We start from the raw sequence: 52,565 nt of genomic DNA on the forward strand, positions 1-52,565 counted from the left end.
GACATATTGTCATTCAGTTTTCAATGTTCATTGTTTTTGCGTCGCTGTGAAGCGAACACTTCTTAACTATATCAAGTAGTTTTTATCTTGTCAACAGTTTTTAAAAATTATTTTTAAAACTTTTTGATTTGATGATATGTTACTTGATTTTTGTCGCCGTTACTGAAGCGACTACTCTATAATAACACCTCGGAAAATATAGTCAAGAGTTTTTATAAGTTTTTTAAAAATTAATTCGTCTCAAGAAAGACTTTCTCTATAATACAATATAAAATGATTTTTGTATATAATAAGTTTTGAGGTGAAAATATGAGACTTCCAGGTAATAAGATATTACGTATACGTGGATGGGCACTCGCATTAATTTTTATCGGTATGATTATTATGTATGCGGGAATGTTCTTTAGATCGACGCCGTGGTTAATGCTGATCTTTTTAATACTCGGTGTAATACCGATTCTTTTAAGTTTTGTTATTTACTTTTACGTCGGCATGATTAGTGCACGTGCAGTGAGAGTACAATGTCCAAACTGCGGTAAACATACAAAGATTTTAGGCACAGTCGATTATTGTCAACATTGTAAAGAACCACTAACTTTAGATAAAGATTTAGAGGGCGAGGAATTTAACATCGACTACAACGTAAAACACCGCCGCGAAAAACTTAAAGAACAATTAAAAAAAGAAGATTAGAAGTTATAACTTCTAATCTTCTTTTTTGTTACATGTTCGGCATCGACCATATAGTTCTAGTCTATGCCCGTCGACTTCCATACCTGTTAAAAGACTTGCGAGTTCTTCCACTTCTTCAAGTGCTGGATATTGAAAGTCCATAATCTTACCACAGTCTTTACAAATGACGTGATAATGTGGTGAAGTTTTAAAATCAAATCGGCTTGATGCATCACCATATGTTAACTCTGTTACTAAACCGACTTCCTTAAATAGTTTTAAGTTATTGTAAACTGTCGCAACACTCATATTTTTATGGTTATGTGACAATGCTTTAAAAATTTCATCTGCAGTCGGGTGAGTTTCTGTTTCAATTAAATACTCTAGCACTGCTTTACGTTGTGGAGTAATTCTAACTCCTGTCTCTTTTAACTTTTCAATCGACTCATTAAACATTGTATCGCAATCGATAATTGTCATAGGGTTTAACCTACTTTCGTTACATCTATATAATTACAGTTTACAAATAACCCATTCACAATGTCAAATATGTTAGTATCCTTTCTCATAGGAAACGACATTAAATAGTTCTTCATCGTTTAAATAATTCTCTAGGTTATCTAAAAACATATCGAGTGCACGTTCAGTATATCGGTTTGTCCGTGCGCTTCCGTGAGGTGTAATTGTGACGTTATCATATTCATAAATGAACGCATCTTTGTCTAAAGGTTCGTCATTGAATACGTCGAGTATTAAATGTGATATGAGTTTTTTATCTAACACGTGTTTTAATGTCTCGTCTTCGATAAGATCACCGCGCCCAATATTTACGAATACCGCTTCATCGTTCATATGTTTAAAGAAATCTATATCTACAGATCCTCTCGTCTTTTTCGTACTCGGTAAAATGCTGACAACAAAATCCGCTTCACTCAGTCTATTCTTTACATTATCAATGCTTTCAGTTTCGTCGAAATACTCGACATCTCTACCACTCGTATTAAATCCGATTACTTTTACATGGAACGCTTTTAACAGTCGCGCGAGCTCTTTACCAATTTCACCTGTTCCAAGTATAATCGCTGTTTTACCGTAGAGTTCTCCGCCTGTTAATTTATAATCCCACTTTTTGTTCTTTTGATTATCATACGCCTCATATAACTTCTTATAATGGGCTAATAGTAATCCAATCGTATATTCTGCCATCGGTATTTTATGAATACCACTCACATTTGTAATGATTTTATTTTTATATAATGATTCTGGAATATTATCGACACCAGCACTCATGACGTTTATCCATTTAACTGATTGTAAAAGATCTACCATATCTTCTTTTAAATTCCCGCCGTACGTATTAAAAACGTCAACGTCTTTAAGTAAGTCTTCAGTTAAGTCTTCTTTATTAGAAACGTATTTAAATTCAACGCCTTTTTCTTCTAGTTGTTTTAATTTACTTTCATCTAGTTCTGCATTTGATAAAATTTTTACCATATTATCCCTCTTTTAAGAATTCTAGTAGTTGTTCGACGTGTTTTTTAGGACTCACTTTGTCAAAACGTTTTACGATTTCATTATTTTCATTCACGATAAATGTCGTACGGACAATACCTCGAACCTTTTTACCGAAAACTGTTTTGTCTCCGATAACTCCCGCTGCACTCGCAAGCTCATTATTTTCATCGACTAATAAATCGAAGTTTAAGTCTTTTTTCTCGATAAATTTTTGGTGAGACTCTTTACTATCTCCACTGACACCATATACCGTAACATCTAAGTCGTTAAACGCTTCTATATTATCGCGTAAATCACACGCTTGAGTCGTACAACCTGGAGTATTATCTTTTGGATAAAAATAAATAACCGTTAATCCTTTTAAATCGTCATTCGTAATAATATCTCCATCTTGATTTTCTAATTTAAATTGTGGAAATTGTTCCATCTCTATCGCTCCTAAAATAAATTGTTTCTTATAATATACCTTATATATAAACATTTTAAACGTCTATCTTCTTAATTAAAGAGTGAGTGTAAATATGTTACTATATAAATAATAATCTCATATTAAAGGATGACACATATATGTATAGTCATAAAAATTCAGAACAATTTAGAAATCGTGCAGAAAATATTATATTAGGCGGAGTAAACTCACCATCTAGATCATATAAAGCAGTCGGTGGAGGTGCACCGGTTGTAATGGACCGCGCGGAAGGTGCGTACTTTTATGATATCGATGGTAACAAGTACATCGATTATTTAGCAGCTTACGGACCAATTATTACAGGACACGCACACCCTCATATTCATAAAGCGATCGTCGAACAAAGCCAAAAAGGGATTCTTTACGGTACGACGACAAAAGAAGAAGTATTCTTTGCTGAAAAAATTCAAAACGCAATGCCAAACTTAGAACGCATTCGTTTTGTAAACTCAGGAACCGAAGCAGTTATGACAACGATCCGTGTCGCGCGCGCTTATACGAAACGTAACAAAATCGTTAAATTTGAAGGTTGTTATCACGGCCATTCAGATTTAGTATTAGTCGCAGCAGGAAGTGGTCCAGCTCAACTCGGCACACCAGACTCTGCAGGTGTACCGGAAGCTGTTGCGAAAGATATGATCACCGTTCCATTTAACGATATTGAAGGTTTAAAACAAGCGTTTGAACGTTTTGGAGATGAAATTGCCGGTGTATTAGTTGAACCAATTGTCGGTAACTTCGGTATCGTCGAGCCAAAAGAAGGATTCTTAGAAGCAGTCAATGAAATTACGCATCAACACGGTGCACTCGTCATCTATGACGAAGTCATTACAGCGTTTAGATTTATGTACGGAGGCGCACAAGATTTACTTGGTGTAAAACCAGACTTAACAGCGCTCGGTAAAATTATTGGTGGTGGTACTCCGATCGGTGCATACGGTGGACGTAAAGATATTATGGAATCAGTCGCTCCACTTGGCCCTGCATATCAAGCAGGTACGATGGCGGGTAACCCGTTATCGATGGCTGCCGGAATCGCATGTTTAGAAGTATTAGAACAAGACGGTGTTTATGAAGAATTAGATCGTAAAGGTAAACGATTAGTTGAAGGTATTCAATCATTAATCGAACAATATAATATTAAAGCAGTTGTAAACCGTAAAGTTGGGGCTTTTTCAATTTACTTTACAGATAAAACAGTGACGGATTATATCGGTGCAGAAGATACTGACGGTGAAGCATTTAGCACGTTCTTTAACGGGCTAATTCGCCGTGGTATTAACATCGCACCTTCTAAATATGAAGCTTGGTTTATTACAACTGAACATACGGATCAAGATATCGAAGATACGCTTAACATTATTGAAGCGGTCTTTAAAGAAGACTTTTAGGAGATGGTGCTATGAAGTTTGGCGCCCGAATATTAAAAACGGGAATCGCGGTCGTTTTAACATTACTCGTCGTGCAATTGCTCGGTTTAACACCAGGGTTAATCGCTGGTATCGCTGCAGTGAACGCACTACAACCAAACGTGCACCGCAGTATTTCTCAAACGTGGAACCAGTTTAGAGGAAACATTATCGGTGCAATTTCAGCGATCGTCATGGTTCTTTTATTTGAAAGTAACTTAATCGTCATCGGTTTAACGATTATACTCGTTCTTTCAATACTCATGTTTTTCAATTTACAAAGTGTGTCGAGTTTAGCTGTCGTTACAGTAATCGCAATTATGGATGAACCACTCGGTGCTGACATGACGACTGGAGACTTTTTACAAACAGCAATTATTCGATTTTCACTCGTTATGATTGGTGTATTATGTGCGTTAGTCATTAACTTATTTATAATTCCTCCTAAATATGAAGACCGGCTATATAATCACTCTGTCGTCATCAGTAACGACATATTTAAACTCATTCGATTAGAGTTAAACGGTGCGAGTGACGCAATCACTATTCGTAAAGATGTGAAATCACTCGATAAACGCGTCACTAAATTAGAAACATTATACGCCTGGTACGAAGAAGAAAAACCATACCTCAGAAAAACGAAACTTGGTGACTTACGTAGTAAAATATTATTTAGACAAGTCGTTCAGATGACGCGTAACGCGTGGTATGTGTTAGAAAGTTTAAACAAACTTGAAAATGACTATAAATATTTAACTGAAGACTTTATTAACCGAATTCGCTATGAAATGGACTTACTGATTGCGTATCATGAACAAGTCTTACTCAAAATTTCTGAGAAAATCCCACCAGAAACGTCAGAGTATTACCAAGATAATCTATACCATTATGAAAACACGCTAATCGAACACTTTTTAGATGATTATCATAAACTCATTAGTGAAGACGTTCGATTACGATACGAAAACATTTTAAACAGTATTACCGCAATTAACGAGTACCATACGTCTATAGAAAATGCGGACCGTATTACTAATAGCTATTTTAAATATCACGCAAATGACGAAGATTTATCAATTACTGAAGAAACTTTAGATTAAAAAAACGTTCGATGAATTTCATCGAACGTTTTTTACTGCCAGCCGTTATTGTCATCTTGTTTTCCTTTAAAACGACTAACATGTTTATTGCCTTTTACGATGAAGCGGTATAAATAATCGACCGCTTCTTTTTTATTATCGATTCCGATACGTGGTGTCGCAACGATCTCCTTAGGGATTTTACCGTCGTAAATATCGACGTACCCTGTATTTAATATCTTACCGTTATGCGTGTCTCTTTTAACACCAAGTGCCTCAGTTAATTTACCCGGTCCATCTGTAAGATTCACTTCTCGACCGCGCCTTAAAATCATCTCTTCAATACCTTCAGCGGGTTCTATTCCTCGAATTAAAATCCCTTCAGGTAAGTCTTTTGTTGTGACAAAATTCATGCAGTGATGTCCATGCATCGTATAGACGTATATATGACCGTACGGTTCAAACATCGTACTGTTCTTTTTATTTTTTACTCCAGTAAACGTATGTGCTGCACGGTCTTTCGTTCCTAAATACGCTTCGACTTCAGTAATATACCCACTCGTTTTTATATTATTTGTATACGTTACAATTTTTTTACCGAGTAACTCTTTTGCTGCTTTTAACGTATCTTCTGATAAAAACTCAAGATCTAAATAGCTCATACTTCAACATCCTGAATGCTATAAAGTCTAAAATACGCACCATTTTTAGCAAGTAATTCTTCATGCGTTCCACTTTCTACAATTTCACCATTTTCGATGACGTAAATCGTGTCAGCATGTGTAATTGTAGAGAGTCGGTGTGCAACGACAATCGTCGTTCTGTCGTGCGCTAGTTCTTTTAGCGTATCTTGAATAATCGCTTCACTTTCTAAATCTAAAGCACTCGTTGCTTCATCGAGTATAAGAATCGGTGGATTTTTTAAGAAGACTCTAGCAATTGCAATTCTTTGCTTTTGACCACCAGATAACTTCACACCACGCTCACCGACTTCTGTATCGTAACCATTTGGTAAATTCTCAATGAACGCTGAAGCATTCGCGCGCTCTGCTGCACGGTACACTTCTTCGTCAGTCGCATCTGGTTTTGCGAGTAAAATATTGTTTTTAATCGAATCAGAAAAGAGAATATTATCTTGCATGACCATACCGATATTATCTCTTAATGAATGTAACGTAACGTCTCTAATATCGTGTCCGTCAATTAGAACTTGTCCGTCTGACACTTCATAGAATCTAGGTATAAGTGATACGAGTGAAGATTTACCCCCACCACTCATTCCAACAAACGCGACAGTTTTTCCGACACCAATATTTGCATTAACATCATTTAAAACGAGTGGTGTATCTTCATTATATTTAAATGATACGTCGTTAAATTCGATTTCACCTTTTACATTTTTTAATTCATACGCATTTTCTTTATTGACGATGTCGTATTCTTCATCGATCAACTCGAACACACGGTCCATCGATGCGATACTTTGTGTTAACGTTGTAGATGAAGAAACGAGTCGACGAAGCGGTCCATATAATCGGTCTAAATACGCGATAAACGCTGCAAGTACCCCGACCGTTAAGCTTCCTTCTATAACTTGATATGCACCAAAGCCGATAACGAGTAACGGTCCGATATCTGTAATCGAATTGACCGTCATAAAGCTATACGCTGTCCATTTTGCATGCGTTGTCGCTTTATTTAAAAAGTTATCGTTTACTTTATCGAATCGTTGTTGTTCGTAATTCTCAATCGCAAAACTACGGATCACGTTAATACCTGAAATTCTTTCATGTAAAAACCCTTGTAATTCTGCCACTGCTTGTGAACGTTCACGCGTATAATGGCGTAGTCTAGAAAAGAAATACCATACGCCGAAAATATAAAACGGAAATATAATCATCGATACGAGCGTCAGTTGAACGTTCATCGTAAACATAATACCTAACGCGATTAAAATCGTGACTAAGTCTAACCATAAATTCATAAGTCCAGTGACGATAAAGTTTTTCGTTTGTTCTACGTCGTTAATGACGCGTGAAATTACTTCGCCGACTTTATTGTTCGCGTAATATTTCGAACTTAAACGCTGTAAATGCGCATATAAATAATGACGAATGTCATATAAAATCTTGTTACTCGTCCACTGTGCTAAATATTGTCTTAAATACTCAACCGGCGGACGAATTAAGACGAATATGACACCAAACAGCATAAGTACGCGCCACATTTTATCGAGTTTTTCATCATTTGTTAAATTGTCGACGAGAATCACGTCGTCGATTGTGTACGCGATGAGTAACGGAATGAGTAATGGAATACCGAATTTAATAATCCCGATAATAATCGTTAAAATCACGTGCCACGTATACGGTTTAACAAATTTTAAATACCGTTTAACCAAGAAATCCCCCCTACACTAATAAAACCAATCTTACGATTGGTTTAATTCTTGATAACGTTTATACCATATGTGTACAAAATCTTCCGCAAACGGGCCTCTTTTTTCTTCGATCCATTCTTGGAGTGTGTCAACTTGATAATGCAGTATATCATCGATGTCTTTACTATATCTCATCTCTTTTTTATGCTGGATGTATTCATCTTCATCGAGTAAAAAGTATTTCCCATCTGGAAATAATTTAATATCTAAATCGTAGTCGATGTATTTAATTGCTTCACCATCATAAACGTATGGAGAAGCTAAATTGCAATAATAATATACGCCGTCTTCTCTAAACATCGCAATGACGTTAAACCATGCTTCTTTATGAAAATATACTAACGCAGGTTCTCTCGTCACCCATTTTCTATTATCACTTTCAGTGACGAGTGTATGATTATTACCACCGATGATAATACTATCTGTCGCTTTTAAAATTGTAGTTTCTTTCCACACTCTATGAATGTTACCGTCGTGTTTATAACTTTGTATTCTGACGGTTTCACCCGTTTTCGGTATGGTTTCTTTAATCATTCGCCACACCTCTTTTTACTTTGTTAGTATATCACATTCAACATACGAACTTTACTAAATCGTTTCATCGATATATTTATATACTTTTTGCATCGCAACACTCATCGGAAGTTCTCGTACCTCATTTAGTGGTACAAAATGGTCATTTGTAGACGTCGTATGAACGACGTATATATTCATATACCATACTTTGTGAGTAAATATATGCTTTTCTTCTCCTAAAAATTGAGGTTGAGATAATTCAATGTGTAATTTATCCTCTATCGTTTCTACATTCGTGTCGACGTCAAATTTTGGAAATTTGTACATGCCTTGGAGTAAGTCTTTCGTTTCTTTATAGAGATAAATTTCATTCTGATCATTTAGGATAAGATAGACATTAAAATACAACTCTTTTTTAGCTTTAGCTTTCTTCTTAAACGGGTATAGATTAACAGTATTATTTTTAAATGATTCACAGTGTGCTTGAACTGGACACGTAATACATTTTGGTGCGCGTGGTGTACAAACAGTTGCACCGAGTTCCATCATTGCTTGGTTAAAATTACCCGCATCGTCTGGCATAAACGTTTCTATATGTGCTTTAATTGAGGAAATCGTCTTTTGTTTTGAAATGTCTCTAGAGTCTTCAGTGAGTCTTGTCATAACACGAAGGACATTCCCGTCCACTGCGGCAATTTTATGATTAAATGCGATCGACTGAACCGCACCGCCGATATACGGTCCGACACCTTTTAATGTGAAGAACGTTTCAGGTTGATTTGGAACTTCGGATTGATAACTTGATTGGACTTCTTTGACCGCTTCATGGAAATTACGAATACGATTATAATAACCTAGCCCTTCCCACTCTTTCAGTAGCGATTCACTGTTTTCGTTCGCAATCGAATCAAGTGTTGGGTATTTTTTGATAAACTTATTATAATAAGGGATGACGGTTTTCACTTGAGTTTGTTGGAGCATCACTTCAGATAGCCAGATTTTATATGGATCTGAAGTTTCTCTCCACGGTAAATCACGGCGCACTTCATAATACCAATCTAAAAGTGATTCGTTAAACAATTTATAGTTCAAATTTTTCACCTATTCTAATATATTAAATGAGGTTTTATATATGGATACTGTAACACACGGATTAATGGGTGGTACGCTCGTTGGACTCGCAACAATCGACCCACACGTTGACGCTGTCACTGTTGGGTTCGCTTCAACGATGGTTGCCGCAAGTTTAATCCCGGATATCGATACGGTATTAAAAGCAAAAGATAATGCGACGTACATTAAAAACCACCGCGGGTTAACACATAGTTTACCATTTACGTTTGTCATTTGGCCGCTTCTACTCGCGACTGTATCAAACGTAATATTCGGCCTAGATTTTTTCCATATGTATTTATGGTCGTTGCTTGCTGTGTTCTTACATGTGTTTGTTGACATATTTAATATGTACGGTACGCAAGCGTTGCGATTTTTTGATAACCGTTGGATTCAACTCGGTATTATCAACACGATCGATATTCCAATATTAATATTACTTTCACTATATTTAGTTTTATGGGCATTTGGATTTAACCCAGTCATACTATTTTTCATCATTTATAGTCTACTCGCTATTTATTATGTCATGCGTGCAATGTATAAACGCATGCTGATGAAAAAAGTCAGTCGACTGTTACCAAATTCTGAAATTCTAAGACTATTTGTTATGCCGACGATTAAATTTTTCGAGTGGCGTATCGCGCTCGTCACAAAAGACAAGTTTGTCGTCGGTCGAGCGTTTAAAACACAAGTCGTTATATATGATGAGTTCGACAAAGTCGGTCCACTTGAAGAAGAGTTATACGAAATCGTAAAGTCAAACAAAGACTTTAATGCGTTTACCTACTTTTCAAGTATTTACCGATATGAAGTCACACAAGTCGATCGGTCACATATCGAAGTAAGGTACATCGATTTAAGATATTTACAAAATGGACACTACCCGTTCGTATGTATTATCATTATAAATCAAGACACAAACGACATTAAATCGAGCTTTACAGGTTGGGTATTTTCTGAAGAAAAACTCCAAAGTAAAGTCACTTAAAAATATTCCCATTGAATATCAATTCAATGGGAATTATTTTTTCATATATATATTTGTCTTTGTGTACACTGCATATAACGCCATATATATTAATGTCATCTCAGATAAAAATAATAGATCTGTCGGAATCCTATTCGTCGACCACGAAACATTTATTGCAGATAATTCAATCCCGTAAATGATGTAGTAAAATGGGTTCAACGTTAATATATTTTGTAAAATCGTCGGTAAATTATCCCCGATGTAAAATACAGGTGTCGTAATTAATAAAATAACGAGTAGTGCTTTATCTGTATGCTTCCACTTTATATGCTGACGAAGTTGAATATAAAATATCGTAAACGGAACGATTAAAATCATACCGAGTATGACGTAATATCCAAGCGAGAATAATTTCAACATAAAATCAGCCGTTCTTAGTGAAAGTATCGCACTATAAAGAATTGTAAACAATATATAAAGCACTGTTTGGAATACAATTGTCGGTAATACTCTTAAATATAACGGAATGTAATTCATCCGTATAATCGAGTCTTTTCTAAATATTTCATAATAGTTCAACATCGCTGAGTTGTATAACCAAACGACTGCTGTTATACCGATTACAAAATAAGTGAGTCGTGTCATTTGGTCCGCTGATAAAAATGTGAGTCCTGCAATTAATATAATCATAAAGAAGATATAAATGAACGTCGGAATTAAGCTCGCTAAGACGTGACGCCCACGGAACGTAAATGTCTTTTTCCATAAATATTGAAATGTATGATTCATAGTTTCACCTATCTACTTAAATAAATCCATTTGTTATTTGGTGCATCATATAATACAAATCCACCATCTGTTCTAAAAATTTTATAATCTTCTGTAATGTTAAACTCACTTTTTATTTTGTCACTTTCTTTTCCACTCGTCATTAAACCAATTGAAGTATCACGGTCTAATAAAAATGTTATATCGACACCTTCAACTTCTGCTTCATATGAATCTAAACGCGATAATCTAAAGTCTGACTCAATATGACTAACGTCTACGTTTAAGTAGTTTGCATAAAAAAGATGATTGTCTAAAAATTGATCATTCATATACTGAAGCATCGTGTCGTAATCAATCGTCTCATACATACTCGACGGGTTAAATAATACGACGTTGTCTATCGGTATTTTTACTGTTTCATTATCTATCGTTGTCGTCACATTCTTTTTATTAGATTCATCGATAGCGATTAAGGCGTATTTAGGTATAGACGTATCATTGACAGTGACGTCATCACTAATTATAAACGCATAACGCAGCCTTTCGACTTGTGTCTCTTCCTCTTCTTCTTCAGCAACTTCTACAAATGGATGCTCTTCTTTTGTGAATTCAAAATCCATAACGACTAAAAAGTATGAGAGTACCATCGTAAAGAAAACGACAAACGCGATAATAAGTCTTTGTATGTTTAACGTATCGATGACCGATTCACCTTTTCGGTTTCGTCGTTTTAAACCGTGCTTAAAGTTCATCGGTTCATACATACGCTCTTTCCAATCTAAATCAAAAAGCGCTTCTTCATCCGTACTACGAATTTGAGAACGTAGTTTCATATAATCGTTATACACTTTACGACCATTTTGAACGGTGCCTTCAAAACGCATTTGGCCATAACTGAGCCATACGAAGTGGTTGGCAAGTTTTTCAATCGGTACGAAATTCGACTCGAGTAAAAACACACCGAGCTCGCGAGATTCTAACGTATTAATGATGAATTTTAATCGTTTAAAACCATCGTCGTTTAAATAACGATAAAAGTTATTATATAACGTAATATCGGCTTTTATCTCTGACGATAGTTCCATCAAAATGACTGCGATATCTTGACGCGATAATTGACTCACTGAGTTTTCCCAGTAGTCAAAAAAGAGTGGATGACGTTTTAACGATTCGAGCGACTCTTTCACTTTTCGCTCTGTCATATACTCTTCTAATATTTCAGCTATAAACGTATGTAGAGGTTTATCGTTTAAAAGATGATCTTCAACGTCTAAACTTAAAAATGAGACGTCGTATTTCACGCGACCTTCTTCAGGTTTTAAATGTCCAGAAAACACATTTTTTAAATACTTTAAAGTTGAATAATCACCGAGTATACCGAGAACTTCTCCTCGGTATAATGTCGTATTAATGTCTCGTAATATGAGATACGTCGGCTTTAAAAAGAAACGCGTATCTTTCGTGCGCTCTTTATGATGGTAGACGATTCCTGTCGCTTTATGAAGAATAATATCTTGCATTACTTTTTATCCAGTTGAAGTAAGCTTACAGGTATTGCTGTTTCTGGTTCGTCTCCACCGATGTAAAAGCCCCACGCAAACACACCTTTTAAATATTCGACTTTAAAGTAGTGATCTTCGTTTGCAATCACTTTATATATTTTCCCTGGTTGAATGAGTGATAAGTCGATCATATAACACTCCGCAATTAGTGCTTGACGCTCTAATACGCGGTATTCATTTTCGACACCCATCATTTCAGCTTTACGCATTTTTTCACGCGTCTCTTGAATGTATCGCTCTAATTCAACTCTCGTCATCGTACTAAAACTCATCTTCAATTCCCTCTAACTTCTCGTTAATTTGATCGTAACTAAACCCACGGCGCATCAGTGACGCTGTTAGTTTTTGTCTTAGTTGAAATCCTTCATATTTACGTTTCAATCTATTATAATATTTTTCAAATTCTTTCTCAAAATAATCAGTGTCGTCAAACTGAATATCTGACGGAATAAAATCAAAATGTGCGTTCGTATAACCATCACGCATCAGTTTTTGACGTAACTTCATTTCGAAATGATTTGACGAACCTTTATATTTTTTTAACTCTTTTTGAGTGATTCGTTCAATACGCCCTTCGTCGACTTTGTCGTTAAATCGTTCAACTTCTTCGACGATTATATTTTCATCGATGTTTTTTTCGAACAACTTACGTTCAAGGTGTTTTGGTCCTTTATCTGTCGTATTAAAAATCGTATTACTTAAACTCGTCGCATAATGTGCATCGTCAATATATCGTTCTTCTTTTAGACGAATAATCGTTTGATTAATAATATCCACCGCATACTCGTCTTTTAAATAGTCGATCACTTCTTGAGTGGAACGAATTTTATACGATATATATTGAATTGCTTTAATATATGCTCGGTCGAATTCAATTGATGTTTTTATATCGTCTAGCATATCTTTAGAAATTATTCGGCCAGGCAATAGCTCGTATTTTACGAGTGATTCTTCGTGTATTTTTAATTTAGACTGATCGCTAAAGTATACGTCGTAAAAGTTATTTTTTAACTGCACGACTCTTTCTACTTTCATAACGTCCTCCTAAAAAAGTTCTTGTTCAATATATGTTGCGAGCTCTTTTGTATGTGTTAATCGTTCTTTACGTCGTTTTACTCTCACGTCTGCACTATCGACTAAAAATTGTAGCGTGTTTGAGTCGCATTCAATTTTAGGAACAGGTACCGGCTTACCGTTTTCATCGACACCGACAAATGTCATAAAACAAAACCCTGCGAGTTTCTTTTCATTACTCCCGTGACTTTCACGAGATACTTTTACCATAATTTCCATCGATGAAGTACCTGTATGTGTCACAACACCTTCTAACACGACGATATCACCGAGCTCTATCGGTTTTAAAAAGTCCATCGAGTCAATCGATGCAGTCAACACTTGCGTTCCTGAATGGCGTCTTGCAGTGATTGCTGCGATATCATCAATTTGAGAGAGTAACACGCCACCAAACATCGTATTGTAATTGTTCGTATGTTGCGGGAAAACAATTGCTGATTTTACTGAATATGACTCTGACATTTTCTTAATCATGTTGTCACCTCGATTTGTTTTAAGTAAAAAAAGAGGAGATCATCGTCTCCTCTAAAATTATGTGTTAAATTTTACGGTTTAATGCTTCTTCTCTCGTATCAACAACAAGTGCGTCTTCACTGTTGAACGCTTGTGCTAAGAAATAGAAAACTACACCGCCGAAACCTAATACAGCGACGAGAGTAATCGAAACAGCAATTAAAATACTTAACGTCATTCCAAAAAATCCGAATGAGAACATAGCTTTTACCTCCGAATCATTACTTTCCTATACTACTACTATAATACCATACTTTAAATAGTGTGGGATAGACTTTTTAAATACTCCAGTCTCCATCTTTGAAGATTTGAATTTCTTCTCCATCTTTTGTTAAACCGATAATATCTGTGTCACTAGCGCCGATCATAAAGTCAACGTGCGTAATTGAATCGTTAATACCGATTTCGCTTAATTCTTCACGTGATTTTTCTTTTCCGTCTTTCACGTTAAATGCATACGCACTTCCGAGCGCAATATGACATGACGCGTTTTCATCAAATAACGTGTTGTAGAATAACGTATTCGTGTTACTGATTGGAGAATCATACGGTACGAGTGCCACTTCACCTAAGTAACGTGCACCTTCATCTGTTTCTAAAATGTTTTCTAAAATTTCGTAACCAACTTCTGCTTCAAAGTCGACTACTTTTCCGTCTTTAAACGTTAATTTAAAGTTATCGACGATGTTTCCACCGTGCGATAACGGTAACGTATTACTTACATATCCGTTTACGTTATTTCTATCTGGAGCAGTGAATACTTCTTCAGTTGGCATATTTGCCATAAAGCTACGACCTGTCGCGTCAACGCTTGAAGCCCCTGCAAAAAGATATCCTTCCGGTAAACCGATCGTTAAATCTGTACCTTCAGACACAAAACGAATCGATTTTAAGTTCGCATCGTTTAAAATATCAACTTTCTCATGCAATGTTTTATCGTGCGTATCCCATGCTTCTACTGGATTGTCTTGATCAGCACGAACTGTATAAAGAATAAGATCTAATAGCTTTTCAAATGCAACTTCTTCTGTTTCATCTGGATATACAAGTTTTGCCCAGTCGACCGATGGATATCCAGCCACGCACCATGAGTGGAAATCTGATTGTACACGTGCAGAGAAATCTTTTAATGCTTTACCATTTGCGATTTGCATTTCTCTAAGTTTCATCGGGTCGATCCCTTTTAGTAGTTCTGGCGAACTTGAGATAATGCTTAAGAATCCAGCATGCTCGTCGCTATAATGCATACGCTCTTCTACAATCCACGGGTGAACTGTTGCGAGTTCTTCAGCTGAACGATTTTCAGCGTGAAGGCGTGATAACGTATCGTCAGAAAGTTTCGTAACGACTTCAGCTGCTCCGCGTTCGTACGCAACACGCGTCACTTCACGAACGAGTGGTAACGCATCTGTCGTCGCTGAAATAAATAGACGTTTTCCTTCGTTAATATTTACACCTACATCTACGAGTAACTCTGCGTATTTTGTTAACTTGTTGTTTGTCATATGTAGTACCCCTTTACTTTTTAAGTTTACCAATTTCGTCGATGATCATCGTTTGTTCTTTTGGTGAAATTTGTTTTTGATTTTTGATGTAGCGATGGTAATCTCTTAATTCATCAATTTTATCGTCAGGGAATTCTTCGTCACTTAAAATTCCTTTACTGACGACATTCAAAGCTTCTTCGATTTCTTTTAACATTTGTACTTTATCCATTTCGTATAAGGCCTCCCGAATCGTACTATCATAAAGTTAAGTTTACCAAATAATAGCGTTTACTGTCGATTTATATTTTCTTTCGTTTAAATGTTCGCTAAAATGGTTATATCTAAGTATTGAGAGATTTAAAGGAGACGATGGATTATGAAAAACAAACTATTACCTGCCATTTTATTAGGTGCAGCAGTCGGAGGACTCGTTAGTCTAATAGATAAAAACACACGAGAATCTGTCATTCAAGGTTCTAAAAAAGCAATTGATTATGCAAAACATCCAGACGAATTAAAAAATCAATTTGCATCAAATTCAAGTGAACCATCAAAATTTGAGCAAATTAAAGAAGAGGTTCTATTCTGGAAAGATACGTTCGAAGAAATTCGCCGTAACAACCCAGAGCTTGAAGAATCACTTAAAAACGCAAAAGCAATTTTCGATAAAAATAAAGATCAAAAGCATCTGCAATAATACAATATAGAGCGTCGAATGGCGCTCTTTTTTATAGGAGGTATGTGTATGAGTAAAGAAACGAACCGTGAACGTAACACCGATTTTTTAAATGAGTTAAAGCACGGTGATGATTACAACAAAGAACATAAAGCTCAAGGCAACAAAGGCGAAACAGCACAGGCTAAAGAAGATGCGTTAACAGAGCAAGAAAAGGCCGAGGCTGAATATAAAGAACAAAAAAAAGAAGACGAAGCTGACGAAAAGAAAAAAGAGAAAAAACTCATGAAAGAGTTAAATGAAAAACAAAAAGAAGATAACAAAAAGCACGAGTATTTCGTCGGGTATCAGACGTTCCAATCAGTCGTTCCTAAACCTGGATCATCTGTATACGTCTCAAAAGTGAATAAACCCGTTCAAGTAAAAGACGACGCTGGATTTTTAGGTAAGTTGTTATTCCAGTTTAGTAAAGACAATACGACAGGTATGGCAGCTCAGCTTGCGTACTATTTATTACTTTCAATCTTCCCTGCGTTAATCTTTTTACTGACTATCATACCGTTATTTAATGTCGATCAGTCTCAATTTACAGATCTGATCAATGAATACGCACCATCAGAGATTTCTGGTATGCTGACAGGTATTTTAGACGACGTGCTATCGAGTAGTTCTGGTGGATTACTGTCTATCGGTTTACTCTTAACGCTATGGTCTGCCTCGAACGGTATGAACCAGTTAATGAGTGCATTTAACGTCGCTTATGATGTTGAAGACAATCGTAACGGAATTGTCTCTCGTATTTTATCTGTAGTATTTACACTGATACTTGCTCTCGGTATTGTCGGTACGTTCGTGTTAATGATTCTCGGTAACCAAATCGGTAGTTTCGTTTTTGGTTTTGTTGATGCAGAACAGTTAAAATTTGTATGGAACTTAGTGAGTAATTTACTTCCTGTATTACTCGTTTTCGTTTCATTCTTAATCGTTTATATTTTTGCACCTAATATTAAAGTGAAAATTAAATCTGTATTACCAGGCACGATTACTGCAACAGTTCTTTTCATCGTCGCATCACTCGGATTTAGTTTCTATGTTTCTAACTTTAGTAACTACTCTGCAACATACGGAAGTATCGCAGGGGTTATCATTTTAATTTTATGGCTATATATTACGAGTATCATTTTAATTTTAGGTGCTCAAATTAACGCAATTAAACATAAAGAATACTTAAACGTCAATGAAGACGGGAATAGAGATAAGGTAGAAAAAGCATGAGATTACTCGATACGTTATTAGAAAACAATGAAAAATTTGTAGAAAACAAAGATTATTTAAACTATCAAACGTCAAAAACGCCAGATAAAAAAGTGCTAATCGTTTCATGTATGGATTCTAGGCTAACGGAACTAACTTATAAAGCACTCGGTCTTAAAAATGGCGATATTAAACAAGTCAAAAACGCTGGCGCTATGATTACACACCCATACGGCAGTACGATGAGAAGTATACTCGTCGCTGTATATATGCTCGGTGTTGAAGAGGTTATCATTATGGGTCATAATGACTGCGGATTTGGTGCGTTAAAGCCAGAACCGATTTTAAAAGAAATGCACGACCGCGGTATAAGTGAAGAAGTCATTAATACTTTAATGCATTCAGGAATTGACGTCGTCGACTGGTTACAGGGCTTTGATAGCGTTGAAGAAAGTGTAGAAGAAAACATCAAAATCGTTAAACAACATCCGTTAATGGATAAAAATGTTCCTGTTCACGGTCTTGTCATGGACCCTGGTACAGGTGCTGTAGAAGTTATTCATAACGATTACTAAAAGAAAAAGACGATCAAACTTAAAGTTTGATCGTCTTTTTGTTACTCTACTTCAGTGAGTAATACTGGGCCATCTTTAGTGACCATAATTGTATGTTCTTTTTGAGCGACATAACTACCGTCTTTTGTTTCAAATGCCCAGTCGTCTTTTCCGTCATAAACGAGAGTTGCTTTCGTTGAAATAAACGGTTCAACCGCAAGCACCATACCTTCTTTAAGAATCGTCTTATCCGATGCATCATAATAATTTAAAACGTGCTGTGGTTCATCGTGTAAACTATATCCAACTCCGTGCCCTGTTAAGTTTTTAATGACTGTCATATTATGTTTACGTGCTGTATTATGCACGGCACGCCCAATTTGAGATAGCTTCGCTCCTGGTCTTACTTTTTTCATCGCTTCGTCAAATGCCAGTTCAGCAACGTCGATAACTTTTTGCTTTTGTTCATCATCCACTTCTCCAGCGACAAATGATAAACCTGTATCTGCATAAAAACCGTCCTTCATTGCAGAGACGTCAATATTCACGAGATCTCCATCTTTAATGACTCGTTTTCCTGGAATACCATGTGCTACTTCTTCGTTAATACTAATGCACGTATATCCCGGGAAGTCATATTCAGTAATCGGTGCACTTTTTGCACCGTACTTTTCGAGTAAAGCACCTGCATAGTCGTCGACTTCTTTTGTCGTCATCCCTACTTTTGTGTACTCGATTGTCTCTTTTAATACGCGTCCACAAATTTGACCGATTTCTTTTAATCCTTCTAGTTCTTTATCTGTTTCAACTATCACTTTAAACCCTCGCTTTTTTCTATATTTATATAGTATAACAAATCATATTTTATTTTAAAAAGTCGTATATTGTCATGTTCCGATACGATCGTTTTTCTAGGTCCGAAACAGTGACACCGATTAAACGAATCGGTATCGTCGGATCTTTTAACTCGTAATACAAATGATGCGCGACTTCATATATGTCTTCTGTACGAAATATTGGATTACTCGTCCCTGTTTGTTTTGTATGCACTGTAAAATCGTCGTGACGAATTTTTACTGTGACGACGCGTCCACATAGTTTTTTATCTTCAAGTCTTACGGATACTTGTTCTGACAAATCTTTTAAAACACGTACCATTTCTTCATCGTCATTTCTATCGTAACTAAATGTCGTTTCTTTACCTACAGATTTACGTTCACGGTCGTAATCGAGTTGATTCGTTCCAATCCCTCGTGCCTTTTCATATAGACTTCTTCCTCTTTTGCCAAAATGAAAGATTAAAAAATTTTCGTCTTTGTCGTATAAATCTTGCCCGTTAAATATTTTAAGTCGGTGCATCTTTTCTTTCGTTACTTTACCGACTCCTGGGAAATCACCGATATCCAGGTGCATTAAAATTTCGTCGACGTTGTCGTAATCGATTACCGTTGTACCGCTTGGTTTATTCATACCTGAAGCGAGTTTTGCGAGGTATTTATTGTATGAAATCCCACTACTAGACGTGAGTCCCGTTTTCTCAAAAATATCGTGTTGAATTTGTAACGCAATTGATTTCGCAGGTCTAGTTTTACTCACTAAATGCGTAATATCGAGGTATGCTTCGTCTAAACTTAATGGCTCAACGATCTCTGTGTACGATAAAAAGATATCCATAATTTGACTCGACACTTCACGATATCTGTTAAATCGCGCACGTAAAAAGATTCCGTCCGGGCATAACTGATGCGCACGACTCATTGCCATTGCACTATGCACACCGTATTTACGCGCTTCGTAACTCGCGGTCGAAACGACGCCACGGCTAAAAGACCGCCCACCAACGATGACCGGTTTCCCTCTTAATTTAGGATTATCGTTTTGTTCAACTTGTGCATAAAAAGCGTCCATATCTATATGAATAATCCGTCGCTCCATTATCCTCACCAACAATAGTATACCAAAAATCGAACATTTGTTCTAAATTTAAATCTAAACGTTTATCGTTATAATATGATTAGGAGGAATCATTATGATTATTATCGGCGGCGGTATTATGGGCTTGTCAATCGCCTACCACTTACAACAACATACAGATACAATTGTGTACGACCGACAAGATGAAGGACAAGCGACTAAAGCTTCAGCTGGTATCATCTGTCCATGGGTCAGTCAAAGACGCAACAAGTTATGGCTCGATATGGTCACTAAAAGTGCGAAGTATTATCCAAAGTTTATTGAAACACTCGCTAAAACTTCACCAATTAATCCATCATTTGAACGTAACGGTGCGTACATCTTATTCGACGACGAAAAGAAATATAGTAAAGCGCTGAAACGTATTCAAAAAAATAATGACGTATACGAAGAAATGATTTCTGTGTCAGAAGATGCGCCTGTAGAATATTTAAACAACAAGTACTATAACATATTCGTTGAAGGTGCGATGCAAGTAAAAGGCGATGCACTTTTAAACGCATTAAAAGATGCGTATTTAAAATCCGGTGGCACGATTAAAAATGAATCATACATTCCAAACGATGATGATTTTAAAATTTACGCAACCGGTGCATACGGCGCTGAACAACCTTTTGAACCAAAAGTCAGCCACCAAAAAGCTGAGATTTTACACGTGAAAACTTCTGGTCACTTTGAACATCTACCGGTCGTCATGCATAGAAGTCACTACATCGTTAACTTAAGTAAAAACCACTTTGCTATCGGTACGACACATATTGATACGGAAAGCTTTGACGTCACTCCGACAAAAGAAAATGAGGAGTATTTATTGAACGTATTTCAGGAGTTTTATCCTAATATAGAAATTGTGGAACAGTTTATGAAAGTTGGTCTCCGTCCATATACGAGAGACTTCCTACCGTTCATTGGATTTGTCGATGAAAGAACATTCGTCGCGAATGGTCTCGGATCAAGCGGATTAACAGCTGCTCCATTTTTAGGAAAAGTAATTGCTGACACTATTATTTTTAACGATGCTGAACTCGATATTAATAAGTATAGTTATTTATAAATAAAAAATGAGCTGATACTTTATCAGCTCATAAAAAATTGAGTCGTCACATATGCTGCGTAAACAACAGCTACGACGTTTAATAATAAGGCAATAATCGCCCATTTATCTTTTCGTTCTTTGACGCTTGTCGCACTAAACAGTACGCCGAGCACTGAAAATAAAATCGTCAGTGTCCATCCGAAATCATTTTCCATAAAAATCGGTAAAAAGACACCAACTAACGGGATTATAAAACTTAACACTAATAAAGACATGATGTCACCCCATATTATAAAGGTACTTTTTAAAGCTTACAGGTTCACGTTTATATAATTTAAACATGAAATACATTAAAAATAATACACTTTCTTCAACGCGTAGTGTGTGATCGTTTACGACGATTTCATCTTCAGTAATACGACCAATCGTCACACCTTCTTTTACCATCTCTAGCGTATTCGCCACGCGTTCTGTAAATGAATAGTTCGAATCGTCAATCACCCCATCGACTCGAAAATTCATTATATTATGTATTTTTCTTTCTTTAAATTTAAACTTCTCATCATCCGTAAATAATTCATAACGAGCGACGTTCATATCTTTAAAGCGGCGCTGACGTAATCCTAAAAAGTAACTTTCACCGTCTCTATAACGAAACAAAAAGCTATGTTCCTTATCGAACTTTTCACGCGGGTTCAAGATGATTTCACCAATCTTCTGACTCGCTTCGTTCGTAATATAGACATGACTTTCACGGTGTCGTCTCTCCACTTCAAAATAATAATGCTTCATGAACGTCCCTCCTCAATTTATTTCAATTCGGTTATATTAATGAGTTCTTAAATATTTTGCAGCGATTTCTAACATATCAACATTTAAGTGATACATCTCACCAATTAGGTTAAACACCGCATCTTCAGACAGTACACCTTGGTTAATATCATCGTATTCGTCAGTCGTATTCGACACCTCGAGGTCATTTAAATATTCCTGGCTACCATAATAATTTTTCAGTGCATTATATTCATCTAAGTTCTCTTCGAACTTTTGAAGGAGATTTTGCATTTCATCCTTAAGATCTGCACTACGGTTTAAAATCTCTTCATAACGAATAACATCTTTTTTCATGCCAACACACCCTATACAATAGAATTAATTTAATTATACCACTAAGAGTCGGTGAATTGTTCTATGATTTTTGGTTGAGTTTAGGTTTTGGTTCGTTTAATTTTACAAGATGAAAAACCGATCCGCTGTTTAACAGTTTTTCATCTTAAAAATTAGTGGCAGCAGGACCGATTTCGGTTTAATTTTACGCAAATCCGATTTGTGTTAAAATCGTTGCGCGTTCGTTGACAATTAGAGCTTTTGTGTGCAATTAACTAGGTACCCTTTGACGTATTTCGCAGTTGTGTAAAATTAATTTTATTTCGTTTACACAAAGAGCGTTTCTGTTAAAGGCACCCTCGTTAATTTAACAAGATGAAAAACCGAGCTACTGTTCAATAGCTTTTCATCTTAAAAATTAGTGGCAGCAGGACCGATTTCGGTTTAATTTTACGCAAATCCGATTTGTGTTAAAATCGTTGCGCGTTCGTTGACAATTAGAGCTTTTGTGTGCAATTAACTAGGTACCCTTTGACGTATTTCGCAGTTGTGTAAAATTAATTTTATTTCGTTTACACAAAGGGCGTTTCCGTTAAAGGCACCCTCGTTAATTTTACAAGATGAAAAACCGATCCGCTGTTTAACAGTTTTTCATCTTAAAAATTAGTGGCAGCAGGACCGATTTCGGTTTAATTTTACGCAAATCCGATTTGTGTTAAAATCGTTGCGCGTTCGTTGACAATTAGAGCTTTTGTGTGCAATTAACTAGGTACCCTTTGACGTATTTCGCAGTTGTGTAAAATTAATTTTATTTCGTTTACACAAAAGCCATTCACGTTAAAACTACCCTCGTTAATTTTACAAGATGAAAAACCGAGCTACTCTTAATCAGCTATTTCTCTATATATTGAACACCGCGACCATTACCTACTCGCTGATAATGCGAATTTAACACTTTTCTATAGTGATATCTTGAGATTTTCTCTCCTGTGAAATTATAGAGATTAGAAATTGTTATTTTCATCTCTGGAAATAGTGTTTGGAAATCTTTAATTGCTTGTAGGACGACAGCTTCTATTGGAGTTTTCCCGTTACATTTCTGACATTCATAATACGTTCGATTGTTTAATATAATTTCTCCTCCATCATCAATACAAAACAAAGATTTCTTTAAACTTTCATAGGAATAGTTGATGTCTAACCTTCGTTCTTCTAAATGTCTAAACTGATATATACTCTCGACAAGCTTTTTTGTACCTTGATCTGCGTGCTGATATTTTAACCGCAATTCATTTAAAAACTTTTTAAGTTGACCGCGCATGATTATATTAAGACCACGCGGTGATTCATATAGATGAAAATCTTTACCAATGAATACGACGTAACTTTTTATTGGAAGAGTAATCCCCACCTTTTGAGTCAGACGATTGAATAATATTACTGTATTATCCAGTTGCTCTAGTGGTGATCTCACTTTACTAGTGAATTTTGTGTTGTAAAAATCACCATCTCTAAACAGATAGTCTCCATGATAATTCTTTACTTCGAATATAAAAATTGCGTTTCGAAACACAACCAGTGCATCAATTTGTCTAACTACTCCATCGACTGAAAATGTAAAATCTGTGAGTATACAGGCACTCTCACCAACTAAATTCATCAAGAAACCTTTAAACTCCTCTTCCCCGCTGTAGCCTCTTGTTAAATTTTCCAAATAATATAACTGCTCATTCGTTAAATCCATTCTCCATTTCAGCGCATCAAGTTGTCTATGTACGAGTGATTTCATAGTAAAAACTCCTTTTTAGACATACATTAACTCATATCAGGCAAATACAAAAACTACAAAAATTTATGCATTTCATTACATTTTTTAAAATCCGTCTGATTCAAGCACCGAACTTTCTAAAATCGATTAAAAACCTAGCCATATTTTAAAAGTGGCAATAATGATAATTTATTGTTTCCATAATAAAAGCCTGAACTCAAAAAAGTTCAGGCTTCATTCTTTAACTTAAAAATACTTGTAATAAATACTACTATGAACAAAAGCAATACTACAAATAAAAACATTTTTCTGTATGGAATTAACATATCAATATTTGAAAATAGAATCGTTCCACCGAATGCGACAAACAATAAAACGAATAGCCATTTAAATTTCATATTATCAATCCTCCTCAAACGTTTTATACAGACCTCTAAATCCAAAGACGAGTATAACGATAATTACTACAAACGTAAAAACATAATAAAACGGCTTTAGTGGACGAAGTGCTTCATAATAACTAAACACAAATCCACCTAAAAATATTACGAGTGATGCTATAAACAAAATGACGAAGAACTTTTTAACATTCATCTTTACACTTCCTTAACACTCTTCTACTTACTATTCATTATACATTTCAAACACTTTGATTTCATCTTTACATCAATTCGTTTCATATTGTAAAGATTTTGTAAATGTTCTATAAATCGCTTTATTTCAATGGTTTCAGGGTGCTAAAATTATAAGTAAGTAAATAATATACATATTTTAAATAAACATTCTCAAGGAGATAAGGAATGAATAAAACACGATTCATTTTGCTGAACTTTGTAGCTGCTCTGTTTTTAACTTCTTGTCAAGCGGTCGAACAGGCGATTGAAGACACGTTCAGAAAAAGTCCTGAAAAATTGAACAAAGAAGACAGTGAACAATCGTTAACCGATAAAGTTAAAAGGATATTTTTAGACGAGAGCAATGAAGTCATCACTTCATCAGACATTATTAAAGATGCAGAAGAAAAGTATGGTACCGAGTTTGATGTCGAAATCAATCGACAATTTGATATGTATTTAAAAGAAGAAAATATCAATCGTTATTTGTCTGAAGAAGAAATCATGGAAATTATCAATGTTTTCAAATCAAATAATCTTTTGACAAATCGTGACAAACGCGATGAGATTATGGAATCTCTTTTCGAACTTGTCGGTACACGTGAATTTTACGTGTATGAAGGGCGTATCATGCTGAATTCTACTAATCTATACGTGTATGTTGTCGATCCAAATAATACAAAACATGTCGACCTATATTATTATAATATGTCAATCGGATCATGGAGTATCATCCCTGAAAAACTAAAGGAAGATGTCGATCCCGTCACTGCATCGATTCAAGTGTCTCAATTTAATTTTGATAGCTATGAAAAAATTGTAGATACGGCGATAGAAATTTTAAAAGATATGGGCGAATACGATGAATCAACCACAATTATTAACGATAATAATATCGCAACTATCCAGTCGCGATTTGATGGAAATGACGTGTCTTTTAACACTCCACTTAAAGGAACGAGAGAAGATTACCATTTAACTTTTGATCATAAGGGCAATCTTATAAAGAAAGAGAGGATTTAACATGATGTTTATACTACTCATATTCTTTTTTATGTACGTGTTTCCAATATTTTTCTTATATATACCAGCTATTCGAACTACACCAATCGTTGCGACGATTCTTTTAGTTGTCGGGGTTGTACTTTATCTCGTACAAACATTTATGATTTATAAATTGGTAACGAGACCACAAAAACTATTGACGCAACATGAGGATATTAGGTACTCAGGCCAACTCGTACACGCTGATATATTAAATGAAGAGGTTATACAAGAAAACAATAACGAAATCTCTAAAAAGTTGCTCGTACAATTTTTAAATTTAGCAGGAAATTCCGTAAAATCATATGTAAAAGTTGTCGATTCAAAGCCACACGAACACCGTTTTGAAAGAGGTAAAACGATTGATTTAAAGTTAAATAAAAACGGTTTTCAGCCTCCGTTTACTCTTAATGACGGAGAATACGAAACGAAGACGAGTCCTTTTGCTTCGGTGTGGATTATTTTTAACATCGTCTATATGATTGGATTTTTTATAGTGACGTATTACGTTCAAAATGACGGATACGGCTGGAGATTTTTAAGTCCAGTAACGTCTTGGCTATGGGCACCGATTTCTGGGATTATCCTTTTAAGAATATTACTGAAACTTTCGAGTAGTTTCGATATCGTCATGAGATACCACCCACTCATTTCTTTTAATTCTGAAGAAGAGTTTGGAGAATTGTTATTATATGGAAAAACTGTCGAAGGTGAAATTCTCAGTTACTCTCAAACTGGACTTCACGTAAACGAACAACCTCAAGTGCTTTTTAGCATCCAGTATGTAACAGACGAAGGTAAAAAACTAACGAAGCGAATTAAAAATGTCATCAGTTTAACAGAACTACATGAACTTAAAAAAGGAAAGGCAGAAATCATCTACCTTCCCCGTGATACGGATATATTCATGGTTCAATTCATAGAAGATGAATAAACATCCCACCAACAGCTCCAGTCAACACGACAATCCATGGTGGTAATTTCCAGTATGTAAGCATACTAAATAATATCGCGCCTAATGCAAAGTCAATTGGTGTTAAAATCGAGCTCGTCCAAATCGGATGGTATAACGCTGAGATTAAAATTCCGACAACCGCGGCATTCACACCCATGATCGCCCCTTTAATGTTCGGGTTATTTCGTAATTGATCCCAATACGGTAACGCGCCGAGTATCAGTAAAAATGCGGGTAAGAAAATCGCAATCGTTGCGATGAGTCCGCCTAGCCATCCGTTCATCACTGCTCCGATATACGCAGCAAATGTAAAAAGTGGACCAGGTACTGCTTGAGTGGCACCGTAACCTGCTAAAAATTCCGCTTCACTTAACCAACCTGTCGGTACAAATTCTTGTTCTAATAGTGGTAACACGACGTGCCCTCCACCAAACACTAATGCGCCTGAACGATAAAAGCTATCAAACATCGCAATCCAGTATGATCCAGTCGTTTCTCTTATAACCGGTAACATTACGAGCAATCCGAAAAACAGAATAAGACAAGCCCCTGAAAATCTTTTACTTATTGGAAATCTAGTGCTTAGTACTTCATCTTTGTTATGATTTTTATAAATTAAAAACCCGATTACACCAGCAATTACTATCACACCAACTTGAGTAAAAGCAGCCGGCCAAAGCAGTGTAATAATTAACGCAAATAAAGCGAGTGCTTTTCGATTTAAGTCTGGTGTTAAACTTTTTGCCATACCGATAATTGCATGTAAAACGACCGCAACTGCAACAATTTTTAGCCCGTGAATCCACCCGGCATTTGCAACGTCAAACTCTGTTAAAAATAAAGCGAATAAAATCAGTAAAAGTACGGACGGGAGTGTAAACCCAATAAAAGATACGATTCCACCGAAAACACCGCCACGCATTACACCGATACCAATTCCAACCTGACTACTCGCGGGACCTGGTAAAAACTGAGATAATGCAACTAAATCCGCGTAGCTCTTTTCGTCCATCCATTTTCTTCTACGGACATACTCTTCGTGAAAATAACCGAGATGTGCAGTCGGCCCACCAAATGAAGTTAAACCGAGACGCGTAGATACAATCAAAATTTCTAAAAGTGACTTCACACTACTACGTTTATTTTTATTCATCACTCTCTCCTTTAAAAATTATATAATCTAGCATCGATAGTTATCGTTTATTTTATCTGTTTTCAGTCAATTAAACTTTATATTTACATAATTTTTACAAAGATTTTTGAAGAGACCATGTATACTTTTATATATTAAAAAAGCATGACCTAAATTAATTTAGATCATGCGACGTCATTTTTTCTAACTCTTTTCTTTGTCTTTCTTTTACTTGTTTTCTACCAGCACTAAACTGACCAAGTAGAAACAGAAGTCCGACTGCTGTAATTAATACCTCTGCTAATATATTTGCATCTGATGTAAATATAATAGTCCCTCGCCAAACTAAGAAAACTAATGGTAATATTAATCCCCAAAACTTACTTTGTCTCGTACTTAAAAAGAACTGTAAACCTAAAAATCCGGCTATAATTAACACATCATAAATTGATCCAAAACCAAACACTATGAATTCTTCCTTTCTTCTTTATACTTTTCAATAATTAACTTTGCTTCTTCTAATTCAATTCGATCATCAATTGACAACTGTTTAATAAAACTGATGAAATCTTCATTTTCAATTTCATCGTGCAATTTAATTTTTTCAATTAAACGGTCTAGCTTAATGCGAACTGTCGGATATGATACACCATACATTTTAGCGACTTCTTTCAAAGAGCCGGAGAGCAACATAAACTTTTTTATAAACTCCAAGTCTTCTTGCTCTAACGATAAAATCCAATTTGGTATGTTATCTCTTTCCACAGCACTCGACCTCCTTATTTCTAATTAAATCATATCATGTATGTTTAATTTTGTAAAATAAAGCTTTAATAAAGTTAAATTTTTATTTTACTTTTAATTAAATAAGATTAATTTTAGCTAATTAAATATGTAGCTGCTTCATTTCAAGTTGGCTATCTTAAAGAAAAAGACCCAACATTCCTCTCATAGAAATGTTAGATCTCATGGTAATTTTATATCTATATTATTTATTATTCATTTATTAACTTCCAGTGTCCATCCTTAGCACTGCCAACATACTTTATTATTTCTTTATCCGTTAGAATCTTCAAATCTCTTTTTATTGTTCTTTCTGTCACTTTAAATTGAATCGACAAATCTAAAGCAGTTACTTTTGGATTGTTTTTTAATATTTCTAAAATTCTTTTACGCCTATCATTTGGTTTTAATTTTCGTTGATTGTTTTGAGTGACATTTTGGGTGACATTTTGGGTGACATTTTGGGTGACATTCTCATTATTGTAATTCATATTCCAAAGTATGGTTGTAAAAGATGTTTCTGTAGATGTAAATTCTGGATGAAGTCTTTCGTCATAATTTCCCGCTATTTTATAAGATTCAATTATTTTTCTAAGACCTGATCCACGTCTTTCCATTAGACCTAGTCTTGCAAATACATCCGCTATAATTGGATTCCTTCTTGTCGAAGAAATGTTTAAAGGATTAAGATCTTGAACAAAAGTACCATCACACATTCCACCCGGTGAAAATATTTCCACTCTATTATCATAGATGCTTATGTGTACTTCGCTTCCTGTTACTAAATAATCTCTATGAATCAAAGCATTTACAAGTGCTTCTTGTATCGCTCTTTCGGGATACTCTGGATATTCTTCTCTAAAAGTAGGTCCTTTTATCCACATTTTTTTGATATTTCTTTTTACAAAGTCTAAACTTGCTTTTAAGAGATATATTAAGTTTCCTTCAAACTCAACATCATCTATAGCATCTATTCTACCGTTGGCTTTTGTTAAACCATTCCACCTTGTACAAAACACTCTAGATTGATAAACTTGATAACCATCTGCAAACAACAATCCTGCATTTGTTATAGTGTTATCATCATTAGCAAGTCCAAACGATTTTAAATCTGTACTATGAAATTCTGTTCTCGTCCTATTTTTGTATTCTAAACTTAAATCATGAAACGTAACATCTTCTAATTTCTTACTTGTCCTAAGTAAATCATAGCTAAGGTGTTCTCCTTCTAGTGTTAGGTTAAATAAGTCTAAGTTATTCGCTGGAACGCTCTGATTACCTATTCTTTTATAAGCTATTCTTGAGCCATTATCAACTACGAAGTAAGGTGTGTTTTTCCCTGATGAAATACTTAAAATTAATATAAACTTGTTTTCAATTTCGATTATTTCCATATCAAATTCTGGATTTGGCTCCATCTTATTTTTTATGATCTCACTAATAGTTTCTGAATCCATTTTGTAATCCTCGAGACCAAGAACTGTATTATCCTCTTGAACTCCAAATATTAACTTACCACCTTTTCCATTTGCAAAAGAAGATACAGATTTTAGCCATGATTTAGGCCTTTTTACTTCTAACCTTTCTTTTTTATCATAGAAATTGGTCTCACCAATGTAATCCTTTAGGTTCAAAATAATCCTCCTCTCATTTAAACAATTTAAAAAAGTATAATATTATTTAATGTTTCCTTACGACTTCCATTACAACCTTCGCTTCCATATCTAGCAGTTCTTTTTTCATTTCGATACCACCTGCATAACCGATGAGTTTTCCATTTGCTCCAACAACTCTATGGCACGGTACGATTATCATGAGTGGATTTTTATTATTTGCCATTCCTACTGCGCGGCTCGCATTCGCGTTACCTATTGCATTAGCAATTTCTTTATATGTACGTGTTTCACCATAAGGTATTCGTGTAAGTTCTTCCCATACTCGTTTTTGAAAATCCGTTCCCTTAAGCTCATATGAAATATCAAACGATGTTCTTTCACCATTCAAATATTCCATGATTTCACGATAAACACGTTCAGTAAACTCTGTCTTTCTGCCGTAATCGCTTGTTTCATCAATCTTCTTCACCATTGTTAGAACATTTTTCTTATAGCCTATTTTTAATAAGCCAAATGGAAATTCATATACAGCATAATCTAACCCTGTATTCTTTTTAATATTATTCATTTTTTTCAACTGAGTTTTCCATTGCAATATTTAAATATTCAACATCAAACCCTGCACTATTGTACCCTTCTAGAATTGTTAAGTAGTACTCTTTACTCGGCAGATTTAGTGGTCTGCCTTCGTTCATAATATAGACCATCGCGTTTACTGGTTGATTATCAACAATAACTTCCATTACTTCTTTTCTATATAAATCTGGGTACTCTTCATAAATATCAAGTTCCTTTTCGTCATCCGGTGCAATAAGCCACACGAGAATCGGAACACTGTCACCTTTACACGGTTCAACTGTTGCAAAAGATCGGTTATCTGTCCCTCTAAAAGTAAGTGTGTGATCTTTAATTTCACTCTTGCCAACCACTTTAGCAGTTGGACATCTTTTCGCCATTTGTTCAAGGTGTAAATTGGAACCATATGCAATATAATATTTAGTCATCATCTCAATCCTTCCACATGAAGTATACTCGTTTAGCTTTATTAATTATCTGGATAAAGTTTATCATCAACTTTAATTGATTTATTTTTGCTTAATAAAGACTCAATAAACTTGTTCTTTTCTTTAGGAGATACAATTACGGAATCATATCTCTTATACTGAATCTCTATTCTATCGATAGATAATGCTGGTCCTGCTAATAATGTTTTTGTAGCTCGTAATTTTTTAATACTTTTAATATCTATCGTACTTTTAAAAGGTCCGTTTTTAACTATAAGATTCTCATCGTCAATTTTATAACTTGTACCAAACCATAGCCATAATAGTAGTGCATTGTTTAATATTCCGACAATATATACCACTATATTTCGCTCAGTTATCATCATAAAAAACATTAAAATAATTACTCCCCAAATGGACACAGCAAGCCAAATATCTTTTTTAGATTTAAAGTTCAACACTTCACCTCCAATATATTAAACGAAAAACAAAATTGTGATCTATAGTTAATTTATAGTTTACCATTTGTATTTATAATTGTACTGTTATATTTTTTACACGACAAAAAGCTCGGATTGTTATCCCGAGCTTAAGAAATCTACTTAAATACTTCTAAATCACCTTATTCCTTTCCACATTCATAGCAACGTTTATCTTTATCATTATCTCCATACATACGTAGCTCTTTCTCTACTCGACAGCTGTTACAAATATCAAAGTATATTTGTGGAAGTATACCTTCTTCAGCTAGTGGTACCCATTTCGATTCATACAAAGATTTTGTCATACCATAATCAATAAAAACGAGCTTACCTTCATTATCTAACCCATAGTTGCTACTGTCTCTCAAATCAAAGCAATCGAAGTTTTTATCCAGCTCATTTAAAACTTTTTCAAATGAATCAGGTATTAAATGCGAGTGATTCTCAAGGTTTATTTCATACGATTGATTATCTATAAGTTCTAAGGGAGCGTAGTATTTTTGTATAGAAATAAGTTCATCGTAGTAATATGTCTGAGCAAGCAATGAATCTAAAGATTTATTCGCCATTGCAGTGAAAATTTCAAATTCATTTTTTGATTGATGATATCCAATTGGATGTAAATTGACTTTTATTACATAGTCTGAAACTCTATACACTTTTCTTGTAGAGCCTATCCCCACAAAATTTTCCTCTCTACAGTACATCTTCCAATTTTTAATTAATTCCTCAAGCATTTAATCACTCCCATATAAAGATAAGCATATGATCTTTAAATCGAATACTTTTATTTCAACAATCTTTACTTCATTTCGCACGATTCTCTCACGATTAAATAGTTTTAAATCATTATACCAAATTATCGATAAAGTATTCTTTCTTCGTGCCAAAGATGATTACACTGCAAATGCTACATAAGACTCAAACATAGATGATAGTCACTCTTTGTCCACACTTCTATACACTCTCTTATTATTTCTGAAAATTAAAAGCCCCTTCTCAGGAGCTTAAGTAGTCTATAAAACCTTGAAATCATTATTTACTTCGCACTTAAATTCGCATCATAAAACTCAACAAACTGTTCAAATAATTCAGTATCTATACGGTTACTCCAACGTTCTCTATCAAGATTTTCTTCAATGAACTTTGCCTTGTCTTTCTCAAATCTTTGTTCATTTTCTTCTTTCTCATAATTATAGTCGAGAGAATCCGTCCACTCTTTTATTGCTTCATCTAACTCGTCTTTATATGTGTTGTTCGGATCATCAAAGAAATGATCATGTCCTCTATCTTCAAAGTGAAGGAAGGTAAATCTCGAGTTATCGTTATATTTTTCATGAAATAAATCGTAGCCGTATTGTATAGGAATCATTTCATCATCTTCACTATGGGTAAGTAAAATAGCTGCATTACTTGACTCAAAACCATCCATCGCTGTGTTAGTCGCATATTTACCAAACTTCATCCATTCATGAATTTTTAAAAAAGGCATCATCGTATAAATAAAACTACCCGCTTCTTGTTTTCCTACTGCCTCAAAATAATCTGAAGATTTATTAACACCACAGCAAGCAATAACCGCTTCTACTTCAGGGTGATATGTAAGTACACTTGAAGCATTATAACCGCCCCAACTATGTCCAAACAGTCCTATAGGTAAATCCGGGAAGTTCCCACTTTCTTTAACAAATGATATCGCATAGTCTAGGTCAATTGCGCCTTGAGGAAAACCACCTACTCCGTCTCCCTCACTATCATCAGTACCCGTCGCATCATAGGCAAATACATAGTATCCATTTTGTGCAAAATAATTAATATATTCTAAATAGAAATTATGTCCTCCATCGCCAAAACCATGTGATAATACAATAATTCCTTTTTGGTCGTCCCCTACACTATACAGTGATCCCGTTAGTATTTGTCCCTTATCAGATGGAAATTCATACTGTTTAGAATTCAAGCCTTCAAAGTCTGAAACTTTTAGCATAAGTGGTGGATAACTTTCAAATCGCTGATTGATGTTCTGATTGTATATGAATATTGAAAAAATACAAAAAGCACTTACTATTAACACAAGCGGAATGATGACAATAAATAGCTTAGTTCTTTTCTTTAATTTTCTCATAATTAAACTCCTCTTTATTTTTACTGAGTTCAATTAAATTATATCCACTTTTAGGCTTTTCTAACATAATGAATGATTGTCACTGTTAGTTCGAAGCTGATGATGATGTATTATTTAGACATATAATTTACACAACAAAAAAAGCCCGGATATCAATCCGGGCTTAAGACATCTATTAAATTTTTTCTTTAATATACCAAGTTGGAATAGGATTACGCATATTGTCATACCAATTCAATACATCTTCTGCTTGGTTAAGCATCGTTTGTACTTCACTTCCCCCATATGAAATAGCCCACGGTATGGAGGACAGAATATTACTGCAAATATACAGGGCCAGTAACTTCCAAAATTCCATCGGTACTTCATTATCAAAATATCCATCTATTATGCCTGAAGCAAATATTGGAGAAGCTTGAACACACCATACAATACGATTAAACTCTTCCCAAGGATCACCAAAATCGAAACGATTGAAATCAATGATTACTATCTTATTATTTTCAATCATCATATTGCCAATATGAAAATCTCCGTGATGAAAGGTTTGTGGTTTGTTTACAAGCAATTGACGGTTGGATTCTATATAGTCTATAATATCTTCTGCTCCGTCAAATTTAATGGGACAATCCTTATACATCTTGATTTTAGAATCCATCTTCTCATTGAATCGAGTTTCCCAATCAGATTGATTCTCCGGAGCTGAAATAGAATGGATGGCTTTGAGCATTCTTCCTGCCTCAAGACCAAAATCATACTTCTCACTGTTAGTTAGGTTAGGAATGACTTCTCCAGAATTTCTACCCTCAACCTAACTCTCAATGATATAAACACCCTGATCACACTTTCCAAACTCAACTGGTTTACACATAGAAATATCAAGAGCGGCTAGCTGTTGCATCATTCGAAACATCTCTGCACGATTAGCACTTTCTTCTTCGGGGGCTATCCTCAAAAAGTATTTAACACCATCGTCCGCTGTAACACAATATTTTTTATCGCACGATCAACCTTTATTAATTGGTTCTTTAGAAATTAAATTTAGTTGTGACATTGTTTAAATTTCACTTCTTTCAAGTAATGCCATCATCTCAACGTATCTTTTTCGTTTAGTTAATTTAATATGAATTAATATTTAATCGATTTATTTTTCATATATTCCAAAAATTCATCTATCGGCTTATCATTCCACTTCTTATTATGTACTGCACGATGACAATTTGCACACAGCATAATTAAGTCTATCTTTCTAGTTCTCCTTTTTCCCATATATAGTGGTAAAATATGATGTGCTTCAATAAATTCAATTTCATATGTTTTTTCGAATGAAAAGTTACAAGCTTCACAAAAAAGTTCCCCATGCTTTTTAATAAATTCTTTCTTTGCAATATTTATGATTTTTGAATTACGTTCAATTTGATAATGAGTACGATGGCGTTTCATTCCTTCTATAGTTTCATATTCATTCGCTAATTCATTATCATAAGTGAGGGCATCGTCTCTATCAAACTTTCCAATATATTTCATAAATGCTTCTTGTAAAGAATCTTTCACTTCCCAAATAAATAATTCCTTCTCATAATACCCATTAAAAAAATGACTCCAGTACCTTTCTTTTTTACTTTTATTCCTTAAATCAGTTTCAAAAGTATAGCCTTTTTTTCTTAGCCGTTTAACTGTTTGAGCCATAGATGTATTATATACTTGATATGGGCGTCCAGTAATTTCCGATATTTGTTTGGCTGATCCTTTACCATCCATTTCGAACACTAAAACATAGATTGCTTCCTGTAAGAAAGGTGTAAAACAGTCTTTCTCCTGTAACATCAGAATCCACTCATCGACAGTATAGTTTTTTGCATTTGTTGGATAGTAATCTAATTCTTTTTGCATATAAACCACCTACCATTCTTATATTTTCAATTCGCATAGTAAACTTATCTAGTCTATCAACTGTCCTACTCAAAATCTAATCCGTCAACTTAACCCCAAATTCTAGTTCTTACAACACCAATAACAAAAAGAGTTTCACCAATTTATTTTCATAAAACAAACTTAGGTGAAACCCTATATTCCTTATTACATCAACACTTAAAGTCATTTTATTCAACCACTCTTAACACTAATGCTACTAACTCTACCATGTGTCGACCTTAAGTTACAAAGTGATTTAGAGTGTGTGATTAGGTAGTTAGGATGGAAATTACATATTTATTCTATGATGTCTTAGTAATCCTATCTTCAACAATCCTTAAAATTCTTTTCATGCTGTAGGACTGTTCTAAGGAGGATTTTTTCAGAATATATTTTGTTGCTCTTCCTTTGCCCATGATTTCAATCACACCTTTTTCTAACAGTTCGTTAATAGTAGTCCTAAAGGTATAATTATCCATTTTAAGTTGTTCGTTAGCATCCGCTCTAGAAATAGCTTGATTTTCAACTAGAAAATATAATAGTTTTTTCTGATTATCTGTATAATCTTCAAAAGTTTTTTCTAAATCAACTTTCCAAATTCTTAGTGTCGTTTTATACTGTTCTCTAATTACCTCTGGAAGTTTTAAATTATATTTAGAGGCAACATCAAATATTCGAGGGCCTCCACTACCGGCTTTCTCCGAAACACCTATTCTTCGCATTATGTTAGACATGGTATGATTCCTGATGTCCGAATGCCCTCCATGCACAAAATCCTCTTCTGTTATTCTCATTTTACCAGGATTAATGAATTCATAGTAATCTGGAAAAGCTGTAATCACTATTGGACTATTTGAATCGTAATAGGCATGCATTAGCGAATTGACTAAAGCTTCTCTAACCGCTGTATATAAATCTGTTCTAAATGGAAGTCTAGATTTTGTATCTTCATCCAAAATAAACTCATCTTTTAATGTGGTACTCAATTTAGCCATTACCATTCGATAAAAACTATACACATTTAATTGGGGATACCCTGCATCTCCTGATGAAATCCGGTCTTTCCAATCAACGTCCAATGAGGATTCTTTTTCAAAATAATCTAACTGAAACCCTGGGAACCTATCTGTAATTGCTGTGTACTTCCCAAAAAACAACAACCCTCCCACTGTTAAGTGATACTGACCGTCACCTTGTCTATCCTTTCTAAACGCTCCGATTTCGATTAATAAATCTTTGAAATCCATACTTCTATATCGTTCATTTTTTGTTTGCTCATATAAGGCCGTTCGATAAACTTCTAAATCATCAACGGATAAATCCGACAAATCATAATTGCTTAATAGCTCATTATCTGTCTCAGGTTGAGATCCCACAACTAACTCTTTATATTTATCCGGAGTTAATCGTCTATCACCTTCTCCAAGTCGTTCAAAAGCTAATTGAGGATTTCCCTTTAAATAAACTGGCTTCGATTGATAAGGTGCTTCCGATATTTTTATCATCATAATTTGAACACCATTATCACTATCTATAATTTTCACATCATTATCGTTGATGAGATTGATGCTTACTTTTTGGGGATTATTCACCATATTAAATAAATCATCTCTCATTTTTTCTGGTTGATCTATACCTACAACTTGCTTTGTTTTTTCATCCACACCAAAAATAACAATACCACCATCTGTATTTGCAAATGCGGAGTATGTTTCCCAAAAAGAATCGGGAATTTTGTTTTTAGCTCTTTTTAACTCTACATATTTCCCTTCAACAATTCCTAGTATTTCAGATTGTTTCACCTAAACCCTCCATTACTGCACTTATATTGGTTAGAATCTTACACGATTTTCGCACGATTCACTCACGATTATTTTCATAACAAACCGCATCAAAACAAGATTTTCCGATTTTGTTCGCACGATTTTCGCACGATTCACTCACGATTATTTACTTCTAAATCATTATACCAAAAAGAGAGACACGGAACTATGCACTCCCCCATTCTGTAACATAGTTCGGCATGCACTTAAAAGTTAAAAACAGGACCCTCAGACATCTGGTAAGCGCCCAAGAACCCTGTCTCCTTATACGATTCATTTTTCAACCTTTTGAATCTTTACCACACACTTAGCGGTTCATTGTCTCTAATCATTTCCTCACTTCATTCATCCTTATTCGATAGCTATTGTAAAGGTCTTTGTAATTTATTTTGTGCTTTTCACAAGTAATACCACCGTCTCTACATGAACCGTATAGGGGATTAGGTCCACTGGTTATACCATTTTTAGTCTTAGCCAAAGTCTCTGAGCCATATGATATCTTTTGGGAGCAAATAATTATTTGTAACATCGTTATCTTCGGCATTTTGTTTTGATGATCCTAGTGATTCTTACATTGGTTTTTCCCTAACAAACCATTATCTGGCCCAACGTAACGTTTTAAATTCGGACTGTGATAGGTCTTAACCATTTTATTTTTGAATCCCTGACCAAAATATATCCCATGTTATCTTTTGTAGTCGTTCATATCTCTCTTTGTCTTCATAAACTAGCTGGATATTTAGACCATCGATTAACGTAACAAAAGCGAGTGCGCAGTCTTCTGCACTTAGTCGGAATGATTCTTTTTGGAAACAACTTTTTAGTGTTTCAGTTAATATTCTGATAAATCTATAGGGCGCTTCTAAGATATCTTTTGGTATACCTTCAGGTGTCTGAAGCGTTGTCGTTAACATAAGTGTTGCATTATGATCTGATAGAAATCGTTCTTTGTGTAGAGACAAAAAATTATATAGCTGCTCATCTAGTTGTTTATCTTTATTTTCCTGAAAATAATTTTGGACAAAATTAATTTCTTTCTCCACTACCTCTTTATATACATTTTGAAATAGCTCACATTTATTTGGAAAATGATATGCTAGTGACTGTTTACGAATACCGACTTCTGCTGCAATTTTAGAAAGACTTGTCCCTGCGTAGCCATAATGATTAAAATGTTGAATTGCGACTTCTTTAATTTTATCTCTACTCAATTTAACTACTCCTAACTACTTAAGCAGTAAAATATTTAGGTAATTGTAGTGCATGCTTATCAAGTAAAATCTGCTCTTTTAGAATACCTTGTTCGCGTAATAATTCTATGTTTTGTACAATGAACTCGTCGCTACCTACAACATAAAATAGACCGCCTTTGTCTTCAGCAAGTTCTTTTACTCTCTCATAATAACTTTGACGGTTATCCACAAACTCAGAAGTAAATTTCTTCTCTGTCGAACTCTCGAATACATCAGAGAATAAAAATTCTTTTGATGAATCAATATTTAGTGAATGAATTTGATTTACGTCATCCGCACGTTTTAAATATTCAAGAACAAGTGGTCTAAATGTTGCTAAACCAACACCTGATGATAGTAAGTAAATATTCTTGTTTTCTCTTTTTAGCGGCACGTTGGAATGAGTTTTAAATAATGCAACATCATCTCCAACTGAATGTTCCTTTAATGCTTTTTTAAATTCAGAAGGCAGATCTCTGATACGTGTTGTAATTCCTATTACACTTTCATCATTCGTTGTTGAGATAGACATATGGCGTACCATTTTCTTGCCAACATTTTCATCTTGGAAACCTTTCAGTGCAAAATGCGTATGTGCGCCCTCTTCCCAAGTGAAGTCCTCAGGACAGTCTAAGAAGTATGTTTTGACTTCTGAATTCTCATCTTTAATCTTATTTATTTTAGTCCAATATATTTGCATTAAGCATGCTCCTCTATATATAATTTATAATTTCGTCTAACTTCACATGCGTCGTACTACACCATTTAGTATATTCTGACACGCGTCAGATTTCAAATTTTTAAGATTATCTTTTGTTGGTTTAATCTTATTTATGGTCACTTCTCCATTCTCTACTTTTACGACTTTTTCTAGTTATATAATAATTAAAAGGGAAATACTGTTATTAATTAATTCTTGTTGATTTGAAAATGATATTAAAATCATCTATAATCTTATTGACTAATAAGTAAATATAAAATGTTTTCTAGGGTTCCGTAACTTTTAAGTTAGCCTGGTCCGAGAGAAAACTCACAGATTTTTCTGTGTCACGGAAGGATAAAAGCCTGGGAGAAACTGATATCAGTTTTCTCAGGCTTTTTAATTTTATTGGGGGTAACAATGAAAAAATATTGGTTCACTTTATTTTTAGCATCTTTTTTTGAAGTATTATGGGTGATCGGACTTGCTCATTCGTATAACTTTTTAACATGGACACTTACTGTCATTTTAATCATATTAAGTAACACTTTAATGATCAAAGTTGCACAGGTACTACCTACTACTACCGTATATACTATGTTTGTTGGATTAGGAGCTGGTGGTACTGTAGTTGCAGAAATATTATTCTTTGGAGAACCTTTCAATTGGTTGAAGATTTTTTTAATTTTAATACTTCTAACTAGCGTGATTGGGTTAATGATTGTCACAGATTATGAAAAACAGCAAAGTGAAGCGAGGTATGAGAGCTAATGGCATGGATAAGCTTAGTTATTTCAGGCATATTTGAAACATTTGCTGTTTCAATGATCAACCGCTTAACTATAAAAAAGGATTGGCAAACTGCCATTTACATTATCATTGGTATAGGTATGTCACTATTGTTCCTTCACTATTCGTTGATTTATATTACTATGGGAACAGCTTACGCAATATGGACAGGAATAAGCGTTGTATGTAGTTCACTTATTGGTATGTTTTACTTTGGAGAATCAAAAAGTATTTATAGAATATTATTTATTGCACTGATTCTTAGCAGTGCGATTGGCTTAAAACTCATTTCATAAAAAATGCCTGTTAGACTAAAATCTAACGGGCATTTTTTATTTCTATATCTATTTTCGTTCTAATAACGCTACCAACTCCACATGGGACGAGTTGATAGAATTGATGTATTTGCGTTTTTTAATGAAATAATCGTATGCGGGAACATATCGACTATTAGTGTGCGTTTGTGGGAACATATCAACTGATTTTTCATGATAAAAATTTTTGGTTTTAATTTTTTTATTTGACTATTAGAGCTGGGCAATTTACTCTTTTCATTACTTTATGACTTACGCTACCTAATACCATTTCTTGCAATGAATTGAGTCCCCGACTACCTATAACAACCATATCAACCTTTTCCTTATTTGCGTATTCAATAATAGTAGGACCAGGATATCCATGTAGTATTTCAAGTTTATATTCTATATTTTTCGACTTCACTTTTTCTTCTATTGGAGAAAGTATTTTGCGACGAGTATATTCAAGTTCTTCTTTTCCCTGTGAATGAAGAATTTCATTTTTAGATTTTGAATAATCAACAACATAAATAATTTCAATTCTACAATCGGAAATTAACGAAGCGATTTTCACCGCTTCATCAGTTGCTCGTAATGAGTTTTCTGATCCATCAACAGCTAGTAATAATCTTTTATACATTTTCAAACCTCCTATTTTATTAATTGTTTAATCTACATTATTATTCACAGCGAGTTTATGGAATATCTCTCTGCTTGATGTATCTAAACCAATGATAGTTACCTTATTATCTTTTTCTTGAAATTTAATCACTGCTTTATCAACTGCCCCTACAGCAGAGTCATCCCAAATATGTGAATCTGAAAAATCAATTGTTATATTTTTATTCTCCAAATTGAAATCAAATGACTTTAAAAAGTCTTCAGTTGATGCAAAAAACAACTGACCTTCCACTTCATAAATTACTTTATTATCTTGATGTTTATTTTTCACTTTTAACTTTGATATTTTAGCTACAAAGAAGATCGCACTAAGTATAACACCCGCAATAACACCCTTTGATAAATCATTGGTAGCTACAACTATTCCTACGGTTACCAACATAACAATAGAATCAGTTTTGGGAGCTTTTCTAAGATAAGTAAACGATGACCAATCAAATGTCCCTATTGAAACCATAATCATTATTCCTACTAATACAGGCATTGGGATTTGTATGACTAAGTCCCCTAATACTATAATTAAAAACATCAAGAATATCCCGGCAATAAAGGTAGATAACCTTCCACGTCCACCAGACTTCACATTTATAACAGATTGACCGATCATTGCACATCCAGCCATCCCACCAAAGAACCCTGTAACAATATTTGCAATACCTTGTCCTCTTGACTCTCTGTTTTTATCACTTTCTGTGTCTGTCATATCATCTACAATGGAAGCTGTAAGTAAAGACTCCAGTAATCCAACAATAGCTAACGCTAGGGAAAAAGGAAATACAATTACTAATGTTTCCAACGTAAATGGAACGTTTGGAATAAAAAACTCTGGCAATGTTCTTGTGATAGCTCCTAAATCACCGACAGTGCGTAAATCAACATTGGTATAAAGTGCTACGGCTGTCAATACAATAATTGCGATTAATGGAGCTGGAACAGCTTTGAAAAATCTCGGAAGTATATACACGATTGCTAATGTAATTGCTACAAATACATACGTCAAATTAGAAATCCCAATAAAGTGAGGTACCTGAGTCATAAAAATTAGAATCGCTAATGCATTTACAAAACCTATCATGACAGCTCTTGGTATGAATTTCATCACTTTAGCTACTTTAAATATACCAAATAATATTTGGATTACACCTGTTAGGATAGTTGCAACCAGTAAATAATCAAGTCCATGTTCTTTTACTAAAGGAACCATAAGTAATGCCATTGCACCAGTTGCTGCTGAAATCATTCCCGGTCGTCCTCCGACAAATGCTATAATTACAGCGATACAAAAGGAGGCATATAAACCAACCATGGGATCTACACCTGCTATGATGGAAAATGCAATTGCTTCAGGTATTAGTGCTAATGCAACAACAATTCCAGCAAGTATATCCCCTCTCACATTTGAAAACCATTCTCTTTTTATTTTCTCTAACACTTAAGTCTACACCTCTTCTGTTTAAATTTATTTTTTATCCCTCGAAAAATCCAAACTGACCTTAATAAAAATAGTTTAACACCTTTCGTCCCAAAATGGAACCATTATGGGAAATAACATATTATATTTTATGATATAATTATTAGGGCTTCTTTTTTAAAATAAAGGGGTGTTTAATATGTTGATTGGTTATATAAGACCTGAAAGTGATGATGATAATTATAATAAACAAATAACAACACTTCGTGAAATAAATTGCGATAAAATAATTATCGAAAATCATTCTTCCGCAAAGAATCGAACTAAACTTAACGAAATGATCCATACACTTGAACAAGGTGACAAAATAATAATCACTAAATTATATTCGCTAGCGGACTCTACACTACATTTAGTCGAGCTATTACAGATGATTGAAGACAAAGGTGCCTACATAAAATCAATTAGAGAAGATATTGATACGAGCAATGAAAGTGGGTATCAATTTAGTTATATTGTAAAACATCTAGTTGAATTTCAAAGTGATGTAATTAGCGAAAAGACCAAGAAGGGATTAAATAAGGCAAAACAAAGAGGAGTTACTGCCGGAAGACCACGATTACCTGATGAAAATGTAAAACGCGCTATTAATATGTATCAAAGTAAAAAATATAGCCTATCTGAAATAAGAAATGAAACTGGTATTAGTAAATCTACCTTATATAGATATCTTGAAAGTTAATTATCATTCTACATTCAAAGAAACAGTTTAATCCTATATTGTTAATTTAAACTAACGTAGCATATTCTGAAAATACGCTGCGTTAGTTTTTATTTTATATTGCTATTTCCTTTTCAATACCCGATTTAAACTCAATCGTTAAATTCCTTTTATGAATCGTCACTCTTTCAATTAACTGCCTTACAAGCAGGTCATCGTATGTTTCAAGTTGCTGCGGTTGCTCTTTTAAATACTTTGTTATTTCTACAATCCGCTGTCTAAGTCCTTCTCGCGCTACGTTTTTCATCATGACTTCCTGCTTCAGTTCCCGCAATCGATATATTTCTTCGTAAGGTACTCTGTCCCGATCCACACGTTGTCTGATGTTTTCTTCTGGTATCCAAAAGTATGGCAATATCACATATTTATCATCTTCATATTCTGGTGGAAAGATTAAAACAAATGCGGTTATATCTGTTGTCGATGATAAGTCTAAACCCGCATAGCACTCTCTACCAATTAAACTTTCAGGGTCAACTGGCAAACCACATCTGTCCCACTTTTCCATTGGCATCCATCTGACAGATTGCTTTACCCATTGATTCAGTCGTAACTGCCTAAACAAGTTCTCCTCAGCTGGATTTTGTTTCGCACTTTCACATGCTTGTTCGACTTTCTCAATATCAACTGTAATTCCTAGTGATGGATTTGCCTTCTTCCAAACTTCAGGGTCTGTCCAATCATCATCTTCCTCTGCACCATAGATAACAGGATAAAAAGTAGGATCTATTTTTCTTCCCTCAAGTACATCTTTTGCTTTCTGATGTACTTCGTAACATATTGAATGCTGGTCATTTCCTGCAGTTGTGATTAAGAAATACAATGGTTGTTTCCTTGCGTCCCCTGAACCATGAGTCATAACATCGTATAGCCTTCGGTTCGGTTGTGCATGTAACTCATCAAAAACTACCCCATGGACGTTCAATCCATGTTTTGTATAAGCTTCCGCAGATAACACTTGATAGAAACTACCCAATGGTTTATAAATCAATCGTTTTTGTGAAAGGACGGGTTTAAATCGTGCCTTAAGTGCGGGTGATTGTTCCACCATATCAACTGCAACGTCAAATACAATCGATGCTTGTTGCCTATCCGCAGCACATCCATATACTTCTCCACCATGTTCAAAGTCACCACATGTTAAAAGTAAGGCAACCGCAGCGGCAAGTTCTGACTTTCCTTGTTTCTTAGCTATCTCAATATAGGCAGTATTAAACTGTCGATAGCCATTAGGCTTCATCGTCCCAAATACATCTCGAATAATCTGCTCCTGCCAATCTATCAAGTCAAAGTTTTTTCCAAACCATTCACCTTTTGTATGTTTTAAATAACTTATAAAGTTTACTGCCATATCAGCAGCATCCTTATCGTAGTAAGATTGTTCAGCTTTAAAGATTGTTGGTTTATAAATTTCTAGCTTTCTAATTATAACCACCCCCTTAGCAAATAAAAAAACTAAATGAATTTATAAAGTTTTGCACGACAAAAAAGCCCAGATTGCTATCTGAGCTTAAGACATCTATTTAATTGTTCCACAATCTGTACCCTTTTGCAGAACAATATTCACTGTTTAATTCACAATTTATGTGTTAAAATAACTTTAGGTTTAACAAGGAGGAATTTAAATGGGTAATTGTTCATTATTTGTAATTGACTTCTCCATTTTCGTCTAAGTTTTAACACTTAAAACGGAAGGAGAATTAGCACTTGGGTATTTTTAGCATTTTTGTAATAAATACAGTTCATTATCAACCAAATGAAAAATAATTGGTTATAATGAATTGTTAATATAGAAAATTCATTATAACCACATTGGAGTGGGTTATAATGAACAAAAAAGAGATAAAATTTAGTCAAAACTTTATTACCTCGAAACGACATATAAATAAAATTATGAGTAATTTAGAATTAAATAGCGATGATAATGTTTTTGAAATTGGTTCAGGAAAAGGCCATTTCACACTAGAACTGGTTCAAAAATGTAATTATGTAACAGCTATCGAGATAGATTCAAATTTATGTATTCAAACACAAAATAAAGTTACAAATTACGATAATTTTCGAATTATAAATAAGGATATATTACAGTTCAAGTTCCCAAACAACAGAACATATAAAATCTATGGTAATATACCTTATTATATAAGTACGGATATAGTACGAAAAATTGTCTTTGAAAGTAATGCAACAGTTAGTTACTTAATAGTCGAGGAAGGATTTGCTAAAAGGCTACTCAATACAAATCGTTCTCTAGCGTTACTTTTAATGACTGAAGTAGATATATCCATATTAAGTAAAATCCCTAAAGAATACTTTCATCCAAAACCTAAAATTAATAGTTCTTTAATTATGTTAAAAAGACACCCATCAAAAATATCACACAAAGATAAAAAAATATATAATAATTTTGTTATGAAATGGGTTAACCAAGAATACAGAGAACTATTTACTAAAAACCAGTTTAATAAAGCCTTAAGTTATGCAAAAATAAAGGATTTAAGGAACATTAACTTCGAACAATTTTTATCAGTATTTAATAGCTATAAATTGTTTAATAACTAAGTGACAAATTCCTTAGCATTTAATAAAAAGGATTGCCATCTAGGCAGTCCTTTTTTGGTATTTTCCATTCACCTAGTGTGTTCAACTTTGCTCATATATTATCATATTATTCGGACTACACTAATTTCCCTCCATTAGATTCGTTTTCTAAAGTAACACCGTCTTTTTTATATGAATTCTCAACTGCTCTACGTAAATATTCGACATCAAATCCTGCGCTTTGATAACCTTCTAAAATGATTGAGTAATAGTAACAACTCGGCTGCTCAAGTGGTCTGCCTTCATTCATAATATAGACCATCGCATTTACTGTCTTTTTATCTACTTTAACTTTCATCATTTCTTTTCTATACAGATGTGGCCATCCTTCATAACGATCAAGTGCCTTTTCGTCACTAGAGGTAATCTGCCACACAAGGACCGGAACGCTTTCTCCCTTGCATGGTTCAACCGTTGCAACAGCATGCGCGTGTGGCCCCCTAAAAACGAGTTTGTGGTCCTTTATTTCACTTGTTCCTACTACCTTTGCCGTTGGACACCTGTTTGCCATTTGCTCTAGATTTAAATTTGATCCGTAGGCAATATATAATTTCACCATCATTTCAATCCTTTCACAATTTACTTTTGAATGATCCCAGGTGGCTTAACCAACCCGGAATCTCCATGTCAACCCTGATTTTCAGGGCATCTAAAGCTAATAGAAAAGGGTTTCGCTCGTTTATCCATCCAAAATAAACTTCAGCGAAACCCTATAAACCTTATTCTATCAACACTTCAACTCTTCCTATTCATCCACCCTAGACAATAACGCCACAATTTCACAGTGGGACGAGCCACCAAGCTTGATGTCTAGCGCTTTTTTATGGGTGAGTACGTTTGCGGGAACATATCGACTAAAGGTGTACGTACGTGGGAACATATCAATGAATTTACTCAAATTCGGAACCTGAAATAGTTCTAATCAATACACAAAAAGACTCCCATTCAGCCGGGAATTTGTTGCTTCAACTTCTTTTAGATTACGTTTTTCTCGAATAATTTCATTCTAGAAAATAGAATTCCAACTGAACATCGTGTCAGTTGGATAAAATTGGGTTTATATTAATGATATTGACGTGAAAATTTATTCTTACCTTGATTTTAGAAATAACAATTACATATAATTTCTTAAGTAAATAATTTGTCAATAAACTTCATAGAGCATTTGAACTACTTAGATTATCAGACTTTTTTTCGAGATTCATGATGACGACACCAACAATAATGATCATAAGACCGAAAACGTTTAAGCCTGAGAGGATTTCATTAAAAAGAAACATTCCAACTAAAGCTGTTCCTGCAGTCCCAAGTCCAGCCCATATGCTATATGCGACACTTAGTGGAATAAACTTTAGAGAAATAATTAACAAAGTAAAAGAAATTCCAAAGCCAATGACAAGAGCAATACTAGGAATTAAATTCGTAAACCCATCAGATAGTTTAAGCATCGATGTAGCAAAAATTTCAAATAAAATGGAAGTAAATAAAATCAAATAATATTTCATACCATAATAACTCCTTTTTAAATTCTCATTAATACAACGCCAACAATCAGTAAAAGAATACCTACAGCGCCTTGTATAGTTATTTTTTCCTTAAAAATTAAAAAACCTACGAGTGCTGTTAATGCTGTTCCTGTCCCACTCCAAGCTGCATAAGCGAAACTTAACGGTATGGAAATTAATGACAATGAGAGTAAATAAAAGGCTAACGCATACCCAATAATTACCCCAAGGATCGAAAGTACTTTTTTATTGCTACTTATTGAAGTTAGTTTCATCATGCTTGTAGCAAATACTTCCGCAAGAATCGCACTTACTAAAAATACATATGCCATTTAAATCACATCTCTTTCCATTAAATCACAATAATGAAGCACTATTTTTTTCATTCTTTCTTTAAAAATATCCACATTGCTATACATGATAGAAAACCAAATTCCGTCACAAATCAAACGCAGTTCTAAAATCTTATCAGGATTTCCTTTGTCTTGATCGAATAGTTTGATCCAGTGTTCAGATTCAGATACGGATTCCCACAGTTCTTTACTCTTTCCATCTTCTAGAGAAGAAATAAAAACCGATGGAAGCAAAACATTTTCAGTATCATCTAAATAGTCAATGGTTGCTAATGCATATGCCCGTGTAAATTGATAAGCTCCAGACAGTTTAGATTTATATTTGTTAATTTTTCCCTCGAATTGTTCTATCACCATTTTATTCATATTTAATAATAATATTTCTTTACTATCAAAGTGATAGAGAACACCACCTTTTGTAATTCCAGACTTCTCGGCAAGGTACTGCATGGTTAATTTTTGGATACCTTCCTCATTTATAATCTTAGCCGCATTTGTAAGAAGTTCTTCTTTTTTACTCAACATACATCACTCCAGTTATCTATATTACTGTACTGAACGTTCAGTACAGTAATATTAGCAAATCATTTTTAAATTGTCAATTATTGATTTTATATAAAATGATACTGTTATAAAAAAATGCCTACATCTAGTAGACATTCTTGAATTATTAATATTTGTTTCGGTAATGCTCCCTAAATTCGCATATCTTCCTGACCTACTGACCAAAGGGCAATACTCTGAAACTTCCACTTGTAAGTTGTCCCTATTATCCAATCAACTAGACTATCGATATCTTGATAATAAAGAATTGAAAAGCCGATGAAAAGTTACCTCCGATTTCACAGGGTCATGCAATTAATCTATACATCAATTTCAACAATCATTTCAGACTTAAATTCAATCTCCAACTTTTCAGGATGAACTACAATTCTCTCAACCATCCGCTTAACTAGCTGCTCATCATACGTTTCTAGTTCGCATGTTTGCTCTTTTAATAACGCTGATATTTGTTCCAATCGTTCTCTTCCATTATCTTGTTCTGCAATCTCTAGTTGAAGTTGTTGTTTTTCTTCTCTACGTTTGTAAATATTATCGACAACGTCATTATAGTCTTTGTTCGAATTCGCTAGGCCGATTAAAGAATGTTGCAAGGCTTCCAGTTCTTTTTCAACTTTCACCAGTTTATCGTGTAAATGACTTGATAACGTATGTGCAATATTTTGTTCTAAGACTTTTAGAAAGTTGCTCCGATTTTTAAACAGTTCATTTATCGCTTGGATAACGGCTTGCTTTAAGTCATCTTCTCTAACAGTTCGCGCATCACAAAACACTCCTGTATTTTCAAGCCTGCTGACGCATCGCCAAACGATTGACCTCTTCCCTCGGTTATTCCAATGGACTCTTCTAAATATTTCTCCACAGTTTTCACAAAATACAATCTGAGCCAAACTGTAGTTACTGCTGTAATTTCGCCTTTGTCCATTTTTACTAATATGAGCGATTTTTCGTTTTTTCAATTCTTCTTGTACTAACATGAAAAGGTGCTTTGGTATGATAGCTTCATGATTGTTTTCTACATAATATTGTGGAACAACCCCATCGTTGTTCACTCGCTTTTTCGATAAGAAATCGACTGTATATGTTTTTTGAAGGAGTGCATCTCCCATATATTTTTCGTTCGTCAGAATTTTATGCAGTGAACTACTGTACCATTTCTTTCTTCCCGCACCTGTTAATATGCCGTCCGCTTCAAGTCCTTTTGCAATTTTATTTAAGCTAAATCCTTCCAGGTATTCTCGGTAAATTCGCTTGATGATTTCCGCCTCTTCTGGCACAATGACTAAGCGTTTATTTTCATCTTTTGTGTAGCCGAGAAATCGATTATGGTTTACTTGCACTTCGCCTTGTTGGTATCGATATTGAATACCAAGTTTTACGTTTTGGCTAAGCGACTGACTTTCTTGCTGAGCAAGTGACGCCATAATCGTCAACATCACTTCCCCTTTCGCATCCATCGAATTGATATTTTCTTTTTCAAAGAATACGGGTATATCTTGTTCTTTCAGCTTTCTTATATATTTCAAGCAATCTAACGTGTTCCTTGCAAATCGGCTAATGGACTTTGTAATGATCATATCGATTTTTCCATCCATACAATCAGCTATCATTTTATTAAACTGTTCTCGCATTTTTGTGTTCGTTCCTGTAATGCCATCGTCTGCATAAACTCCTGCAAGTTTCCACTCGGGATTAGCTTGAATGTATGACGTGTAATGTTCGATTTGCACTTCATAACTCGTTGCCTGTTCATCACTGTCAGTTGATACTCGGCAATAAGCAGCTACCCTCAGCTTTTGCTTATCACTTACTTCCCTCGTTCTTCTTGGTCTTGCCGGGATGACTGTAACATTTCTTGAACTTTCCATACTCTAGGTCACCACACTTTCTATTAAACTGTAAACATATTCTGCTTGTTTATATGGGTTGTCATGTTTGATATCGATAGATGGTAAAGTGAATGTGGGAATTTCAAACGGGGTTTCTTCTTGTTTTTTATTTAGTCTTCCTAATTTTTTTGCCCGTTTATATCTTTCTATCTTCACTTTTTCAAATAATTCTTTTGATATTAAGGTAGGAAAAATATCCGTTCCTAAGTATCTTTCATCCGTTAATATTCGGGTAATACCGCCATGATTTCGCTTTATTCCCGCTTCCTTAGCGGCATTTGCTAATGACAATCCTGATAAATACGCTTGAAAAAGATGCTGCAGTTGTTTCAGCTCTTCTTTATTTATGACTACTTTACCGTTTTCAATTTGATAGCCAAATGGTGTATGTGCCATCACCTATTCACCTCTTCCTTTAGCAACAAGCCACTTTTTAATAAAAAACCTATTTTTGTTGACGAGTGTATATAAACCTTTTCAATATATTCGTTAAATATCGTTTCTTCAAATGATGCAACCTTCTGCTGTTTATTGGTGAAACTCATCAGTCTTTTCAGTTCGTAGACTTGTTCTTCTTCGTTGCGAATAAGTCGTAGCAACCGTTCTTTATCCTCCAACAACTCATTAATTTGGTTGTCCATTTTCGCCCGTTGTTCTTCATACAATTTCTGTTCTAAAAACTTATCATCCATTAGCTTTTTCAACATTTGACTCTTCGCATAGCACTCAGTCAATTGCAATTCAATATGATCGAGCTGTTCTTCTGTATCATGTTTAAAGCCATTTTTCATTGTTTCAAAAAGTGGATGTAGTATTTCTTTTCGAGCAAAAACGAGTTTGTTCATCATTGTAATAAAAGCTTGATGAATGCGTTCTTCCTTAATGAAAAGCATCGAACATTCATCTCTGTTTTTAATGTGTGTTGAACAGCACCAAGCAATATATTTTCTATGCGTAGAAGTGTGAATTCTCCTTTTAAATGTATCGCCACATTCCGCGCATTCAATTTTCCCTGAAAAAGGATAACGGTTTAAATACTTTCTACTTCCAGCAGCTACATTCTTTTGGCTTGCTTGATATTCTAGCATTCGATTAGCCGCTTCAAAATCAGTATGTGTGATGATTGCTTCATGATGATTTTCAATTAAGTATTGATCCAGTTCACCTTGATTTACTTTTCGATTAAAATGCTCATCAGTAAAAGTCTTTTGAAGTAGCACATCTCCAGTGTATTTTTCGTTCTTAACAATTCCACGTATCGTAGAACCTGTCCAATTGCCATTTCGTTTTGTTGGAATTCCTTCTTCATTTAACTGCCTGGCAATTCTTTCCGTTCCTATTCCTTCTAGTACACTGTTAAAAATCCGCTTGACGACCTGTGCTTGTTCTTCATTTACAATTACTTGTTCATCGATATAATCGTAACCGTATGGCGGGTACGATAACTTGTAAATCCCTCGTTTAAATCTTTGTCTAATCGACCATTTACTGTTTTCGGAAAGTGACACTGATTCATTTTCTGCAAGGCTACTTAAGATTGAAAGCATGATTTCACTTTCCATCGAATTTGTATTGATGTCTTCTTTTTCAAAATAAATGTGTACACCTAAGTTCATCAATTTTCTGACTAACTCCAAGCAGTCAATTGTGTTTCTCGCAAACCGACTAATAGATTTTGTTAAAATGAGGTCAATCTTTCCTTTTTCACAATCAGATATTAAGCGAAGCAATTCTGGCCGTCTATCCTTTTGGTCCCTGTTATGCCTTCATCATTATAAATGTCGACAAGTCGCCATTCATCATTCTTTTCAATCAAAGTTTTGTAGTGTCGTCTTTGAGCCTCTAGGCTAAACAGCTGATCCTCATTTGATGTTGACACTTGTATATATGAGGCTACCTTTTGTTTCGGATTTACTGATGAATATTTTGACATATCAAGTGTTGTTATCTTTCTCATCCACTCACTCCCTTTCTTGTACGTGACATATTTGCGTTAGAACACTGTTAAATCAAGATTTGTCGCACATTAAAGGACCTAATAATGTATTGAATTTTTGACGAATTAATTTACTTATTTGATCGAATTCTTCCTGAGAAATAAGCTCCTCTTCACGTAGTTTCATAAGCATTTTTTCAGCAAGATGAAAATGAAGTTCATTAATAGTTGATATGTAATTGAAGTTCTAGATATAATGAAAGTAGATTATTCAGCAAACGGTCAATTTTATTGGAGGGATGATTGAAATGTTTAATTTAAATAATGCTAAACTAGAGAAATTGGATATTGAAGAACAAGAATATCAAATTGAACA

General features: G+C 34.6%; 63 protein-coding genes, 1 pseudogene and 1 riboswitch. Of the genes and pseudogenes, 15 read left to right on the plus strand and 49 right to left on the minus strand.

Translation table 11 applies throughout. The features are described from left to right. Positions 1-309: 309 nt before the first annotated feature. Positions 310-693: a DUF2614 family zinc ribbon-containing protein gene (locus HMPREF2767_RS07245; protein WP_070623528.1), complete on the plus strand. Its 384-nt coding sequence runs from the start codon at positions 310-312 to the stop codon at positions 691-693. A gap of 12 nt (positions 694-705) precedes the next feature. Here HMPREF2767_RS07245 and perR read toward each other — a convergent pair whose 3' ends face one another. The 3 genes from perR to bcp all read right to left on the minus strand — a co-directional run bounded on the left by perR (position 706) and on the right by bcp (position 2,614). After that, the gene (gene perR, locus HMPREF2767_RS07250; protein ID WP_040928235.1) at positions 706-1,152 is read right to left on the minus strand and encodes a peroxide-responsive transcriptional repressor PerR; all 447 of its coding nucleotides are present in this window, start codon (positions 1,150-1,152) and stop codon (positions 706-708) included. Positions 1,153-1,224: 72 nt separating this feature from the next. Next, complete coding sequence (locus HMPREF2767_RS07255) at positions 1,225-2,166, minus strand: NAD(P)-dependent oxidoreductase (protein WP_070623531.1); 942 nt, start codon at positions 2,164-2,166, stop codon at positions 1,225-1,227. 1 nt (position 2,167) lies between these two features. Beyond that, complete coding sequence (bcp, locus tag HMPREF2767_RS07260; RefSeq protein ID WP_083302083.1) at positions 2,168-2,614, minus strand: thioredoxin-dependent thiol peroxidase; 447 nt, start codon at positions 2,612-2,614, stop codon at positions 2,168-2,170. Positions 2,615-2,754: 140 nt separating this feature from the next. On the opposite strand from bcp, the gene HMPREF2767_RS07265 reads away from it, so the two are divergent. Both HMPREF2767_RS07265 and HMPREF2767_RS07270 read left to right on the plus strand, forming a co-directional pair. Beyond that, entirely contained in the window at positions 2,755-4,047 is a 1,293-nt protein-coding gene (locus HMPREF2767_RS07265) for a glutamate-1-semialdehyde 2,1-aminomutase (RefSeq protein ID WP_070623538.1), read from the plus strand. An 11-nt stretch (positions 4,048-4,058) separates the two neighbouring features. Next, positions 4,059-5,165 (plus strand): FUSC family protein, encoded by a 1,107-nt coding sequence (locus HMPREF2767_RS07270; RefSeq protein WP_068128692.1) that lies wholly within the window; start codon positions 4,059-4,061, stop codon positions 5,163-5,165. 32 nt (positions 5,166-5,197) lie between these two features. Here HMPREF2767_RS07270 and HMPREF2767_RS07275 read toward each other — a convergent pair whose 3' ends face one another. From HMPREF2767_RS07275 to mutY, 4 genes are read right to left on the minus strand one after another with little or no spacing between them, the layout of a single operon-like run. Further along, a complete protein-coding gene (locus tag HMPREF2767_RS07275; RefSeq protein ID WP_070623541.1) occupies positions 5,198-5,806 on the minus strand; it encodes a DNA-3-methyladenine glycosylase in 609 nt (202 codons plus the stop codon). After that, positions 5,803-7,545 carry an ABC transporter ATP-binding protein gene (locus HMPREF2767_RS07280; protein ID WP_070623544.1) on the minus strand — a complete coding sequence of 581 codons (1,743 nt, stop codon included), beginning with the start codon at positions 7,543-7,545 and terminating at the stop codon, positions 5,803-5,805. The genes HMPREF2767_RS07275 and HMPREF2767_RS07280 overlap by 4 nt, the downstream gene beginning before the upstream one ends. A 30-nt stretch (positions 7,546-7,575) precedes the next feature. After that, the gene (locus HMPREF2767_RS07285) at positions 7,576-8,118 is read right to left on the minus strand and encodes a nucleoside tri-diphosphate phosphatase (protein ID WP_040928242.1); all 543 of its coding nucleotides are present in this window, start codon (positions 8,116-8,118) and stop codon (positions 7,576-7,578) included. A gap of 54 nt (positions 8,119-8,172) precedes the next feature. After that, a complete protein-coding gene (mutY, locus tag HMPREF2767_RS07290) occupies positions 8,173-9,192 on the minus strand; it encodes an A/G-specific adenine glycosylase (protein WP_068128699.1) in 1,020 nt (339 codons plus the stop codon). Positions 9,193-9,232: 40 nt separating this feature from the next. On the opposite strand from mutY, the gene HMPREF2767_RS07295 reads away from it, so the two are divergent. Further along, positions 9,233-10,204: a metal-dependent hydrolase gene (locus HMPREF2767_RS07295; protein ID WP_070623547.1), complete on the plus strand. Its 972-nt coding sequence runs from the start codon at positions 9,233-9,235 to the stop codon at positions 10,202-10,204. A 33-nt stretch (positions 10,205-10,237) separates the two neighbouring features. On the opposite strand, the gene HMPREF2767_RS07300 is transcribed toward HMPREF2767_RS07295, so the two are convergent. From HMPREF2767_RS07300 to HMPREF2767_RS07330, 8 genes are all read right to left on the minus strand, one after another. After that, positions 10,238-10,975, minus strand: coding sequence for a hypothetical protein (locus HMPREF2767_RS07300; protein WP_070623550.1), 738 nt, complete (start codon positions 10,973-10,975; stop codon positions 10,238-10,240). Between the two features lie 8 nt (positions 10,976-10,983). Continuing rightward, positions 10,984-12,477, minus strand: a complete 1,494-nt coding sequence (locus tag HMPREF2767_RS07305) for a P-loop NTPase family protein (protein WP_070623553.1) — start codon at positions 12,475-12,477, stop codon at positions 10,984-10,986. After that, positions 12,477-12,791, minus strand: coding sequence for a YfhH family protein (locus tag HMPREF2767_RS07310; RefSeq protein ID WP_068128706.1), 315 nt, complete (start codon positions 12,789-12,791; stop codon positions 12,477-12,479). Before HMPREF2767_RS07310 ends, HMPREF2767_RS07305 begins: the two co-directional genes overlap by 1 nt. Further along, positions 12,781-13,554 (minus strand): regulatory protein RecX, encoded by a 774-nt coding sequence (locus HMPREF2767_RS07315; RefSeq protein ID WP_070456308.1) that lies wholly within the window; start codon positions 13,552-13,554, stop codon positions 12,781-12,783. The genes HMPREF2767_RS07310 and HMPREF2767_RS07315 overlap by 11 nt, the downstream gene beginning before the upstream one ends. Positions 13,555-13,563: 9 nt before the next feature. Then, entirely contained in the window at positions 13,564-14,067 is a 504-nt protein-coding gene (locus tag HMPREF2767_RS07320; RefSeq protein ID WP_068128709.1) for an acyl-CoA thioesterase, read from the minus strand. Positions 14,068-14,131: 64 nt separating this feature from the next. Continuing rightward, the gene (locus HMPREF2767_RS08770) at positions 14,132-14,308 is read right to left on the minus strand and encodes a hypothetical protein (protein ID WP_168162127.1); all 177 of its coding nucleotides are present in this window, start codon (positions 14,306-14,308) and stop codon (positions 14,132-14,134) included. A 76-nt stretch (positions 14,309-14,384) separates the two neighbouring features. Further along, positions 14,385-15,611, minus strand: coding sequence for an aminopeptidase (locus HMPREF2767_RS07325; RefSeq protein WP_070623556.1), 1,227 nt, complete (start codon positions 15,609-15,611; stop codon positions 14,385-14,387). Positions 15,612-15,624: 13 nt separating this feature from the next. Further along, positions 15,625-15,822, minus strand: coding sequence for a DUF1128 family protein (locus HMPREF2767_RS07330; protein ID WP_040928250.1), 198 nt, complete (start codon positions 15,820-15,822; stop codon positions 15,625-15,627). Positions 15,823-15,969: 147 nt separating this feature from the next. On the opposite strand from HMPREF2767_RS07330, the gene HMPREF2767_RS07335 reads away from it, so the two are divergent. From HMPREF2767_RS07335 to HMPREF2767_RS07345, 3 genes are read left to right on the plus strand one after another with little or no spacing between them, the layout of a single operon-like run. Further along, complete coding sequence (locus tag HMPREF2767_RS07335) at positions 15,970-16,290, plus strand: hypothetical protein (RefSeq protein WP_070623559.1); 321 nt, start codon at positions 15,970-15,972, stop codon at positions 16,288-16,290. 48 nt (positions 16,291-16,338) lie between these two features. Further along, entirely contained in the window at positions 16,339-17,544 is a 1,206-nt protein-coding gene (locus HMPREF2767_RS07340) for a YihY/virulence factor BrkB family protein (protein ID WP_246828777.1), read from the plus strand. Continuing rightward, positions 17,541-18,098 (plus strand): beta-class carbonic anhydrase, encoded by a 558-nt coding sequence (locus HMPREF2767_RS07345; protein ID WP_070456303.1) that lies wholly within the window; start codon positions 17,541-17,543, stop codon positions 18,096-18,098. The genes HMPREF2767_RS07340 and HMPREF2767_RS07345 overlap by 4 nt, the downstream gene beginning before the upstream one ends. A gap of 41 nt (positions 18,099-18,139) precedes the next feature. Here the strand turns inward: HMPREF2767_RS07345 and map are convergent, their stop codons facing one another. Further along, a complete protein-coding gene (gene map / locus HMPREF2767_RS07350; RefSeq protein WP_068128719.1) occupies positions 18,140-18,892 on the minus strand; it encodes a type I methionyl aminopeptidase in 753 nt (250 codons plus the stop codon). 49 nt (positions 18,893-18,941) lie between these two features. Continuing rightward, positions 18,942-20,015 (minus strand): DNA polymerase IV, encoded by a 1,074-nt coding sequence (gene dinB, locus HMPREF2767_RS07355; RefSeq protein ID WP_068128782.1) that lies wholly within the window; start codon positions 20,013-20,015, stop codon positions 18,942-18,944. 91 nt (positions 20,016-20,106) lie between these two features. On the opposite strand from dinB, the gene HMPREF2767_RS07360 reads away from it, so the two are divergent. After that, entirely contained in the window at positions 20,107-21,105 is a 999-nt protein-coding gene (locus HMPREF2767_RS07360; RefSeq protein WP_070623562.1) for an NAD(P)/FAD-dependent oxidoreductase, read from the plus strand. 23 nt (positions 21,106-21,128) lie between these two features. Here HMPREF2767_RS07360 and HMPREF2767_RS07365 read toward each other — a convergent pair whose 3' ends face one another. From HMPREF2767_RS07365 to HMPREF2767_RS07385, 6 genes are all read right to left on the minus strand, one after another. Further along, positions 21,129-21,362 carry a hypothetical protein gene (locus tag HMPREF2767_RS07365; RefSeq protein ID WP_068128722.1) on the minus strand — a complete coding sequence of 78 codons (234 nt, stop codon included), beginning with the start codon at positions 21,360-21,362 and terminating at the stop codon, positions 21,129-21,131. Positions 21,363-21,366: 4 nt separating this feature from the next. Then, positions 21,367-21,879 (minus strand): hypothetical protein, encoded by a 513-nt coding sequence (locus HMPREF2767_RS07370; RefSeq protein ID WP_068128724.1) that lies wholly within the window; start codon positions 21,877-21,879, stop codon positions 21,367-21,369. A gap of 36 nt (positions 21,880-21,915) precedes the next feature. Beyond that, the gene (locus HMPREF2767_RS07375) at positions 21,916-22,215 is read right to left on the minus strand and encodes a DUF4298 domain-containing protein (RefSeq protein WP_070623565.1); all 300 of its coding nucleotides are present in this window, start codon (positions 22,213-22,215) and stop codon (positions 21,916-21,918) included. 871 nt (positions 22,216-23,086) lie between these two features. Beyond that, positions 23,087-23,983, minus strand: coding sequence for a nuclease-related domain-containing protein (locus tag HMPREF2767_RS07380; protein ID WP_070623568.1), 897 nt, complete (start codon positions 23,981-23,983; stop codon positions 23,087-23,089). Positions 23,984-24,189: 206 nt separating this feature from the next. Beyond that, positions 24,190-24,360: a hypothetical protein gene (locus tag HMPREF2767_RS08775; protein ID WP_168162128.1), complete on the minus strand. Its 171-nt coding sequence runs from the start codon at positions 24,358-24,360 to the stop codon at positions 24,190-24,192. A 4-nt stretch (positions 24,361-24,364) separates the two neighbouring features. Next, positions 24,365-24,556: a hypothetical protein gene (locus HMPREF2767_RS07385; RefSeq protein WP_068128730.1), complete on the minus strand. Its 192-nt coding sequence runs from the start codon at positions 24,554-24,556 to the stop codon at positions 24,365-24,367. A 206-nt stretch (positions 24,557-24,762) separates the two neighbouring features. Here HMPREF2767_RS07385 and HMPREF2767_RS07390 point away from each other — a divergent pair, with 206 nt between their 5' ends. Together HMPREF2767_RS07390 and HMPREF2767_RS07395 are read left to right on the plus strand one after the other, a co-directional pair. After that, complete coding sequence (locus HMPREF2767_RS07390) at positions 24,763-25,599, plus strand: hypothetical protein (RefSeq protein ID WP_070623571.1); 837 nt, start codon at positions 24,763-24,765, stop codon at positions 25,597-25,599. A gap of 1 nt (position 25,600) precedes the next feature. Then, positions 25,601-26,554: a hypothetical protein gene (locus tag HMPREF2767_RS07395; RefSeq protein ID WP_070623574.1), complete on the plus strand. Its 954-nt coding sequence runs from the start codon at positions 25,601-25,603 to the stop codon at positions 26,552-26,554. Here the strand turns inward: HMPREF2767_RS07395 and HMPREF2767_RS07400 are convergent. From HMPREF2767_RS07400 to HMPREF2767_RS07465, 14 genes and pseudogenes are all read right to left on the minus strand, one after another. After that, positions 26,538-27,728 (minus strand): chromate transporter, encoded by a 1,191-nt coding sequence (locus tag HMPREF2767_RS07400; RefSeq protein WP_070623577.1) that lies wholly within the window; start codon positions 27,726-27,728, stop codon positions 26,538-26,540. The genes HMPREF2767_RS07395 and HMPREF2767_RS07400 overlap by 17 nt on opposite strands. Before the next feature lie 154 nt (positions 27,729-27,882). Next, positions 27,883-28,173 carry a hypothetical protein gene (locus tag HMPREF2767_RS07405; RefSeq protein WP_083302084.1) on the minus strand — a complete coding sequence of 97 codons (291 nt, stop codon included), beginning with the start codon at positions 28,171-28,173 and terminating at the stop codon, positions 27,883-27,885. Beyond that, positions 28,173-28,472 carry a DUF2089 family protein gene (locus HMPREF2767_RS07410; RefSeq protein WP_070623581.1) on the minus strand — a complete coding sequence of 100 codons (300 nt, stop codon included), beginning with the start codon at positions 28,470-28,472 and terminating at the stop codon, positions 28,173-28,175. The genes HMPREF2767_RS07405 and HMPREF2767_RS07410 overlap by 1 nt, the downstream gene beginning before the upstream one ends. A 230-nt stretch (positions 28,473-28,702) precedes the next feature. Then, the gene (locus tag HMPREF2767_RS07415; RefSeq protein ID WP_070623584.1) at positions 28,703-30,124 is read right to left on the minus strand and encodes an AlbA family DNA-binding domain-containing protein; all 1,422 of its coding nucleotides are present in this window, start codon (positions 30,122-30,124) and stop codon (positions 28,703-28,705) included. Positions 30,125-30,170: 46 nt separating this feature from the next. Continuing rightward, positions 30,171-30,578 (minus strand): methylated-DNA--[protein]-cysteine S-methyltransferase, encoded by a 408-nt coding sequence (locus HMPREF2767_RS07420; RefSeq protein ID WP_246828778.1) that lies wholly within the window; start codon positions 30,576-30,578, stop codon positions 30,171-30,173. 88 nt (positions 30,579-30,666) lie between these two features. Further along, entirely contained in the window at positions 30,667-31,113 is a 447-nt protein-coding gene (locus HMPREF2767_RS07425) for a gamma-glutamylcyclotransferase family protein (RefSeq protein WP_070623587.1), read from the minus strand. A 38-nt stretch (positions 31,114-31,151) separates the two neighbouring features. Next, positions 31,152-31,568 carry a PH domain-containing protein gene (locus HMPREF2767_RS07430; RefSeq protein ID WP_070623590.1) on the minus strand — a complete coding sequence of 139 codons (417 nt, stop codon included), beginning with the start codon at positions 31,566-31,568 and terminating at the stop codon, positions 31,152-31,154. Between the two features lie 164 nt (positions 31,569-31,732). After that, the gene (locus tag HMPREF2767_RS07435) at positions 31,733-32,329 is read right to left on the minus strand and encodes a hypothetical protein (protein WP_070623593.1); all 597 of its coding nucleotides are present in this window, start codon (positions 32,327-32,329) and stop codon (positions 31,733-31,735) included. A gap of 302 nt (positions 32,330-32,631) precedes the next feature. Next, a complete protein-coding gene (locus HMPREF2767_RS07440; protein WP_070623596.1) occupies positions 32,632-33,717 on the minus strand; it encodes an alpha/beta hydrolase in 1,086 nt (361 codons plus the stop codon). A gap of 175 nt (positions 33,718-33,892) precedes the next feature. Further along, a pseudogene (locus HMPREF2767_RS08880) lies at positions 33,893-34,699 on the minus strand (aminoglycoside phosphotransferase family protein); the annotation flags it as partial. A gap of 146 nt (positions 34,700-34,845) precedes the next feature. Next, complete coding sequence (locus HMPREF2767_RS07450; RefSeq protein ID WP_070623599.1) at positions 34,846-35,610, minus strand: HNH endonuclease; 765 nt, start codon at positions 35,608-35,610, stop codon at positions 34,846-34,848. Between the two features lie 323 nt (positions 35,611-35,933). Further along, complete coding sequence (locus HMPREF2767_RS07455; RefSeq protein ID WP_068128751.1) at positions 35,934-37,433, minus strand: RNA-binding domain-containing protein; 1,500 nt, start codon at positions 37,431-37,433, stop codon at positions 35,934-35,936. Between the two features lie 671 nt (positions 37,434-38,104). Beyond that, positions 38,105-38,665 (minus strand): TetR/AcrR family transcriptional regulator, encoded by a 561-nt coding sequence (locus HMPREF2767_RS07460; RefSeq protein WP_068128753.1) that lies wholly within the window; start codon positions 38,663-38,665, stop codon positions 38,105-38,107. 19 nt (positions 38,666-38,684) lie between these two features. Continuing rightward, a complete protein-coding gene (locus HMPREF2767_RS07465; protein ID WP_070623602.1) occupies positions 38,685-39,386 on the minus strand; it encodes a ferredoxin reductase domain-containing protein in 702 nt (233 codons plus the stop codon). Positions 39,387-39,661: 275 nt separating this feature from the next. Continuing rightward, a riboswitch (guanidine-I (ykkC/yxkD leader) is annotated at positions 39,662-39,760 on the plus strand. 46 nt (positions 39,761-39,806) lie between these two features. Between HMPREF2767_RS07465 and HMPREF2767_RS07470 the strand changes: the two genes are divergently transcribed. Together HMPREF2767_RS07470 and HMPREF2767_RS07475 are read left to right on the plus strand one after the other, a co-directional pair. Beyond that, on the plus strand, positions 39,807-40,157 hold the full coding sequence (locus HMPREF2767_RS07470) for a DMT family transporter (RefSeq protein ID WP_070456264.1): 351 nt from the start codon (positions 39,807-39,809) through the stop codon (positions 40,155-40,157). After that, complete coding sequence (locus HMPREF2767_RS07475) at positions 40,157-40,471, plus strand: DMT family transporter (protein WP_070623604.1); 315 nt, start codon at positions 40,157-40,159, stop codon at positions 40,469-40,471. The genes HMPREF2767_RS07470 and HMPREF2767_RS07475 overlap by 1 nt, the downstream gene beginning before the upstream one ends. Positions 40,472-40,691: 220 nt before the next feature. Here the strand turns inward: HMPREF2767_RS07475 and HMPREF2767_RS07480 are convergent, their stop codons facing one another. Both HMPREF2767_RS07480 and HMPREF2767_RS07485 read right to left on the minus strand, forming a co-directional pair. Next, positions 40,692-41,111, minus strand: a complete 420-nt coding sequence (locus tag HMPREF2767_RS07480; protein WP_068128761.1) for a universal stress protein — start codon at positions 41,109-41,111, stop codon at positions 40,692-40,694. Positions 41,112-41,138: 27 nt separating this feature from the next. Next, entirely contained in the window at positions 41,139-42,584 is a 1,446-nt protein-coding gene (locus HMPREF2767_RS07485; RefSeq protein WP_070623607.1) for a SulP family inorganic anion transporter, read from the minus strand. A 178-nt stretch (positions 42,585-42,762) separates the two neighbouring features. On the opposite strand from HMPREF2767_RS07485, the gene HMPREF2767_RS07490 reads away from it, so the two are divergent. Continuing rightward, positions 42,763-43,305: a recombinase family protein gene (locus HMPREF2767_RS07490; protein ID WP_070456258.1), complete on the plus strand. Its 543-nt coding sequence runs from the start codon at positions 42,763-42,765 to the stop codon at positions 43,303-43,305. Between the two features lie 94 nt (positions 43,306-43,399). Here HMPREF2767_RS07490 and HMPREF2767_RS07495 read toward each other — a convergent pair whose 3' ends face one another. Further along, a complete protein-coding gene (locus HMPREF2767_RS07495) occupies positions 43,400-44,770 on the minus strand; it encodes a terminase large subunit (protein WP_246828783.1) in 1,371 nt (456 codons plus the stop codon). A gap of 281 nt (positions 44,771-45,051) precedes the next feature. Between HMPREF2767_RS07495 and ermCL the strand changes: the two genes are divergently transcribed. Further along, complete coding sequence (gene ermCL, locus HMPREF2767_RS08695; protein WP_123317386.1) at positions 45,052-45,111, plus strand: 23S rRNA methylase leader peptide ErmCL; 60 nt, start codon at positions 45,052-45,054, stop codon at positions 45,109-45,111. A gap of 60 nt (positions 45,112-45,171) precedes the next feature. Next, complete coding sequence (gene erm, locus HMPREF2767_RS07500; protein ID WP_070458552.1) at positions 45,172-45,906, plus strand: 23S ribosomal RNA methyltransferase Erm; 735 nt, start codon at positions 45,172-45,174, stop codon at positions 45,904-45,906. Between the two features lie 115 nt (positions 45,907-46,021). Here the strand turns inward: erm and HMPREF2767_RS07505 are convergent, their stop codons facing one another. The 9 genes from HMPREF2767_RS07505 to HMPREF2767_RS08950 all read right to left on the minus strand — a co-directional run bounded on the left by HMPREF2767_RS07505 (position 46,022) and on the right by HMPREF2767_RS08950 (position 52,424). Further along, positions 46,022-46,507 carry a gamma-glutamylcyclotransferase family protein gene (locus HMPREF2767_RS07505; protein WP_070458548.1) on the minus strand — a complete coding sequence of 162 codons (486 nt, stop codon included), beginning with the start codon at positions 46,505-46,507 and terminating at the stop codon, positions 46,022-46,024. A gap of 592 nt (positions 46,508-47,099) precedes the next feature. Further along, positions 47,100-47,450: a DMT family transporter gene (locus HMPREF2767_RS07510; protein WP_057995855.1), complete on the minus strand. Its 351-nt coding sequence runs from the start codon at positions 47,448-47,450 to the stop codon at positions 47,100-47,102. A 17-nt stretch (positions 47,451-47,467) separates the two neighbouring features. After that, entirely contained in the window at positions 47,468-47,782 is a 315-nt protein-coding gene (locus HMPREF2767_RS07515) for a DMT family transporter (RefSeq protein WP_070623610.1), read from the minus strand. Further along, positions 47,783-48,328, minus strand: a complete 546-nt coding sequence (locus HMPREF2767_RS07520; protein WP_246828780.1) for a TetR/AcrR family transcriptional regulator — start codon at positions 48,326-48,328, stop codon at positions 47,783-47,785. Positions 48,329-48,666: 338 nt separating this feature from the next. Continuing rightward, entirely contained in the window at positions 48,667-50,232 is a 1,566-nt protein-coding gene (locus HMPREF2767_RS07525) for a recombinase family protein (RefSeq protein ID WP_070458544.1), read from the minus strand. A gap of 3 nt (positions 50,233-50,235) precedes the next feature. After that, entirely contained in the window at positions 50,236-50,649 is a 414-nt protein-coding gene (locus HMPREF2767_RS07530; RefSeq protein ID WP_068131174.1) for a serine integrase family protein, read from the minus strand. Next, positions 50,649-51,983 (minus strand): recombinase family protein, encoded by a 1,335-nt coding sequence (locus HMPREF2767_RS07535; RefSeq protein ID WP_246828781.1) that lies wholly within the window; start codon positions 51,981-51,983, stop codon positions 50,649-50,651. Before HMPREF2767_RS07535 ends, HMPREF2767_RS07530 begins: the two co-directional genes overlap by 1 nt. Further along, positions 51,971-52,210, minus strand: a complete 240-nt coding sequence (locus HMPREF2767_RS08885) for a recombinase family protein (RefSeq protein ID WP_246828782.1) — start codon at positions 52,208-52,210, stop codon at positions 51,971-51,973. Before HMPREF2767_RS08885 ends, HMPREF2767_RS07535 begins: the two co-directional genes overlap by 13 nt. Before the next feature lie 52 nt (positions 52,211-52,262). After that, positions 52,263-52,424 carry an SHOCT domain-containing protein gene (locus HMPREF2767_RS08950; RefSeq protein WP_371440764.1) on the minus strand — a complete coding sequence of 54 codons (162 nt, stop codon included), beginning with the start codon at positions 52,422-52,424 and terminating at the stop codon, positions 52,263-52,265. Between the last annotated feature and the right edge of the window lie 141 nt (positions 52,425-52,565).

The organism is Nosocomiicoccus sp. HMSC067E10, from assembly GCF_001810835.1.
Classification (GTDB): domain Bacteria; phylum Bacillota; class Bacilli; order Staphylococcales; family Salinicoccaceae; genus Nosocomiicoccus; species Nosocomiicoccus ampullae_A.

Excerpts from the sequence above, each read along its gene's own strand:
- HMPREF2767_RS07370 (WP_068128724.1), bottom strand. The coding sequence starts at position 21,879 with ATGAAGCATTATTATTTTGAAGTGGAGAGACGACACCGTGAAAGTCAT.
- HMPREF2767_RS07425 (WP_070623587.1), bottom strand. The coding sequence starts at position 31,113 with ATGATGACTAAATATTATATTGCATATGGTTCCAATTTACACCTTGAA.
- HMPREF2767_RS07530 (WP_068131174.1), bottom strand. The coding sequence starts at position 50,649 with ATGGCACATACACCATTTGGCTATCAAATTGAAAACGGTAAAGTAGTC.
- HMPREF2767_RS07510 (WP_057995855.1), bottom strand. The coding sequence starts at position 47,450 with ATGAAATATTATTTGATTTTATTTACTTCCATTTTATTTGAAATTTTT.
- HMPREF2767_RS07310 (WP_068128706.1), bottom strand. The coding sequence starts at position 12,791 with ATGAGTTTTAGTACGATGACGAGAGTTGAATTAGAGCGATACATTCAA.
- HMPREF2767_RS07325 (WP_070623556.1), bottom strand. The coding sequence starts at position 15,611 with ATGACAAACAACAAGTTAACAAAATACGCAGAGTTACTCGTAGATGTA.
- HMPREF2767_RS07435 (WP_070623593.1), bottom strand. The coding sequence starts at position 32,329 with ATGCTTGAGGAATTAATTAAAAATTGGAAGATGTACTGTAGAGAGGAA.
- HMPREF2767_RS07345 (WP_070456303.1), top strand. The coding sequence starts at position 17,541 with ATGAGATTACTCGATACGTTATTAGAAAACAATGAAAAATTTGTAGAA.
- HMPREF2767_RS07400 (WP_070623577.1), bottom strand. The coding sequence starts at position 27,728 with ATGAATAAAAATAAACGTAGTAGTGTGAAGTCACTTTTAGAAATTTTG.
- HMPREF2767_RS07490 (WP_070456258.1), top strand. The coding sequence starts at position 42,763 with ATGTTGATTGGTTATATAAGACCTGAAAGTGATGATGATAATTATAAT.
- HMPREF2767_RS07315 (WP_070456308.1), bottom strand. The coding sequence starts at position 13,554 with ATGAAAGTAGAAAGAGTCGTGCAGTTAAAAAATAACTTTTACGACGTA.
- HMPREF2767_RS07305 (WP_070623553.1), bottom strand. The coding sequence starts at position 12,477 with ATGCAAGATATTATTCTTCATAAAGCGACAGGAATCGTCTACCATCAT.
- HMPREF2767_RS07295 (WP_070623547.1), top strand. The coding sequence starts at position 9,233 with ATGGATACTGTAACACACGGATTAATGGGTGGTACGCTCGTTGGACTC.
- HMPREF2767_RS07475 (WP_070623604.1), top strand. The coding sequence starts at position 40,157 with ATGGCATGGATAAGCTTAGTTATTTCAGGCATATTTGAAACATTTGCT.
- perR (WP_040928235.1), bottom strand. The coding sequence starts at position 1,152 with ATGACAATTATCGATTGCGATACAATGTTTAATGAGTCGATTGAAAAG.
- HMPREF2767_RS07390 (WP_070623571.1), top strand. The coding sequence starts at position 24,763 with ATGAATAAAACACGATTCATTTTGCTGAACTTTGTAGCTGCTCTGTTT.
- HMPREF2767_RS07505 (WP_070458548.1), bottom strand. The coding sequence starts at position 46,507 with ATGATGGTGAAATTATATATTGCCTACGGATCAAATTTAAATCTAGAG.
- HMPREF2767_RS07440 (WP_070623596.1), bottom strand. The coding sequence starts at position 33,717 with ATGAGAAAATTAAAGAAAAGAACTAAGCTATTTATTGTCATCATTCCG.
- HMPREF2767_RS07245 (WP_070623528.1), top strand. The coding sequence starts at position 310 with ATGAGACTTCCAGGTAATAAGATATTACGTATACGTGGATGGGCACTC.
- HMPREF2767_RS07340 (WP_246828777.1), top strand. The coding sequence starts at position 16,339 with ATGAGTAAAGAAACGAACCGTGAACGTAACACCGATTTTTTAAATGAG.
- HMPREF2767_RS07420 (WP_246828778.1), bottom strand. The coding sequence starts at position 30,578 with ATGGTGAAGAAGATTGATGAAACAAGCGATTACGGCAGAAAGACAGAG.
- HMPREF2767_RS08775 (WP_168162128.1), bottom strand. The coding sequence starts at position 24,360 with ATGAAATTTAAATGGCTATTCGTTTTATTGTTTGTCGCATTCGGTGGA.
- HMPREF2767_RS07480 (WP_068128761.1), bottom strand. The coding sequence starts at position 41,111 with ATGTATAAAAGATTATTACTAGCTGTTGATGGATCAGAAAACTCATTA.
- HMPREF2767_RS07520 (WP_246828780.1), bottom strand. The coding sequence starts at position 48,328 with ATGTTGAGTAAAAAAGAAGAACTTCTTACAAATGCGGCTAAGATTATA.
- HMPREF2767_RS07450 (WP_070623599.1), bottom strand. The coding sequence starts at position 35,610 with ATGCAAAAAGAATTAGATTACTATCCAACAAATGCAAAAAACTATACT.
- HMPREF2767_RS08770 (WP_168162127.1), bottom strand. The coding sequence starts at position 14,308 with ATGTTCTCATTCGGATTTTTTGGAATGACGTTAAGTATTTTAATTGCT.
- HMPREF2767_RS07265 (WP_070623538.1), top strand. The coding sequence starts at position 2,755 with ATGTATAGTCATAAAAATTCAGAACAATTTAGAAATCGTGCAGAAAAT.
- HMPREF2767_RS07320 (WP_068128709.1), bottom strand. The coding sequence starts at position 14,067 with ATGATTAAGAAAATGTCAGAGTCATATTCAGTAAAATCAGCAATTGTT.
- HMPREF2767_RS07335 (WP_070623559.1), top strand. The coding sequence starts at position 15,970 with ATGAAAAACAAACTATTACCTGCCATTTTATTAGGTGCAGCAGTCGGA.
- HMPREF2767_RS07525 (WP_070458544.1), bottom strand. The coding sequence starts at position 50,232 with ATGGAAAGTTCAAGAAATGTTACAGTCATCCCGGCAAGACCAAGAAGA.
- HMPREF2767_RS07255 (WP_070623531.1), bottom strand. The coding sequence starts at position 2,166 with ATGGTAAAAATTTTATCAAATGCAGAACTAGATGAAAGTAAATTAAAA.
- HMPREF2767_RS07275 (WP_070623541.1), bottom strand. The coding sequence starts at position 5,806 with ATGAGCTATTTAGATCTTGAGTTTTTATCAGAAGATACGTTAAAAGCA.
- erm (WP_070458552.1), top strand. The coding sequence starts at position 45,172 with ATGAACAAAAAAGAGATAAAATTTAGTCAAAACTTTATTACCTCGAAA.
- HMPREF2767_RS07465 (WP_070623602.1), bottom strand. The coding sequence starts at position 39,386 with ATGCAAATATATTGGACTAAAATAAATAAGATTAAAGATGAGAATTCA.
- HMPREF2767_RS07360 (WP_070623562.1), top strand. The coding sequence starts at position 20,107 with ATGATTATTATCGGCGGCGGTATTATGGGCTTGTCAATCGCCTACCAC.
- HMPREF2767_RS07365 (WP_068128722.1), bottom strand. The coding sequence starts at position 21,362 with ATGTCTTTATTAGTGTTAAGTTTTATAATCCCGTTAGTTGGTGTCTTT.
- HMPREF2767_RS07300 (WP_070623550.1), bottom strand. The coding sequence starts at position 10,975 with ATGAATCATACATTTCAATATTTATGGAAAAAGACATTTACGTTCCGT.
- HMPREF2767_RS07285 (WP_040928242.1), bottom strand. The coding sequence starts at position 8,118 with ATGATTAAAGAAACCATACCGAAAACGGGTGAAACCGTCAGAATACAA.
- HMPREF2767_RS07470 (WP_070456264.1), top strand. The coding sequence starts at position 39,807 with ATGAAAAAATATTGGTTCACTTTATTTTTAGCATCTTTTTTTGAAGTA.
- HMPREF2767_RS07515 (WP_070623610.1), bottom strand. The coding sequence starts at position 47,782 with ATGGCATATGTATTTTTAGTAAGTGCGATTCTTGCGGAAGTATTTGCT.
- HMPREF2767_RS07375 (WP_070623565.1), bottom strand. The coding sequence starts at position 22,215 with ATGAAAAAAGATGTTATTCGTTATGAAGAGATTTTAAACCGTAGTGCA.
- HMPREF2767_RS08885 (WP_246828782.1), bottom strand. The coding sequence starts at position 52,210 with ATGAGAAAGATAACAACACTTGATATGTCAAAATATTCATCAGTAAAT.
- HMPREF2767_RS07380 (WP_070623568.1), bottom strand. The coding sequence starts at position 23,983 with ATGAAATCACTCGTACATAGACAACTTGATGCGCTGAAATGGAGAATG.
- HMPREF2767_RS07330 (WP_040928250.1), bottom strand. The coding sequence starts at position 15,822 with ATGGATAAAGTACAAATGTTAAAAGAAATCGAAGAAGCTTTGAATGTC.
- HMPREF2767_RS07270 (WP_068128692.1), top strand. The coding sequence starts at position 4,059 with ATGAAGTTTGGCGCCCGAATATTAAAAACGGGAATCGCGGTCGTTTTA.
- HMPREF2767_RS07385 (WP_068128730.1), bottom strand. The coding sequence starts at position 24,556 with ATGAATGTTAAAAAGTTCTTCGTCATTTTGTTTATAGCATCACTCGTA.
- bcp (WP_083302083.1), bottom strand. The coding sequence starts at position 2,614 with ATGGAACAATTTCCACAATTTAAATTAGAAAATCAAGATGGAGATATT.
- HMPREF2767_RS07395 (WP_070623574.1), top strand. The coding sequence starts at position 25,601 with ATGATGTTTATACTACTCATATTCTTTTTTATGTACGTGTTTCCAATA.